Raw genomic sequence first — 57,671 nt, 5'->3', positions numbered from 1 at the left:
TTGCCTGACACCAAGAACACACTACTAAGACAAATCATACTAGCATGTAGTATGCACTACCACATTACTATCGCATTGTAATACCTAGTACACTAATGATGATAAATGAAACAATTATTTAGATAAGCATTTTTGAAGAAACTCATACGCTTGCTAAATGTATAAAAGATCAGCGCAGGGTATAACTGAACAGGTTTTATTTAGAAAATAATGTACAGTACTGTAAAAAAATATAGCTAACTAGCTAGTAATGCATGCTGAAGCTACACTCTTCAGGAATAATTTAAACAAGCTATCCATAATAGCTTGATCGAGATTAACGACGCATATTTCCATGCCGAATCTAGTAGTAAAACTAATTACTATAGCTATAAACAAACAAAATAATTATGATTAGTTTAAGATAGTGAATCGCTGCCTGAGTATAAAAAATCTTTTTAGAGCTCACCATAATACTATAGAAAGAAGCTAAATTTGAGACAATCAAAAACAGTAAAACGCTGTCATCGTGAATATAACAACCATATCACCAACACTTCAAACTTAGTCTGTGTCTAATGCCAATACTAAAACCGGTATTACGCATGACAATAAAACTTACCAGCTATATAAATTTACGCAAAATTATATTATTTTATTGGGCACAGAGAGTATAATAGTTTAGGTTAAATCAGGACTCGTCTTACTGCTATTAATGTGAATAGCAATTCTAACAGGAAATCAACCACGTATTCTACACCTCAATACAACTCGTATAAGTGTTCTGCCGACCTGAAGCCTATAACCTTCAGCAGAAGTAATGTCTTGCATGTGGCTCTAATACAGTGATACGCATACATGATACAATTTAAGTAGTTTAATAATAGCAGTAACTAGATTTAAAAAAAATCTATGCCAGAGTTAGCAACTTAACTTAAAAAATAAACCTGCACCCATGACCAGTAAGCGCGCTATATTTATCAAGTCGACTATATCATCAGTGCATGAATCATGGTTACCTAACTAGATAGTTATAATACCTTTATCGACACTACTGCAATTTAGTTTATTATCTATTTATATTTATCACAACAATAATTGTAGCTATACTAATGCATATAAATAGTGTACTACTGACTTGGGTTTTCTGCACAAAAAGCATATGCTTATGGTCATAAACAAGATTTCATGTTGCTATGTAAGACATGACCATATACTAATTTTCTGGAATATTTACTATGTTTGTCCCTAAAGACTTCCTTGATAATCTAAGCGTGCACGCCGCTCGACTATTCAATGGTGACACCCCATTGCTCCGTAATGAAATTGAAAGCCAGCTTAAGACGCTGCTGCAAAGTAGTTTCAACAAGCTTGACTTAGTAAGTAGGAAAGAGTTTGATAGTCAAATGATCGTGCTAACCCGCACATGTGAGCGACTAGAAAGTTTAGAGACTAAAGTGGCAGCACTAGAAACTAGATTGGCACCGCTGTGTGCCGACCACACACACTCAGAGTAAAAGTTTATGGCTCCACTGCTTAAGATACTTTCTATCAAGCCCTCTACGCTGCTTGTACCACCCTTCATATCTATTCTTAAATAGCAGCAAGAAGCGGCCTTCACCGATGAAGGAACGAGTACACCCATTGCAATTATAAACAGCTACACTAAAATTGGCATCAAACACCACCATCACCATTAAAGTGTATATAGCTAATATAGCTGCTATTTATGACGCTTGATAAGAACTTTCCAGAAGCCTCTGTCTAAGGATATATAAGTATACGTATGCATAAATATGATTTTTTAGTAGCGCACTAATATATCCTCTAGCTAGCTCAATAACCATAAACCATGCACAAGTAAACACACTACAGAATAGTTAACCGCTAATTATTTTTTTGATAGACGGTAACACAAATAAATAGGCAAAAGCTTTTTATGTGTTATAACAAGCTTAATGATTTGCTATACTTAAGTAAATTTTACTAGAACTAATATCAAATGTTAGCGCTGATCTGCAATCAAGCATACAATGCTGATTGTAGCAGCATTGTGCATACCTAACCGCTCAACTGAAGCTAACTCATACACCGTTAACATCTTACTCACCAACCACCCCAGTCTTCTGCCTATAGGTTTATAAAAAGTTTAGAAGTCACAGCAATTCAATCTGAATAAGGCTGACGCAGCTAAATCATATAACATATCTATTTACTCTGATCGCATTATTTAGCATAAAACTAATATTGGTAGCAAGAGAATTCACACTATAACTATAAGCAAAATAACCATAATGTTATTATTATGGCACCAAAAGTACTGCGCAAATCGCTAAAATTTAGATATATCATACTTTTATATAATCATAACTTAGTTAGTTTTACAGCGCTTTTTCATAATTGTTAACAATTATGAATTATTTTAATTCCCCCAGCTTTACAGCTATTTAGGCAAGCTTAATGGCTACTATAGTTACACGCTTAAGCGAATCTAGTATTTTGCAAAAAAATTTCTAAATCACTATTAGGCTTATACTAGTTAATACATCACAGTTACCAAAAAGCCACAATGCACAAATGGTCTATAAAACTAAAATAGTCAAATATATACTTAACTGGGCGACAGCTTTTCCCATAAAGTAATTATAGTTAGGATAATATAAGTTAGCTTCATTACATATAATGACTACTAGATTATGCTATGGATTAAGTTATCCAAGATAATGGAGAATTTTAGTAAACTAAAAAAATACTTATGGTGCAACTTTTTTGTGATTGATACGTCATGTTATGACGCTCGGGAAGCCCCACAAACGCATTATAATATTTATTATGGTGTTTGAGCAAGGACTGATTAGCAAATCTTAATTAACAGAGGTGCGCCTTATAAAAGATAGATAATTTTTTATTAAAAAATAAAATCGGTTATTTTATCTTACCTTCTTTGTAAATCACGTGCCTATGAACACGTGGGTCGAACATTTTTTTTTCGAGTTTATCGGGATTAGCACGCTTATTCTTGTCAGTAGTATAAAAATGACCAGTACCGGCACTAGAAATCATTCTAATCAATTCACGCATAATAGAGCTCCTTAAGTATTACCAACGGTGCGAATTGCAGCTAGTACGGCTTTAATACCAAGTTTGTCAATAATGCGAATAGCCTTGACAGATACACGCAGACGAACAAAACGTTTTTCTTCTTCAACCCAGAAACGATGACGTTGTAAATTCGGTAAGAAACGACGACGGGTTTTATTGTTTGCATGGGAAATATTATTTCCAGTCACTGGACTTTTGCCGGTAACTTGACAGACTCTCGACATGCTTATTTTCTCCAAAAATTACATACCTGACTAGATATTGGTTTTGCTACTGAATTTCTTAAGCATTATTATATAGCATGAAACATTAAGCTTACTTAGGGTATTGCTGTCTTATACCAGAAAACTCATATTACAACAACAGTTAGTGTGTTGTAACAGCGTAAATCTTAGCAATTCACACCAGAAACATTGAGAAAATAGTGGCTGTAACAAGTATATGTTATACTGCGCCGCAGTACTTACTAGTTAAACCCACACATAAACGTGCAAGACAAAATATACTTTAGATGGCATCAAAATAGTATTTTTTGTTTGCGCTAAAAGCACAAACAAAACTAGTTGATTAGTTATTAAAATAATGATTCATGGTATATTTTTCTATGACTGTACTTGCGAACATATCTTCTAAATCTACAAATAACTAATATACACCTAACTGCTCTACTAATTTTGTAGTTGCCAGCACCATCTATTTATAGCAGATGCTGGCAAAATAGCGCCTAACTTGGCTAGAACGCTACATGTTAAGTCACTGTATTTGCCAACACTGATTAAGAAGATCAATATCAGCATGACTACCTGCAAATAAGGTCTGCGTAAAATCTGCATAGTAAATTATACTAATAAGTATAACGCAGACTTATTAGTATAACTGGTGACCTCTATTGACACACCACTACGTTTAATCTAGCACCTAGCTAGTCTGGTATAAAAGAGCTATCCAGTCCACACATTTAAAATGTCGGTATTCTTTCAAATTTAACATCACATTTAAGCAATTAATATACCTACATATGGCGAGATTGCATTTACTCGTATCTTATCATAAATAACTGATTATGATCATCTATAATACTATAGTATCATAGTAGTCAATTCTTACATTTTAAAGCTGTTATAATATTTTGATTGATTTTTATTTAATAGAGCTTGGTTTAATGTTCTAACAATGATGATTGTAGCGCATAATTCGCAAATCTGCATTTCAAATAAAGGCACATTTGATTGCTTTGCTACTCCGCAGCGGTAAACTAGTTTTTAAGTACAGAATCATTATGCAAACGCTTAAACATATTAGCTACTAAGAGCATTTCTTCTAACACCGCTGATAAACTAATAAACTTCATTGACTAAAACCACAATATACAATATTAAACACCACTAACATAGTTAGTAGCTAACTTCCATAACAGTGGATACAAACAATTAAATGGTACTAACAGATGACGTAATAGTCTAACCGCACGCCCACTTAAAAACTATGGTAGACAGGAACATAGCTAACAATTTGGAATTAGAAATACTGAACGTTATATTCCAACACACTTCTCTCAGCCAACACTCCGCTATAGGCCAATTGCGAATACTCATCTTACTACTATATATATGTGCAACGTTATTAGGTTGGTGGCACTGTGTTATCTTATACCTTCTTTTTTTGTATGCGATTTCACCTATGGTGGGATATCGCAAGCGTAACTAAATCGTAAAGGCAGGCCAATGCAGCGTCTATATCGGAAACGTATCGTTTTAGGCGTCGGCGGCGGCATTGCCGCCTATAAAAGCGCAGAACTAGTTCGCAGACTCTTGGACCAAGGTGCTGAAGTACGCGTAGTTATGACTCGTAGCGGCAGTGAGTTTATAACCCCACTGACCATGCAAGCCTTGTCTGGCTACCCTGTTCATCTAGACCTACTAGATCCGGTGGCTGAAGCCGCCATGAGCCATATTGATCTTGCAAAATGGCCAGACCTAGTGCTGATTGCCCCGACCACTGCAGACCTACTTGCTCGCCTCGCACAAGGCATTGCTGATGACCTACTGACTACCTTGGTACTGGCTACGGATGCTATTGTTGCCATCGCCCCAGCCATGAACAAAACAATGTGGCATAACCCAGTTACCCAAGCTAATACTCAACTCCTACAAAGCCGTGGTTTCATAGTGTTGGGCCCTGCCTCCGGCAGCCAGGCCTGTGGTGATGTAGGCCTGGGTCGCATGCTTGAAGCAACCGACCTAGTGCTATGCGCTGCTGCATGTTTCAAACATGCAGCCCTAACCGGCAAAAATGTATTGATCACTGCTGGGCCGACCCAAGAAAATATCGATCCAGTGCGTTACATCACGAACCATAGCTCAGGAATCATGGGCTTTGCCTTAGCAGAAGCCGCGGTTGAAGCAGGCGCATGCGTCACCTTAGTAACCGGCCCAGTGCGTTTGCCAACCCCAGATAACGTCTATCGAATCAATGTAATTAGCGCTCAAGATATGTTGACAGCATGTATAGCAGCGATTCCCTGTGATCTATTTATCGCGTCAGCAGCAGTTGCGGACTACCGCCCAGAAATTATTGCTCCACAAAAACTCAAGAAAGATCCTGCAAGCGGAGATGGCTTGCTCCTAAAAATGGTCCGCACTACGGATATTTTAGCAACTATTGCTAAGCACGTAGACCGTCCATTCAGTGTAGGTTTTGCTGCTGAAACAGAACATCTACTAGACTATGCTATACGGAAATTGAAAGATAAAAACCTAGATCTAATCGTTGTTAACGATGTTAATAATCCGAATATTGGCTTCAACAGTGAAGAAAATGCTATTAGCGTAATTGATCGAGAATTACGCACTACCGTTTTCGCTCAGACCAACAAAAGTAAGCTTGCTCGTCAATTAATCTTATTGATTGCCCAACAGCTAAATCAGGTTTAATTTATATGTCTATTTGCAATACTAAAATTCTTAACCCATACAGTCACAATGAACTCCATCTGCTGACCTATGTCAGGCTGGGATCTGTTAGTTCAAACCTAAGTCATTATGTTTAAAGAAAATACTGTCCTGAAATCCAGTTAAACTATACTAATTTCTGCTGACCTATCGATCTATGTTAGCAGTCTGGATCTAACGACACATATATCCCGTAATCCTCAAGCACCTTGAACACAAGCAAAGCATCACTCTAAGAAAACCTATAAACCTAATCGATTCAGATTACTAAGGCTAACAGTTGCTAGGTTATAGCGCCATAACAACAACACGCTCAACATACTGCGAATAAATGCATTTGCTAGCTAGCATCGGTGTCAGTAGTAATAAAAGCGCATCTCAAACTAGCGTAGAAGTTTGGCAAGACTCAATGCAGTAAAGGTAGTTTTGGGTATGTTAGTAACCGCTACCTAACGCACTTAACTAGCCAAGCGTTACCGAATAGCTATTCATGATTAAAAAATACGAGGATATACTAATCAAAACTTACCTCACAGGATTTATACATTAAGCGATTACCTAAACAGAACCATAGCTCTAAAAACTTTTTATACCATGAAATCTCTGCTAAAAAATACCGTCATACCATTCAGCTTGAGCTTACCGATCAGCAACTTTAAGAAGGCAGGCCTTGCCCCCCTTTTTTTCAGATAGAGCAATTTATGCAATGAGTATCACAACCAGAATAGCCCCGACAACCTCCAACAGCATTTTTCGTGCATACGATATTCGTGGCGTTGTGCCAAAGACTCTCACAGCTGAAACCTCCTACTGGATCGGCCGTGCTATTGGCTCTGAGAGCATAGCCCAAGGCGAACCTAATATTTCTGTAGGTCGTGATGGCCGCTTGTCTGGTCCGGAGCTAGTTGCACAACTGATTCATGGCTTGACAGATAGTGGCTGTCATATAAGTGACATCGGCCTAGTGCCCACACCTGCGCTATACTATGCAGCGAACGTACTGGCCGGCAAATCTGGTGTAATGCTTACTGGCAGCCATAACCCATCAGACTATAACGGCTTTAAGATCGTTATAGCCGGTGACACTCTGGCTAACGAACAGATCCAAGCTCTACATGATCGCCTAAAAAATAACGATTTAACTAAAGGCAATGGTAGCGTCACTAAAGTCGATATTCTGCAATGTTACTCAGATCAGATCACAGGCGATATTAAGCTTGCCCGTCGTCTAAAGGTGGTAGTGGATTGCGGCAACGGCGTAGCTGGTGTAATTGCTCCGCAGTTACTCGAAGCTCTAAATTGCGAAGTAATTCCGTTATTCTGTGATGTCGACGGTAATTTTCCTAACCATCACCCAGATCCTGGTAAGCCTGAAAACCTAGTAGACTTAATCGCTAAAGTAAAAGAAACCAGCTCCGACATAGGCCTAGCCTTTGATGGCGATGGCGATCGCGTCGGTGTAGTGACTAACACCGGCGAAAATGTATTCGCTGACCGCTTGCTAATGCTGTTCGCCCGCGATGTTATGGCGCGCAATGCCAACACTGAAATAATTTTCGATGTCAAATGTACCAGGCGTCTTACACCGTTGATTAAAAAATATGGTGGGCGTCCACTAATGTGGAAAACAGGTCACTCATTAATCAAAAAAAAAATGAAAGAAACTGGTGCGTTGTTGGCCGGTGAAATGAGTGGTCACGTATTTTTCAAAGAGCGTTGGTTTGGTTTTGATGACGGCATTTATAGCGCCGCTCGTCTGCTAGAAATCCTCAGTAAGGAAAAATACACAGCACAAAAGCTGTTTCAAGCATTTCCAAATGATATTTCTACACCAGAAATTAATATTTCTGTAACCGAGGAAAGTAAATTCAGTATAATTAACGCATTGCATAATGCACAGTGGGGTGAAGGTGCTCACCTAACTAATATTGATGGAGTACGAATCGATTACGCTAAAGGCTGGGGCCTAATTCGTGCATCCAACACTACTCCAGTATTAGTCCTACGCTTCGAAGCAGATACTAAGGCTGAATTACAACGTATCAAAGACGTATTCTTTTCCCAATTAAGACGTGTTGCTCCTAATCTTCAATTACCATTCTAATTTTTATATGATCCACAAATGATTCTCAAATACAAAATTGCTATTAATAGCACTAAAGTTATGTTAAGAAACATTGCCTTGCATTGCCTTGCATTTAATAATGCAGCGGCAAGATGGTAACGGTTCAGTGTAGCAGCAAGAACATAAAAAACGACAAACTAAAATCAATTTTGCTAGTGAAATTGATTAATACAAAAAACTATAGCAGTCACCTATACATAGGTGGTCATATATAGACTCTAGTCTTCAAATCAACAACCTAGCTAGCGCCTGTAGATTGAGAGTAACTCCATCAATAGCATATGCGTAATTGACGCGCATTCTATTGATGGAGTGAGATAGTTTTCGTTAGCGAGTTAAACTGAACATGATTAATATCATAAACCAATCATATTACCATAAACCTGACAGGCTATGGCACAAAATTGATTCGCACGAAACGCTGACCGCTTCTCAGCACGACGCTAGAAGTTGCCTAGCCAAATAATTGATATTAATTAGGTCATCAAAGTGATTGATGTCAACACTGGCATGGCTTAGTGGTCAGTAAGTATAAGCATGCTGAGGCTTCAGTAAGCAATAGATAGCTAACTTAATTATATTAAACTTGATCTATTTTATTTATGCGTAATTTAAATATAAAAAACAGGCTGGCCCACAATACTGGCAGTGTAAATTAATAATTGTATAGCCCAATACAACACTATTGCAGCTAAGCCTGCCAACCTAGAGATATGCATATTAAACGCTGAATTGCTCGTGATAAGCACGCACTGCATGTAGATGCTGATTAAGCTGCGAGTCATCTTCCAAATACTGCAACACCTGGTTTAGCGATATGATGCTTATCACTGGAATATGAAAATCACGCTCAACTTCCTGAATTGCTGACAACTCACCATTACCACGCTCCTGGCGGTTCAGCGCAATTAACACACCAGCGACTTTTGCACCATCTTGAGAAGAGATAATCTGTATTGCTTCGCGGATTGCGGTACCAGCAGTAATCACGTCGTCAATAATCAATATATTGCCTTTAAGTGTAGCACCGACCAAGTTACCGCCTTCACCATGGACCTTAAACTCCTTACGATTGAAGCACAATGGTAAATCTAGAGCATAATGCTCAGCCAAGGACATAGCAGTAGCAGCCGCCAAAGGGATACCTTTGTAGGCTAGGCCAAACAAAACGTTGAAGGAAATACACTGATTAACGATTGCTGCTGCGTAGAAACTACCCAGCCTAGCTAAAACTAAACCGGAGTTAAACAAGCCTGTATTAAAAAAATAAGGACTAATGCGCCCTGATTTTAAAGTAAACTTACCAAAACGTAAAACGCCGCAACTAACAGCAAAACGAATAAAATGACGTTGATATACCTGCATAAAAGCCTCAGCTACTATAGTGTCAAGTTAATTGATCAGCTAATGTATACGCAGTTTTTTGACCATTTATGCTAATCATCAGTATAACCGTCAATAGTATTTTAGCCGCAGTCGATGTAATCTGTGTTATTAGCTACAAACGCAGCTTGTTTACATCATCTGTATGCAGTATACCAACATCTCTGCCTATAAACTGCATAGCTACCTTCCTCATACGCTGGTAATGCTAAAACTTTACCCAATTATCTTGTAACTCTGCAAATGCTGTGAGCAAAGTCACTGTCATTCTATGTATGAGACGCAATCTATACTAAAGTAGCAAAAAACTGCTGCGGCAGTTAATAATACCATAGATTTTTTGGCACTAAAACGCTCCCGAATAAACTAAATTATCGGCAACATAGACCATTGTGCTTAGCGCTAAGTCGTCAGTAACGATGATTAGTACAGCTTGTACGGCCTAACAAAAACATTTTGATATATCTAACCTGGACTGCAGTTTTAACTACCAAATGTCAACAATTTAGGTGCGCTGACTAATTCTTAGCGCATGCTAGTAACGTTAGCTACGCTTACTATCTGTGATACGCGCCATAAGTCTTAGACTACAAATCAAACGTAGTTCTCAAAATTTTATTTTGAGTATAAAAAATCATAGCTATCTTGATTCTTGCTAGCTGCTAGTTATCAATAGCCAAACAATATTGCCAACACAAAACACAAACCAAGAACACTACAACATGACACAATATTATGCTTTTACGCACGCTACAAAAAACGTAGACATTGAGATATATCATTATCATTTATAGTGCTTTTCTTTGAGCACTGATTCAGTTAGCTAGTATTGCGTTCTGTAGTTTAAAAATTTCGGTTATTCCTTTTTGGGCCAATGTCAGCATGGCATTCAGGTCAGCAAGCTGAAATGGTGTAATTTCAGCGGTACCTTGAATTTCAATGAAACTACCAGTGCTAGTCATCACCACGTTAAGATCAGTCTCAGCACTCGAGTCCTCTAGGTAGTCCAGATCTAGCATAGGCTCACCTTTGTACATACCTACTGACACAGAAGCGATCATATGCTTGAGTAAATCATTAGCTTTCAGGTCACCACACTTCTTCATCACTTTCAACGCATCTACCAGAGCTACCATAGCGCCAGTGATAGATGCAGTACGGGTGCCACCATCAGCCTGAATCACATCACAATCAACATACAGGGTCACGTCGTTAAGCTTAGACATGTCTAAAGCCGCACGCAGTGAGCGGCCGATTAAACGCTGTATTTCTAAGGTGCGGCCGCCTTGCTTACCACGGATGGCTTCACGCTGGTTACGCGTGCCAGTAGCACGTGGCAGCATGCCGTACTCGGCTGTTAACCAGCCCTGACCTTGACCTTTCAGGAAGCGTGGCACGCCATTTTCGACGCTGACAGTGCAAATTACTTTAGTATCACCAAACTCAATCAGTGCAGATCCCTCAGCATATTTAGTATAATTACGTGTAATGCGAATCGAACGAAGCTGATTAGCATGGCGACCATTTAAACGCTTCATAAGGAATACCTGTACGTAAAACAAAACAACTGCCGAAAATTATAAATTTCATAAACTATTTTATGTTAGTTCTCAAAAGTTAGTTATGCATGCTTAAGCTAGCTCCATATAAATACGTTTCGCTATACCTAGCTATTATTCTAAGTTTTTTTGCAGCCTGTTGACTTAAATTGATCCATCATGTCGTATTTTGTATGTCGTATTTTGCTAGACTGCATCATGAAGTACATCCATGATGCATTATAATGACTATATTCGCTATTTACTTGTGTTAAAACGCTAATGCTCAAGGTTAGCATGGAGCATTAGCTATATCCGATTAATAAAGTATACCTGAAGCTGCACTTACGCCTGCCGACGTCATTCAGCAATAACAAAGAAACCTTGCGTAACGTAATACGTCAAAGTATCTGACAATTAAACACACTAAATACCCATCCACATCTTACCGAGTAAACTACTAACAAATATCTGTAGCAGGTCAACTACAACCGAGCCGCACAACTGACTATTATTACTGATACTATCAGTGGTCTAATTAGATAATACGATGCATTGAACCAACTAGCAGTGGTCGAACTAACGCTATTCATCCAAATCTTAAAGAAGCTTAAAACAAACCGAGAGCGCAAAGGCGTTAAGTTAAGACTAACCAAGTGAACAAACGTTTCATATTAAGTTAGAGAAGATTTAGTTGCAACCTATGCGCACTAGCATCGCAGATGCTAAACCACCCAGCACTACAGGTTTTAGCTATTTTATCAACATAAAGACTAACCGCAATCACCTGTACTTGGAGAGAAAATGGTCCTGCTAGCACAAAAAATAACGTAACTAAAAACTCTATTGCATTAGTACTTATATATTTGAAACGTGCCACTTATTCACATCTACCGGTGACACTGGAGCAGTCTCCTAGACTTTTTTACAAAAAAACTTAATTGCTAAATTAATACAACGAGTTAGAAAACTTTAGATCCTCGCAGTACTGAAGGATTCGATCGACCACTGACAGCGTTAATCGAGCAGATGGATAAACAAATATAAAGAATATTGAGTAAAACAAATTGCTATGACTTACAGCACCGGTACCCTGTACATCATTTCAGCGCCTTCAGGCACAGGCAAGAGCAGTTTAATTAAAGCCTTAACGGACGCTGACGAACGGATCCGCATCTCGATTTCACACACTACTCGCACCATGCGCCCAGGTGAAATAAACGGTGTGCACTATTACTTTGTCGAGCACACTGAGTTTATCAAGATGATTAAATACGGTGACTTCCTAGAGTGCGCCGAAGTGTTCGGCAAACTATATGGAACTTCACAAAACCACTTACAGCAGACCCTTGATAAAGGCTACGACTTAATTCTAGAAATTGATTGGCAGGGCGCCAAGCAAGTGCGTCAACTTATACCTAAAACGCACTCGATATTTATCCTGCCACCATCGATTGATACCTTGTATCAACGTCTTACTAATCGTGGCGAAGATAGCGAGGAGAGCATCGCAGAACGTATGCGTGAAGCCGTACATAACATGAGCCATTACGTCGACTACGATTACTTAATCATCAATGATGATTTTACTCACGCAATAAATGATTTAAGGGCAATTGTTCGCACTAATCAGCTCCAAAAACAGCGCCAACAGCACTGTTTTAGTACCTTGCTAACCGAATTGTTAGGTTGATTAACTTTTCCTGAAAATACTGTAATAGCTTGATATTTATACTTATAGAGCGGTTTCCTGAAGACTATAAAAATCAGCGCTTTCATAAATGTCAATATTTTTATAAACTGCTTACTTGATCAGTGTAACAAAACAGCGCGCACTTTGCACTGACTTTGAGGAATACTTATGGCTCGTATAACTGTTGAAGACTGCTTAAAACACGTGGATAACCGCTTTGAGTTAGTTATGCTATCTGCTAAGCGTGCCCGCCAACTAGCCACTGGCAACAAAGAGCCCATGGTCCAACAAGAAAACGATAAGCCTACTGTTTTAGCCCTACGTGAAATTGCTAGAGGTCTAATGAACTACGAGTTAATTGCAAAGGCTGAAATAGTTGAAGATGAACCACTTTTTGTAGCATTCCAGGAAAAGTCTAACGAGGCTATCTAAGCCCATGCCTAGTCGACGTAGCGCGGCGCACAGTCATAGCCAGCAGCAGGATAAGATCCTATGCCGAGCATAGACGCCTTCACTGATCGCTTATCGACATACTTAGGTCAAGACCAAATCAACATGGTCCGCAAAGCGTATTTTTATGCTGCGCAAGCCCACGATGGCCAACGACGGCGCAGTGGTGAGGCATATGTTACACATCCTCTTGCGGTGGCAAATATTCTTGCAGACATGCATATGGACCATCAGAGCTTGATGGCAGCGATGCTGCATGACGTCATCGAAGATACCGGTATTGCTAAAGAAACGCTTAACGTACAATTCGGCGAAACTGTGGCTGAACTTGTCGACGGAGTTAGCAAACTGACTCAGATGCACTTCGAGACCAAGGCTGAAGCTCAGGCAGAAAACTTCCAAAAGATGGCTATGGCCATGGCTAGGGATATTCGGGTAATTCTGGTTAAGCTAGCTGACAGGCTGCACAATATGCGTACACTGGGAGTTTTGTCCAGTGAAAAACGTCGACGTATTGCTAAAGAAACTTTAGAAATCTATGCACCCATCGCCAATCGACTAGGCATGCATGCCATTCGTACCGAATTTGAAGATCTTGGCTTCAAAGCTATACATCCAATGCGTTCAGCATGCATCTACCAAGCGGTTAAACGCGCTAGAGGTAACCGCAATGAAATAGTTAACAAGATCGAGAAGTCCCTAAGTCATTGCCTAGAAATTGATGAAATAAAAGGTGAAATAAGCGGTCGACAGAAGCATATCTATAGTATTTATAAGAAAATGCGTGGTAAACGCTGGGGCTTTAACGAAATCATGGATGTATATGCATTTCGAATTATCGTCGATAAAGTTGACACATGCTACCGCGTGCTTGGTGCTGTACATAATTTATATAAACCACTGCCTGGTCGATTCAAGGATTACATAGCAATTCCTAAAGCTAATGGCTATCAATCGCTACATACTGCGCTGTTTGGTATACATGGGGTGCCAATCGAAATCCAGATCCGAACGCACGAAATGGAAGAAATGGCTAATAATGGCATCGCAGCGTACTGGCTATATAAAGCCAGTGGTGATAAACAGCCAAAGGGTACATATGCACGCGCTCACCAATGGGTTAAAAGCGTACTAGAAATGCAGCAACGTGCAGGCAACTCTTTAGAATTTATCGAAAGCGTAAAGATTGACCTATTTCCTGACGAAGTATACGTATTCACACCCAAAGGCCGGATCATGGAGTTACCCAAAGGCTCCACAGCAGTAGACTTTGCCTATGCGGTACATACTGACGTTGGAAATAGCTGTATTGCCTGTCGGATTAATCGGCGCCTTGCGCCGCTATCCGAACCACTACAAAGCGGCTATACGGTCGAGATTGTCAGCGCACCAGGTGCACGCCCGAATCCGGCCTGGCTGAACTTCTTGGTTACTGGTAAGGCACGCATGCATATTCGCCATGCGCTGAAGTTACGACGCCGCTCTGAATCCATCAGCCTTGGTGAGCGTCTACTAAGCAAGGCTTTAAACGGCTTTAACAGCGCTATAGACAGCATCCCTGCCGAACGAATACAAGCAATGCTTCATGAATACCAACAGGAAACAATTGAAGATCTTCTTGAAGATATTGGAATTGGCAACCGTATGGCTTATCTAGTTGCTAATCGCCTGCTCAGCGATGATGACCAACTACTACGCTCAGAAGACCCGCTAGCAATTTGTGGCACTGAAGGCTTGATATTAAACTATGCCAAGTGCTGCACGCCAATCCCTGGCGACCCGATTATTGGATACTTATCTGCAGGCAAAGGTATGGTAGTGCATTTAGACAATTGTCGCAATATCAGCGAAATCCGCCAAAATCAGGAACAATATATCCAACTTTCGTGGGATCAAGATGTTGTCGGTGAGTTTAACGTTGAGTTACGCGTAGAGATGGAACATCGGCGAGGCCTAATCACACTACTAGCAAGCAGTGTCAACACGGCCGATGGTAATATTGAGAAAATTAGCATGAACAAACTAGAGGGTCGCATAAGTATAATCCAAGTAGTAGTCAATGTACATGACCGTGTGCACTTAGCCCGCGTCATCAAAAAACTACGCGCTCTGACTGGGATTATGCGAATCACTCGCATGCGCGCATAATCCATCTCTTACAAGGAGAAACTCATGACTAAAACTGCTATTACTAGCGATAAAGCCCCAAACGCTATTGGTGCTTACTCCCAAGCTATCAGGTCAGGTAACACCGTCTATATGTCTAGCCAAATCCCATTATCTCCAAAGTCAATAAAGCTGGCTGAAGGTTTTGAAGCGCAAGCCGTACAAATCTTTGAAAACTTAAAGTCTGTGGCTGAAGCTGCCAGCAGTTCGTTAAAAGATATCGTTAAGTTGAATATCTTCCTCACCGATCTAAACAACTTAACTAAACTGAATGAAATTATGGGTAGATACTTTAAACAACCATACCCAGCCCGCACAACTATTAGCGTCAATTCTCTACAAGAAAACGCACAAGTTGTAGTAGACGCGATTTTAACTATTGAGTAATACACCAAGGGCAATTCACTTATAAAAGCTATACCCTACTACGCTTTAGAGCGATTTCATAATACGTACAGCGCTTGTAGCCTCCTTCACCGCTCGCTATATTGCTTAGCGAGCTTATACCACAACCAAGTTAATCTGAACATTATCAGCACAACATCCAAGAGCAGCTATTTACATGAATCTTTAGCAAGAGAGCGAACCTCATATGGAAAAATAAATATCAAAGCTTTGCTAGAATGCTACTATGATAGCTTTAAATTTGTTTAGGCAAAATTACTAGCAAGAGCAGCTGTTCGCCTACTCTAAAGAACAAACCTCACATGAAACACCTATACTCTGAGCGTTAATGACAAGCTAAAGCTACTACCTATATTAGAAACAACCCGTGCAACATCTAACTACAATAGACAGCAAGTAGTACAACGTAAGTCAGTAGTGAAAAAACTTTTGCACGCATAAGCAAATATCTATACATCTTCCAAATTATTAACACTGCTAGGATTTATCAAGCTCTACAATTTATACTTAACAAACATTAATTGCTGATTAAAAAAATAATAGGCACAATGTAAACCTAAATATAAGAACCTGGTTACTTTTTTATAAATTACACTGCGTTAAACAGTGTGTAAGTATTTCAATATCGCAGTATGTTATTCGCTATAGCTAAGTTAGGTAGGCATCTAACCTAGCGTTACAGCACGGATATTATTTGCTGCCCGCAAAGTAAATACTGACATCATCAGCACATTCAGTTATATTAAGAAAATTACGTAACCAATCAACTACACCCACCAATAGCAATAGCATATCGTCGATATTTACAAAAACTTTATTTAAATTAAGTAGCTCAGTTTTACTTACAGCTATACAAAAGCCAGCAAGCCAACCACATCATCAGCATGAATCAAATTGCTATACACAAAATAGCTTAACCGCTAAACGGTATCACTAGTGTGCCTCAATCAATAGCCATTGATAACTAAAAATATAGACTCCAGTTAACCATACTATGTTTGCTACAAATATCATCGCTAAGGGTTCATGAACCAGCCTAGAATATTATTCTACCGAAATGATTGTTGTCTGGATCTCGAAGGTTTGATCGACCAACTAACTATTCTGTTAACTATACACACTACTACTAGATACAAATAGTAAACGCTTAATGGCTGAGCCGTAATTACTTAGCCATCCAAACACATACTATAACCCAATGCACATAAACTATATGATCACTTATCTTATTATGGCTACTACTTTAACTACGTAATACACAAAATAATCTATTTAACCAGTTAATCAGATATCTGGGTAGTGATTTTAGCGCAATACAGCACATAAGCTAATTAAAGCCTTTAGCAATTTACCTCATGGCTCAATACCTATTGCTAACTTGTCGTCTTACGTAGAAGAAACCATATGATACGGCTGGGTTTTATGGTAGCCTAATACGTGGCAAGCTAAGTGCTGAAATTTAGATCTTTTGTGTTGGATATTCTGCTAATACTAAGCCCGCGTAACATATCTTTAAGCTTATTTTAAAACTTGACACAGTCAAAGAATGAATGCTTTAAACAAAAGATCTAACAAATACGTTAATAATTTGTCAGCAATATATTATAGACTATTAGCTTATAATTTGACCGCTTTTATTTTTTAATAAAAGTAGCCACTAGTTTGTAAGTTATTATTATGTATATACTGATCTGTATAAAATGACGCAGGCTTGATCTGCGTTAAATTAAAATAAAAACATGCCCTTGCACTCCATTCTAGTCTCACTGGTGGAGTTTATAAAAAGAAGATGCTTCTTCTGACAAAGTCACTAGTATTAATGCTAGAACCGGCATAAATTTTTTATTTATGGTAAGTTTTCTATAACTATGGAGCTGATAAATACGTATAATACTAAGCATATGATCACTAGTATTATATAGCATAAAGTCTTAAGTTAGTACATCAACATTTGACACTCCATATAACCAATAGCACCTTATTGCACTAGTAATATCACCAGTGACAAATTAAAGTTTTTTTACGGTTAGGTTATATGATCGTTTAGCTAATGAATATAATAATACTGAGCGCAACTAGCTTGGTATTGGCACATGCTTCTCAGCAGTGTTACATCTAGAGCAGATTAAAGTCATCGACTTTAGTATAGCAGCCGAAACTTTATAGAATAACGGTTACGGTAGAGTGCCGTCTCCTTGCTTATCCATTCGCACCTATAGTTATCAGTTGATGCCACTGATACAGCAAATACATGTATTTTTGTTTAATACTTTTCCAAAAAAACTCACATTAGTCAATTGTAATAGATTTAAAATCTATTTTTCTATGCTACGATTGAAATATAACTAACCTTCAGGACGTTGTTTTAGCTGAAACTAGGCTGTATTCCATCCAATCAAACATCTTTTCTCTCAGATCAAAACAAAAACCATACAACACCAATTCGTCATTACTTACTTTATCAAGATCGCAATATTTTAGTTGATAACCAATAAATAAAATAAATAAAAGTTACATGGAGTCAGGAGTATTTTAAATTAATCTAAGCTAACAGATACAGACGCGATCAACGCATACAACTAGCTCAGCATATTAAGAAAACAAAGATATGGTACATTGATAATCTAAGTTACTACTAATATTAATTCATAATTGTCTATACTAAATAGCTATTGCCAATATTTGATAAAGATATAAAAACCTTCTTAACTTTTTTCCTTATGCAGTTAACAGCAATTTACAGTTAGAAAAAGGCTTGCTGATACGCAAGCTCACGTGGCTCTCTAACACTTTATTCAGCATGATGCTGATGTTTGAAAGCTGATAGTCGCTACGCCGTATTAATATGCAGCGCTGAACTAGTGCCAAAAACTATTGACTCGACATGCGATATGTATTTGTATATGTATAATAGCTAATCGTAGGTGTTTATCGCTAACACGGCAGTACGCAATACTGGAGCTCATAATAGTTAGCACATAAATAAGTTAAGCAGCCGTTTACTAAGTTAATTGTTGTTTGCCATTACGTTTTTACTAAGCCCAGCAAGAAAAGTATATCACTCAAAAAACCAGTAATCTGTGGAAAACGCAAATTACGTTTTTGATCGAGAGCACGCTAAGTGTGCTAGTTACAGAAATTATAATATTACGCTTCTGGCGTTAACTTTATGATCATCTGGAGACTTACTGATGTATCAACGCCTATTTAAATCCTTAAACTGCCCAAATCTCAGGGTCTGGAATTTTATTCAGTTAGCACGCATGGATAAACCTATTGGCATGTATTTACTGCTATGGCCGACGCTATGGGCACTATGGATCGCAAGCAATGGCTCACCTTCTTTACGCAATATTGTAATATTTGTACTAGGCGTAGCGCTGACTCGCGCTGGTGGCTGTGTGATTAATGACTGGGCAGATTGTAAAATTGATGGCCACGTACAACGCACCAAGCAGCGCCCGTTGGTAAACAGCAAGATCAGCACTAAAGAAGCGCTAGTATTTTTTACGGTACTAATGAGTATAAGCTTCCTATTGGTGCTAATGACTAACACCGCAACTATTTTATTATCCATTGGCGGCTTAGCGCTAGCAGCAAGCTACCCATTCATGAAGCGATACACTTATTACCCACAAGTGGTGCTTGGCGCTGCCTTTTCCTGGGGTATACCAATGGCATTCACTGCCGAAACCAGCTACCTACCAGCCATAGCATGGCTGTTATACCTTGCTAATTTGCTTTGGACAGTAAGCTACGACACATATTATGCAATGGTTGATCATGATGATGATTTAAAGGTCGGCATAAAATCTACAGCGATTTTGTTCGGCGATGCTGCCCGCATAATTATTCTTACCATGCAGGGTTTATCGCTAGCATGTTTATTACTAGCCGGCATACTGTTTGAGTTAGGTGGTTGGTTCTATCTTGGATTAATAGTAGCTGCAAGCTATTTTAGCTGTGAATTTTGGTATACCCGCGATAAAAATCGAACGAAATACTTCAAAGCTTTTTTGCATAATCACTGGGTCGGGTTAGCAATTTTTGTCGGAATTGTGGCAGACTACTGGTTTCGATAACAATCAAGCTTTCTCATCAATAATAAATTGATCTATAAATACCTACCTGCAAGACACGTTAATTATCGCACAGCCAATCACATAGCTAGACTCTTATTCATGGATGATGATATAAACCATGCGATGTTATTTAATCTATTAATATATTTCTTATATTTCCTGAATTATAATTGACGCTGCAGCCTTGTTAGTTGTGGCAGTATTTATTCTGTAACAACTAACAAGGCTGTCTCGATCAATATGACTTGAGTCATTGGCGCATCTCACTTACGGCTGTCAGGATTGTGATCCTGAAGATAGTGTAAAACACCGAAGATTGATTTAGTGGCTATATCATAGCCACATCACTATAATAATTACATTATATAATGCAGCGTTAGATAGTTAAATGATAAAAATTTATACATGATATTAATAAAGAGAATTTTAATCATTCACAGCAAAAAACTCATGCGTGACATTATAGACCTTATACTGAAATTGAATGACTAGAACTGTTTGAAGGCTAAACAATTTCTAGTAAAAACGATAATTTTATCTTTAACCATAAAAGCAAGAACTGGTCCCTATTAAATTAGATGCCACCCAAGTAACTATAGATATCAAACTAGTTGACTGACCAAAGCATTGGATGATACCTATAATGCCAATAAAGGCTGAGCTGATCATTTCTTTCTTGAATAGCTGACACAGGATGCATGTTTAAATAAACAATAACCACCATAGCAACCTGATCCATCACATACCATGATGGATCATTTAATTATTTTACGGCACAGGCATTGCGATCATTAAACATGCATGATTAAGCTATTACGCTTAGCTAGAGATAAGCAATAGATTCAGGGCATAGCAAGTATCTTCAATGCGCCACTAAACTATTATTCCTGACTCCACTAAGCAACTAGAACTGGGCAGATGCCTAGTAAGCCGCTACATTTTGCTTAGCCTGCCAGGCAGATGCCTACTTTAATCTCTTATTGAATACATGGAACCTGTAACCTAACCCTCATGGACCCTTCTAACAATATTACCTTCGCTACACTATTTACTAACTTCGGTATGATTCAGTTTACACTGATCCTAGTATTGCTCAATGGTTTCTTCGTTGCAGCGGAATTTGCCATAGTTAAATTACGCGCTACCCAGGTAGAGGCAATTGCCCATAAAAACGGCTGGCGCGGGCAGATTCTACGCACTGTACATAATGAGCTAGACGCGTACTTATCAGCTTGCCAGTTGGGTATTACCCTCGCCTCGTTAGGCTTAGGATGGATTGGTGAGCCAGTTTTTGCGCATATTCTTGAATCATTGCTAGACACTTTGGGAGCACAATCACCTAAAGTAATCAAAGGCATCTCGTTCTTTGCTGCCTTCTTTATAATTTCATATTTACATATCGTGGTCGGTGAGTTAGCTCCTAAATCCTGGGCAATTCGTAAACCAGAACTACTATCGTTATGGACGGCGGTGCCGTTATATCTGTTCTACTGGGCTATGTATCCGGCGATCTACCTACTTAATGCTAGCGCTAACACAATTTTACGTATCGCTGGCCAAGGCGAGCCTAGGCCTCACTACGAACACCATTATAGCCGTGAAGAGCTTAAGCTTATTCTACATTCTAGCCGTGGCCAGGATCCTAGCGATCAAGGAATGCGTGTACTAGCCTCTGCAGTGGAAATGGGCGAGCTAGAAGTTGTAGACTGGGCTAACTCACGCGTAGACCTAATCACTTTAGACTTCAACGCCCCACTTAAGGAAACCCTAGCACTGTTCCGCCGTCATAAATTTAGCCGCTACCCGCTATATGATACAGATCGTAACGAGTTTGTAGGCCTGCTACACATTAAAGATCTGCTACTAGAATTAGCAGCTCTAGACCACATCCCCGAGTCGTTTAACCTTGCAGAACTGACACGCCCACTAGAGCGTGTATCACGGCATATGCTATTATCAAAATTATTAGAACAATTTCAAAAAGGAGGTTCTCACTTCGCCCTAGTAGAGGAAGCTGATGGTAAAGTTATCGGCTATCTCACCATGGAAGACGTGTTAGAAGTACTGGTTGGCGATATTCAGGACGAACACCGTAAGGCCGAACGTGGTATTCTGGCCTACCAACCTGGAAAGCTACTTGTGCGCGGCGACACGCCGCTATTCAAGTTAGAGCGTTTGCTTGGTATAAACCTAGACCACATCGAAGCTGAAACACTAGCAGGTTTAATCTATGACACCATGAAACGGGTACCAGAAGAAGAAGAGGTGCTGGAAATTGAAAGCTTACGGATCATTATCAAGAAGATGAAGGGACCAAAGATCATATTAGCTAAGGTCCTCCTATTTAATTAAATAGGTATGCAGCTAGCAGAAACAAATATTAACACCACATTAATGTATACAACAGACAAATTGATCAATGCTCACAATAAAAACTTATTAGTTTTGCCATTTATGAAATCACTAAGCTAGTTACTTGGCTATTGCTTAACAGCTTTTAGCTGTGTAATGTTTACATTACACCTTATCCTATAGTATGTTCTAATGGACTGCAAGGTATGAGGTTACCTTACATAACAAAGATTATAGCTTATAAATAGATTTCAAGCAGTTAATGCATGGCATTATACAAAAACTCCTATAACTATATACTATAAAGTTAATGCTTAGGATCATATCCTATGGCAGAATACACAGTAACTTACTAGTTACTTTAATATCTATTTAACTTAATATTAACATATACTCACTGTACAAGCAATCTGTTAGCGCATACATACAGCTATTAAGTTACAGCTCAGGTTGTATTAAAATTAATATGTATTAATTAGGTAAACATTGTCATAGTGGTAGTAGCAGAGAGATTGTAAGCAGCTGAATGGATACCATAGCCATTGCTTACATAGTATTTCTAGTACTGTTAGCGGTAGACGCACAATTTTCTTTCTAAACTTAAACCAAAAACATCATCTGCATCTAAATGCAGATGATGTTTACAATTGTCTAGCAAATATTAGAAAGTAACTACATCAGTGTTTATATTTAATATCATTAATAGCATATTGCTATAACTATATGCGTCCGATACCATAGCATGCGCGTTACATATTACTTAGTCTTGATGATTGGCTACTTAATTACATGCCATCAGTCAAAATATTAAAATTGACAAGATAGACTACTGGTGCATTTTCACCTAGGTTTCCGCTAATAGCTTTCTAAGCTAAATTTAAATCAATCTAAAACTGTAACCCACTACTGAATGAGAATGCACATATTCTCCTGGCTATCCATAAACGTATTAACTAAATACCTAAACATAACTGAGCATTGCTACTAATAATTGGCAGCGCCATATTTAGTGGATTAGTTAAGACTCAACATTGATAATAATTTCTAGTTATTCTACCTACAATACTAAGGTATTCGATGAAATAATTGATGACAGATAGTGCGATATCATTATGTATTAAGATGGTGAATATACTGAATTATGTAGTAAGTTAGCACTAAGCATAAGCATTAATACCACATAAAGCGCATCTATTGCATAGTCCAAGCATGATTGGCATCATTTACTTTTAACGTACCAGTAACTTATAGATACTTGTCACTATTATTTAGCGTCAAATATTATTTGAGATAACGCATTAATATTAATTAATTAGGCAGCGCGGATGTAAGCATTAGATACAACACTAGGCAAAACAGCATACTACGACCTTTAGCCTCCGTCTCTACAAATATTTAGTGCAATACAATGCAGATAAGTCGTACCGTTCAATGGTAGATGTCAAATCTTAGTTGACTACAATACCGTCCAATAAAGCCATTGATTTGCTTAGTGCTCAGTTTATCAGCAGAAAGCTTCTAGTGATACTAGGAAATATATGATTGATCTCAGGCATGTCATTAAACTCTTTCTAGTAAGTAAGCAGCACTAGATCAAGTCGATTAGTTTCTAGCAATGCCTAAGTGTAAGATAAATGGCTAGCGCAAAAATATGCATAGCATGATAAGCTTAGCAAATACATATAGTCTATATTTTTTATACTATATGCATATACACTTATACAGCAAAATTTATTGCTTAAAGTATTTCTTATTTTCAGTAAAAAGTGGATTACTAGCAACACGATAACGCCAAGATTAGCATATTGATAAAATTTACGTTTTGACTAATTTAGTAAAAGATGCTAAAAATCGAACCATCATAATATGAACCACTATGAAAACCTATAATATTTAGCAGATTATTCATATATAGCCAATACTGTCCTCATTCGACTTAAGGACCCGAAGCTTCTAGCCTCCATTAGTAATTCTAATGAAAACATGAATACCTGGTCCTTTTGTGCTAGATCATAAAACCTTACCATAGCTATATGATGCAATAATGAAGCCCACCACACTCATAGCATTATCACTGATAAGTTGGTTATAGGGTCTAACAGGAAACCTGGCCATTCATGGGTGGGCCAATTAAACTGAATTCACTTGATGTATTCGGTAACCTAGCGCTAGGAGTTCTACAAAGCGCATTCTAGTTTTATTGGTTTCCAATAACTTTAGCACTATTGCACAGACGCAGTTCATTTTATACGAGTGTGGTAGGGCTTTGCTAAAAGCTAATACTGGTTATAATTACTAACCTCTGCCATGGATATATTAAAAATATCACTGCCTTGAAGTGTTTTGCTGACTACGAATAAAATTCAGTTTTGTCATAATATGTAAGCTTGGTGGTGTGCAAGATCTTAGCGCTGCTGTTACAGCCAGCAATAGACGCAGCGTTAATATGCTGCTGTCAATGACTGCTCAGGTCTTCCAGTCATTGACTATCGACGTTTATGTTACTGGTCAGTTTTTAACAAAATTTGATCTAAAAAGCATAAAAATTTTACGCAACTAGTATTCACAGTATTTCAACTAAACTATATATCCATAGCGAAATTATTGCTATCATAAAATAGCTACATAATTACGTACAAAAACAATCTACTTTAAACGTTAACAAATATTTACTAGAATATAATTACAGCATTTAACCATTGCAAGCGATAGAAAATTTCTATATTTTTAGTGTGCTAACTTAGCATTAGTAAAAATCAGTAATTAGCATAGCAACGGCCTCGGCAAGCAACTAATACTTTTAACAAAGATCTGCATGAACTTACCGAGCTAAGCGCACTATAATTAGTGCTTGCTTATACTCATCTGATCTGCGACTATCGCTATGAAGAATGTACAGAAAACTTAATTTAAGTCACTGCAAACATCTCAACTAAGATAAACGCCAATTAAGCTCTTGCCAAGTTTACGCTATAAACGCATAGGCAATTATAAGCGCAAAGACCACAGTACACCTTGTATACGAACAAGGTCGTCAGTTTAACCTTACGATACATTTTAGTATACCGCAGTATAACTATAAACGCAATACTTCGGCATAACATCGTAGGCATTACTACTAGCTAAATACGCTGCTAAAGGCCGATAAAATATTCTATACGTCTAGTTAATGCACTAAGTTCATAAATTAGCTATAAAAACGCTACTCATATTAAACGTGTCACTATCTAGGCTAACGAAGCGCTATACTTGACTGGTATCCTGTACACTAAAACTGTGATCACCACTGAAGTTTAAATGTTTTTTACATAACCGATGCAATTAATTTACTAGACACTTTACACTATGTATACCACCTAAAGTTTATTGTTGGTTTGTTTTGCCTCAAGCTCGTAAAATGACACTAATAGAAATTAAATATCTATCCTACACAGCATTCGTAATAGATTTGACTAGAATTTTTAATCGCCATATGCAGACAGATCTTAATCGCCTAAATATACAACCTACTTCCGTAGGTAGCTACTCACAACGCGAAAACGCATAAATAACGATGCATCCAAAAAAAGATTTAGGGGTAGTGGTTGAGCATCGTATAGCATTTAATTTTATATGATGCCTGAGACTGCCTTGCATTTATTTTTAGAAAAAATCAGCGAGGAATATTCCATGCTCGAAGTCATTAATAATTTCCTCTCAGGTAAAGTACTGATCGTGCTTATTATTGGGCTCGGTAGCTATTTCACAATATGTTCACGTTTCGTTCAATTACGTCACTTTTTTCACATGTTTTCAGTCTTTCGTAGGAGCCTTAAGAGCAGCGCCGGCCAAATTACTTCTTTCCAAGCGCTCATGCTTAGTCTAGCTGGCCGCGTCGGTGCTGGTAATATCTCTGGTGTTGGCATTGCCGTGACACTGGGTGGTCCAGGTGCTGTGTTTTGGATGTGGGTTACCGCATTAATTGGCATGTCTTCAAGTTTTATCGAGTGTTCCCTCGGCCAGCTATACAAACGTACCGATGCTAAAGGTGCTTACCATGGTGGCCCGGCTTACTATATCCAGCACGGCCTGCAGAAACGCTGGCTAGGTATGGTTATGGCATTTCTGTTACTGGTAACTTTTGGTTTTGCCTTTAACGGCCTACAAGCCCATGCCGTGACTCACTCACTAAACAATGCTTTTAGCCTCGACACTACCTACACTGGTTTTACGCTAGCTGTATTGTTGGGTTTAGTATTCATCGGTGGACTTAAGCGTATTGCATGGATCGCTGATCTACTGGTACCACTCAAGACTGTAGCTTACATTTCCGTAACCATATACGTAATCGTTCTACAATTCGATCACGTGCCGACTATGATGGCGACTATAGTCAAAAGTGCTTTTGGCCTTGACCAAGCTTTCAGTGGCTTGGTTGGCAGTACGATAATCATAGGTGTGAAACGCGGTGTATTCGCTAATGAGGCAGGTTTAGGTAGTGTACCTAACGTAGCAGCAGTGGCCTCGGTGCAGCACCCAATCAACCAAGGTTTAATCCAAGCGTTCAGTGTATTTCTTGACACTTTTGTAATATGCACCTGTACTGCATTACTAATCCTGCTATCCGGTTTCTACACCCCAGGATTTGAAGGAGACGGCATTGCGCTGACCCAAAACTCTCTGGCAGCAGTAGTCGGTGAGTGGGGGCGCATGTTTGTCTCGGTAGCCCTAGCGTTGTTTGTGTTCACCTCAATCATATACAATTACTATCTAGGCGAAAGCAATCTATGCTTCCTAGTAGGAAATAACCATAAAATACTGATAAGCTACCGAGGAATAGTGCTGGCATTAATTTTCTGGGGCTCAATCGAGAATTTAAGCACTGTGTTCGCTTTCGCTGACATCACCATGACTATAGTAGCATTCGTTAACCTATTTGCATTAGCGTTCTTATTCAAGATAGCTGTACGTATCCTAAATGACTACGATAACCAGCGTGCTGCTGGTATCAAAACTCCAATGTTTGATTCAAGCCAGTTTCCAGATCTAGATCTTGATCGCAATGCCTGGCCAGCTTACACTGTAAAACCAGACGTTACCGCCTCATTACAATTACATGCTCAAACTTAACGCTAAGCGTAATCAACCTAAATCGATGGTACTCTCTCTGGACTTAAGTATGCTCTCAATGCAGTAGTATTTTTTCTGGATATTGTGTGTAATAAGCTAACACAGTCATTGTGTTTTTTTACCAGCGGCATATTCGACATAAAAGACAACACCCATAATATGATGCTTGAGTGAAGCTATGAAGAACGCGTGCATAACTAACCTACTTCAGTACAAACGCCCACGTAAAACTTCTGGGAAATATCGCTACTAACTGACAATATCAATATAATATATTGACTTGACTATTTCACAGTTCAGTCAAACAATTCAATGCGCCAGCTAAAACAACTCTCAGCCATTAGCGCTAAAAGTGCTTTAGCAGCGGCATTAAACTGATTGCGCATTTTGATTAAACCACGTCCACCGAATTAGATATAAAATAGCACTAATCACTCGGATAGCTAACCACTCATGCAGTAAAACTGCAGTATGAGCGAATGTGTTACATTAATCACTATAAAAATTAATACCATAATCTAAATATTAGTCATAATATTATTATGATTGACATCATTATTCTGAGAACCAGTTAACGGATATATGATCGCCACAAAATTTATTCTCAACCACTCAAGTAAAATCTTGACTAAGTAAGCGGTATTAGCAGTACCAATACAGTGATTTGAGGGCGAACCATTTCGTACTTCATAGCTGGCCCTACCGAGCCAATATTGCATACTTACCAGTATGTATACGGACATTAATAAAACTATATTAACAATAAATAAGATCTCATTAATATGAAATATTTCATATTAATTGTGATATACATAAAAATGTGTGGAATACTGATCACTACAAGCGCACACGATTACACTATAGAATGTATGTTATTTGATGGCTACTATTATAGACTCCATGCAGATCAAAAAAACAGTATACCTAATACGCAATTAGTCCTGATCCGATTAATAATAAAAAATATTTTTTATTTAGCAAAAAAACTATGTAGGCAAAATAGCAATCGCAGTGCTGATGGGTAAAGATAAAGAGGAGTCAGTCATCTTTACTAACTAACTATTCAGCATGTATAAAAACATAACTCTATACTGCTAAAAAATAATTACCAAAGTATAACACTAGATAATATAGAATACATCTATTATCTTGAAAATATTTGAGATAACGACCTTTGGTCTGGTATAGGCTTACATTACCAATGCTTATTGGCAACAAATTTGTGCAACTGGATAATAGTTTAATTTTACTCGTAAAGTTATAATACTTACTAACACACTAATCCAAGCAGCATAAATATTACTAACGTTGCAATAAACACAATTGGTTATAAAGCCACAATTAACGAGCAGCAACTACCGCTAAAGCCGCAACTATCGTGTCAACTAAACACACTAATTACTCAGCAGACAAGCAAGTTATCTTAATTAAATATATAGCACTTGTAACTCAATGTCTATACAGATCACACTTGCCCAATAAGATCGCCGGTATATGTAAAAAACTTTGAATAGTTAGCCGCTAATCCATGTCTGCTGTATTGATTTGCAATAAACTTACCTTGACACAATATTAATCTTTAGGTAATCTATTTGAGTACCATCGCACAATCTATAAATCTTCATATTTATTACTGACATAACCATGGAATACGATGCAAGGTAAACACAAGAGAAATATATAGTTTACATATTTAATTAAACCAGACTTACTGTAAGTCAATAAAAAACCAAATAACTATAAATAAACAAATATTTAATGATACTTATATTGATAGATCAAGCAAAACCGCTAACCATTTATTAGTATTTAACACTAAAAGCTACTGGATAACGCTTAAGTATATTAGCCAAATGCTGTTTAACATTGCATTGCTTTTATAGTCTTACATTACAAACACAGCAGTTTGGATCTAATATGTGTTTGATCAAGTGCACGCCCTTACCAAGGGCTACTTAGATTAATATAAGTAGCCGAACGTAATAGTTCGGATTAGCTGATATTATTGCTACAATACAAGCCTCTTAATCACTCTGCACGTCACAAGTTTCAGTCATTGTGATGACCGCATCACGTACTAAAGATAATACCATGCCGCAAGAAAAAAATAGCTAACGATAAAAATGTCATCGTTAAAGATAATATTAATTGTTCTTCACAATAACTAACACTAAAACACTGAATATTTTTACACATAAATAGCGCATTTAATCGCAAACCGAGTGAACTAATTGTTCCTGTAGACGGCTTTTAAAATCGCAAATCTTAAAGAGCTGCAAACCATAAACGCATATTGACCAGGCGCATAATTAGATTGTGTACCTCAATAAAATTACAATACACAACATTATTGTGTTTTAAATATAGAACAACTGTAAAGCGCTAAATTGTAACAAGTTAATTTATCTATGTTGGATATGTAACACTAGGTAAATCATTAGAATCAAACAGCTTACTGCTAACCTGAAAACGCTAAATGAAACTAGCGCATAGATTACAACTCAGTTATATGAATTTTGAAGGCTTTCCAGTCTTTTAACTAAAATCGTTTATCTATTAACAGTGCATATTTAGCAACATCAAGGCACGCAGCATATTTAAATGTGTAAATTTCAGTCATACTTAATCAAATAAAAATTAGGCTAAACACTTTAGATGCACAAAACTAGGAACACGTAAACAGATTATTGATGTAAATCTAAATATAATTTAGTATCTATAATACGTGTAATATGAATTATGTTATTATAAATATAATACCTGGTAAACGCAGAACAAATCCGCAACAGCAAGAGCGTAGGCAAACAAACAGCATCGCTTACCGTAAATCTTATATCTAGTTACCGCAGTTTATAGCTTGTAATAGACTGTTAACAACGTTAACGGCATTAGTAAAATATAACACTGAATTGCAAATACTAGATTAGTATCTAGACTTTCAGTGGCAAGGTTTAATGCTAATCAAACAAGCTTAATCTGTAAGCAGCAAAAACATCGCGTTTCTATACATAAGATCTAATAGCTAGCTTTACTGTTACAGTCGACAGGCATGCTAAACCAAAAAATGATGTGTTTTACGTTTATACTTATCTTTATACTCGGCATCAAGCAAAAAATTAATAACCTACTTTACTGACCAGTTACGCATCATTGATGCCAAACAGACTATAAACTCATTTAACTAAATGATCAACAACCTGAAAACTTTAATCACATAATAAATATATACTAACTTCCGTTTTTATTAGCTGCAAACACAATACGTTTGCTATACGTAGCATTTTCTGCATGATAAATAAATACTTTATCCAGCAAAATTTAAATAACAGCATTGAATGCTTAGTTTCCTTCGATCTCAATTAGAATTTCATCAGGCTTTACCCGGTCTCCCTTGACTACATGAACAGCGGTAACTTTACCGGCAATCAATGCATGCACTTCAGATTCCATCTTCATAGCTTCGGTAATCAATACTGTCTGGCCAGCTTTAACTACATCGCTTTGCTTGACTAGCACATCAACGATGTTACCAGGCATTGCCGTGCTCACATGGCCAGGCTCAGTAGCATGCTTACGCTTACTGCTGACGCTGCTAATAAACTCATTAAGCGGCTCAAACACCACTTCTTCCGGCATACCGTCTATAGATAAATAAAAGTGACGCTTGCCTTCGGCTTTTAGACCTACACCGGTAATATCTACACGGTAACTTGCACCATGTACATTGACGATAAACTCGGTCTGGAATCCTTCGCGATTATCACGTAATATACCACCAACTTGAGAGATAGGTAACAACACTTCAGGTTTTAAGGTACCGGCGTTACGTTCTGCAAGAAACGTGCGACCAATGTCTGAAAACATAGCGTATGTCAATACATCTTCTTCAGATTTAGCTAATGCACCGATTTCATCGCGTAACCTTGTCATTTCTAGCTTTAGCAGGTCAGCCTGGTGATATTTACTCACCTCTTCATTGCCAATAGCCTGTTGACGCAGTTTTTTATTTACAGCACCAGGCGATTTGCCATAGCTACCTTGTAGATATAGTTTTACTTCATTGGTAATGGTTTTATAGCGCTCGCCAGCTAGCACGTTAAAGAACGCCTGGGCACCAATGATCTGCGAGGTCGGCGTCACTAACGGAGGAAAACCAAGATCTTCACGGACACGCGGAATTTCAGCCAACACTTCGCTCATGCAATTGATGGCGCCCTGCTCTTTTAACTGGTTAGCCAGGTTAGAAACCATTCCACCAGGTACCTGATTAACCTGAACACGAGTATCTACAGCGGTAAATTCACTTTCGAACTGGTGGTATTTTTTGCGTATAGCATAAAAATATAGGCCGATTTCTTGAAGAAGTTTTAGGTCGAGGCCAGTATCAAATTCGGTGCCTTTAAGGGCGGCAACCATGGATTCTGTGCCTGGGTGGCTGGCGCCCCAAGCAAAGCTAGAAATAGCAGTATCAATGTGATCAACACCATTTTCAATAGCCTTAAGCTGACACATCGCTGCTAAGCCAGCAGTGTCATGCGAATGAATAAAGATTGGCAGGCTTTGCTTGGTTTTTAATGCTTTAACCAGTTTACCGGTAATGTACGGCGTAAGCAAACCGGCCATATCTTTGATCACGACTGAATCACAACCAATTGCTTCCATTTGCTTCGCCTGAGCCACAAATACATCAATGGTATGCACGGGACTAGTAGTATAAGCAATAGTGCCTTGAGCATGCTTACCGGCAGCCTTGACTGCTTCAACGGCTACCTGCAGATTACGCACATCATTCATAGCATCGAAAATACGAAACAAGTCGATACCATTCACAGCAGCCTTAGCGACGAAGGCTCTGACCACATCGTCGCTGTAGTGACGGTAACCAAGTAAGTTCTGGCCACGTAGCAGCATTTGAAGACGAGTGTTAGGTAAAGCAGCGCGTAGTTTACGTAGACGCTCCCACGGGTCTTCTTTCAAAAAACGTATACAAGCGTCAAAGGTTGCACCACCCCAGACTTCTAAGGACCAGTAGCCGACTTGATCGAGCTTACTGCAGATTGGCAGCATGTCATCAGTACGCATACGGGTTGCCAGCAGTGACTGATGAGCATCGCGCAAGACTGTGTCGGTAACGAAGATTCTCTTACTCATTCTTATATTCCTCACAAGCCTGCGTGAGCCGCAATGGCAGTAGCAATTACCAGGGCCAGCTCTTCTGGTTTGCGCTTAATCGAGTAGTTCATTAGCTCAGGGTAATCTTCTACAAAGCTAGTATTGAACTGGCCACTACGGAACTCCGGATTACGTAAGATTTCTTGGTAGTAGGCAGCAGTGGTCTTGACGCCTTGCAGGCGCATGTCATCCAGAGCACGCAAGCCACGGTTCATAGCCTCCTCCCAAGTTAAAGCCCATACTACTAGCTTTAAACATATGGAATCATAAAATGGTGGTATGGTGTAACCAGTGTAGATCGCTGTATCAATGCGAACACCTGGGCCACCTGGTGCATAGTAACGAGTAATCTTGCCAAAACTTGGCAAAAAATTGTTTGTCGGGTCTTCAGCGTTGATGCGAAACTGCAACGCAAAACCACGGTGCTGTATATCTTCCTGTATTACAGATAGCGGCAACCCTGAAGCGATGCGAATCTGTTCGCGAACAATATCGATCCCAGTGATTTCTTCGGTAATGGTGTGCTCTACCTGCACCCGAGTATTCATCTCCATAAAATACACCTCGCCATCAGCAAGCAGAAATTCCACTGTCCCGGCATTTTTATAGCTTACGGCTTTGGCTGCGCGTACAGAAAGGTCGCCAATATATGCACGCTGTTCAGGCGTAAGCTGAGGGCTTGGGGCGATTTCAATGAGCTTCTGGTGACGGCGTTGGATAGAGCAATCGCGCTCGAATAAGTGCACTACATTACCGAAACTATCACCGAGAATTTGCGCTTCGATATGCTTAGGATTGACAATACATTTTTCTAAGAATACCTGTGCTGAGCCAAACGCTTTAGTAGCTTCCGAAATAACACGAGGAAAGGCTTGTTTAAGTTCTTCATAGCTGTTGCAGCGACGGATACCGCGGCCGCCACCACCAGAGGTGGCCTTTAACATTACAGGATAACCAATACGATCGCTCTCAGTAAGAGCGTCGTCAATATCTGCAACGTTACCTTCAGTACCTGGTATAACTGGTATACCGTTCTTCATCATGCTACGGCGTGCTTCGGTTTTATCCCCCATGCGACGAATTACTTCTGCTGACGGTCCGATAAATTTTACACCTCGTTTAACACAAGCATCAGCTAATTCAGCATTTTCTGATAGGAAGCCATAGCCTGGATGTAACGCATCACAACCAGTTTCCACAGCTATATTAACCAGCTTGCGTGGATTTAGGTAACCAGCCAAAGGCTCGATACCGACGTTATGAGATTCGTCGGCACGTTTGACATGCAACGCATGGCGGTCGGCATCAGAATAGACCGCTACCGAACGGACACCCATCTCAGCACAAGCACGTATAATTCGTACAGCAATTTCACCACGGTTAGCGATCAGGATCTTTTTTATCACTTGGAAATTCCCTTGTGCCGATTGATGCGTCTTTATGGATCCTGGTCGGCGCGTTCCTTAGCTTTATCCGCAGCGAACGTGTACAAATTGCTACATTAGCTAAACGCTTCACTGGGCAGCCACAGGCACTAACACCTATAAAGAAACTTGATAGTTACTGATGCCTCAGAACAAAACAAAGAGAGCGCTTCTTGTAATGATCTGAGATTATGTAGCTGAACGCTATGCGGTACTCCTGTTTTTTTATGTTGTCTGACTGTCAAGTATCCAAATGCAAATACTAAAAGATTTAGGATAAACATAGGAGGCTAAGATTTAGCGTAACATGAATTAAAAAAATAAATAATTGTCTGGCATACATTCAATCGAAATGCTGAAATCGGCTTACTCGCAAAATATAGCTCGTCAGTCAATATTGATAATAACTGACCATTTTGCGTTCAATAGTAAACCCACTGCCACGTTGCCCCCCATATCACATTATATAGACCACTCATCGTCTTTAGGTATTTGATTGGGCTTAGTTACACAAATTGCAGGCGCATTAATCATTGTCAAATTTAACAATGCGTAAAATTTAAGTAGTGTAAATCTCGATATCTTCATGAGGAACTAGATTAACCGTGGACTACTAAGCTAACTGCATTTAGTACAGATTGATCAGTATCTACTCCGTATAAAATTATAATATTTCGCTAACAGCCTAAAATTAGGATACTATCCAGGCCAGGAAATGAATGTAGCGACTAATATTGAGCGTCCGTATAGTGCATTCACTAGGGCATGCGCTCTACAGCGTTGTTGTAGATCCTGGATCTACAACAAATTGGTTTTCTTGCCACGAAAAAGCACTTTTTAATTTTATTAAACACTCTACTGCCAGCGACTAAGCTTTTAACCCTATTACAATAACATATATAAAACTATATAGCTTACATAGCTGCGCTAGCAGGCATAATAGAATGTTAGTAAAAATTAAACCTAACAAGCAAAACCACTTATTGCATAAAAATAATCACTAAACCGAGTATAACATACGATACCAGATCAATTAAGCCTAGCGGCTAGGCATCGCCAAATCAAGCGCTACTAACTGGGTAATATTCAAACCAATCAAGGTGAATACCCAAACCAGCCAAGAGTTATCTAATAGATATTATGCGAAACTCTACAAACAGTTAGGCGTAGACCAACCCCTTACCAAATGCAAATAACGTTAGAAATAACTAAGCATTTATGTAAACTAGGCGAGCAATTAATGTGGTCGCTATCTTAACCGAGCAACATTAACGGATGACTTACTTGAGCAACTACTGAAATATAAATAAATCAATAACTCAGTTTGCCTGAAGTGTTATCAAGCAGCTTTATATATTAATGATGAGCCATGAAATGTAAATATAGCCACATATAAACAAGTTATCGTGCTAAACGGCTTCAGCTAAATAACACTCTGTTTTTAGAGTATCATCAATTATTTAGCACACAAAAATATTTACTCTGGCAGAATTGTATAGAGACGTTTTATATCGAATACTAGATATGCCGAATTTGCTAGATCTACCTTCTATACCTTAGAATGCGCCAATGCGCAATAATCTCTCTTTTTTACTAAACTCCTTAAATGATGCTCAACGTCAGGCCGTATCGCCTTCCGTGAACCGTCAATTAATCCTGGCCGGTGCTGGATCAGGTAAAACTCGAGTATTAGTGCACCGTATTGCCTGGTTAATCCAAGCCCAAAATGCAAATCCGTACTCCATCTTGTCAGTAACCTTTACCAATAAAGCCGCTGCTGAGATGCGCTACCGTATTGAGAAATTGATGGACATTAGCCTGACCGGTATGTGGGTAGGTTCTTTCCACAGTCTAGCACACCGCCTGTTGCGGGTGCATTGGCAGGAGGCCGGTCTAAGCCAAACATTCCAAATCCTCGACAACGACGACCAGCAGCATATGATTAAGCGAATGATCCACGATCTTGGCTTGAACGAACAACGTTGGCCAGTACGTCAGGCGCAGTGGTTTATTAACAGTAAAAAAGACGAAGGGCTACGCCCGCAGCATATTCAAACTAACAACGACTTATTTCTAGTTACTATGCGTAGTATTTATAAGGCCTACGAAGCTGCCTGCGTGCGTGCTAATGTGATTGATTTCTCCGAACTGCTGCTGCGTGCTCTTGATTTATGGCGCAATAACCACAGTATACTAGCCAACTACCAAAAACGCTTCCGCCACATTCTAGTAGATGAATTTCAAGATACTAACGCCGTACAGTATGCCTGGTTGCGACTACTGACAAAAGGTGGCGATAGCTTAATGGTAGTTGGCGACGACGACCAGTCGATCTATGGCTGGCGTGGCGCAAAAATTGAGAATATCTACCAGTACTTAAAGGATTTCCCAGATGCGGTTACTATCCGCCTTGAGCAAAATTATCGCTCTACAGCGAGCATCCTTAAGGCCGCCAATACCTTGATAGCCAACAATACCGGGCGCCATGGCAAAGAGCTGTGGACGGACGGAAGCGAAGGAGAAGCGATAAATCTATATGCTGCATTCAACGAGCACGATGAAGCGTACTATGTAGTTAAGACTATCAAGAATGCTCTAGAAACAGGCTTTGCGCATAAAGATATCGCGATCCTTTACCGCTCCAATGCTCAATCTAGAGTTTTAGAAGAAGCTTTGCTGCGCGAGCATATCCCATACCGCATTTATGGCGGACAGCGTTTCTTCGAAAGATCCGAAATTAAGAATTCTATGGCTTACCTGCAGTTGCTCGAAGGCCGTAACAATGATGCAGCGCTAGAGCGGGTAATTAATATACCGACACGTGGTATTGGTGAAAAGACTATTGAGGAGATTCGCAACTATGCACGACATGCTGATATATCGATGTGGCAAGCTATACGCTTACTGATCGCTAATAAAGTCTTGACAGGACGTGCATCTGGTGCTTTAGGCATATTTGTCACTCTAATCGAGAACCTAGCTACCAAATGTGCGCAAATGCCATTGCACCTAATAGCCCAGACTGTTATTGAGCAGTCTGGGCTTATCGCCTACCACGAAACAAAACAAGGTGAAAAAAATCTAGCCAGAGTAGAAAATCTTAAAGAACTAGTTAACGCCGCTCGTGCATTCACAAAAACCGAAGAAGATGAAGAGCTGACGCCGCTCGCTGCCTTCTTAGGGCATGCATCACTCGAAGCTGGTTATACTCAGGCCGATGAGCATGAAGACAGCATTCAGCTGATGACTTTGCATAGCGCCAAAGGTTTAGAATTCCCGTATGTATTTCTAGTTGGAATGGAAGAAGGCCTGTTTCCGCACAAAATAAGCCTAGAAGAACCTGGTCGCCTTGAAGAAGAACGCCGCCTGGCCTACGTTGGCATCACTAGAGCAATGCACAACCTAGTGCTGACCTACGCAAAGACTAGACGCTTATACGGTAAAGAAACTGCCAATAAGATATCACGATTCATAAATGAAGTACCGAAGAGTTTGATCCATGAAGTGCACGCGCTTAATAGAATTAAACGCCAGTTATGCTGCGTTCAGCAGCATAACTCCAGAATCATGTTTGCCGGTTCCAAGATCCCAGAAACTCCTTTTAGCCTTGGCCAACAGATCAGGCATAAAATTTTCGGTAATGGCGTAATACTTAACTTTGAAGGCGCTGGCGCGCAAGCAAGAGTACAAGTGAATTTTGCCGAAGGCAGCAAGTGGCTAATAATAGGTTACGCGAAGCTCGAAACAATATGATACAATTTTTTATACATTAAGATTAATGAATCTGCTGTTGTTTTTAACAAACATAGAGTAATATTGCAACATACTCCTCACAGAGTATTTAATTAGCTTTATGTATTCTATATACAAGTCCGAAATATTATACCGATAGACACTATCTATACAATTTGTGTAGCAGTACAGATAACTTGTTATAAAAATATATACAAATGAGAATTCTCTTGATGAAACGTTTTTTTGTTATAACAATGGCATTGTGTCTCAGTATGATGGCAAGCCTTGACGTAAATGCCAAGCGTTTCGGTGGAGGTAAAAACATAGGCTCAACACCAACCCACCAGACTAGCCAAACAACCACAGCCGCCAGCAATACTAGCGCTACAAGCGCAACTACAGGCACAACAAGTGCTTCACGCTGGCTAGGGCCACTAGCTGGTATCGCAGCTGGTGGATTGCTTGCCTCAATGCTTATGGGGGGCGGCTTCCATGGCATGCAAATCTTAGATATTCTAATCATAATGATCGTAGCCTTTGTGATCGTCCGATTGATCGCTAGCAGGCGACGTAAACAGCTGGAATATATAGCTCCAGCAGGCGCACCAAGACAGCATGAAGTATCACAACCATCGTTAGCTATGAACTCTGTTCTTGGAGATTCAGCTACATATACCACATCGGCCACTAGCCGCGCAGGTGCTTATGCACCACTCTGGTTCAACGAAAAACGCTTCCTTGAAGAAGCCTATAGCCACTTCCAGTCTCTACAACAGCACTGGGATGCCAATGAAATAGAGAAAATAGCGGAGTTTGTGACTCCACAGTTACTCGAACTTCTTAAAAGTGAACGCACTGAGATCGGCAATACCTTTCAATCTACTTATATTGAGAATCTGCATGTACAGTTAGACGGAATAGATGATCGCGCAGATAAAACTGTAGCTACTCTGACCTTTAGCGGTACCTCGAAGAACTCGCGTTTTGATCAAGGTGAAGCTTTCAGCGAAAGCTGGAATATAGAACGCATACAAGGCGACAACCAGGTCTGGCTAGTTGCCGGTATACGCCAGAATAACTTATAATGGTACAAACTCAGCAGATCACAATTAATCATTGAAGCTATCAATGATGTATCTAGCCAAATGTACGCTACTACATAGAGCTAGTAAGCAGAATAATATAGCATTAATATAAATATGCTAGACAAGCACTAATCTACCAATATAATATTGGGCTAACCTAGCCTTTAACTTTAATCAAAGATCTTACCTGCTGCAATTTATTAGCCGAAGCTATATCTGTAGCTTCGGCTAATAAATTGCAGCAATAAAATATGCAACTTATATCGTTTTAAATTTAAAGCGAAACACCAAATTTAATTCTTAATAGTTAATTAACCTATATATTATAGTAAACTAAATTTATAATTTTTTTAATATAACAGTTGATTTACAAGAACTACCAGCAGCTGATATCAGCTGCTGGTAAATAATTACAGCGGTAACCAATTCCTTCATTCATAGTCAAGAAGTTTTATGGCCATGAGTAAAATCAAAGTTATCAAAAACTGCACTACTCAATGACCACCACACTATATTCATGACTATCAATGGTTGAAGACACTTTTTATCACTGATTACTTACTCAGTGATCACATTGCAGTTATTAAACGTACTGAATATGTGCTCAGCAAACAAAAGATCACACTAAAAACATCTTCAAATTACATCTACATAAATATAACTATATTGCTAATAATAAGATTATGATCAGTATCTACAAATTTTGTACTAGCACGCTCTAGATGCATATCTGATCTATTTCTAATAACTTTAAAAAAGTTTATCTGCATTACAACAGCTAACACCTGCACTAGTTAACTATTAACACCTTAGTAAATTTTAGTAAACGATATCCAAAATATACCTGTAAGTACTACAAAAAATACTTCAAAGTTACATGGAAAATCAATTTTGATAGGCCTGTTACCTATCAGGTATAAGCTGCTATAGCAGAATTTTCAAGCGAATACAATATTTCGCAAGATCACATTGCGCTGATGAATAGACAGTGTTATATATTATATATAACACTGTCTATTCATCACTACTCGCTAATCAACTATTCAAGTTGTTAAAATAGTTCTGATGGCAACTACTCAATAAGATTAACAAGCGTATTCGCAAGCAACATTGCCATTCGCATCAGCTTTTATGTTACTGGTACCTCTTAGATTACTAAGGATTACGCATCTAAAGCTATACATGATTAGGTAATTCGCAATAGCAAGTTGCGATAGATAGACTATACCTGTGCATATTAATATGTACAGGTATATCCATATTACTCCAACAATGCACCATATATATAACTATTAGGCAAATATCTTTGCATAAGATTTATGCTAGATCGGCATCATGATTACAATCATTCTTAGTAGGCATTATCAAGTATATAACTAGATAAACTATGCAGACATTATTATTATACCTACCATATTAGCTCTCTACTACAATGGAAGAAAACCATTAATAACACACTATAAAGATATCAGAACTAGCGTAAGCTTCTACATTTTTAATCTGCACTCAACTAATTGGTTCAGTAAAACAATTACAGACTGTCTATCGTGCTTATAAGCATCACAGATTAACTTCTTATGCAAAGTTTTTTGTCGGTCGTGAGTTCTCTAGTATAGAAAACTCACGACCGAGCTTATATTGTTCTAGTGAACTACTTCCATATAGTCTAATACCTAAAACTTTAGGTAGTTTGCCACTCATAATTAACACATACTATTCCACTGTTACAGACTTCGCCAAGTTGCGTGGCTGATCAACATCGGTACCTTTGAGTACGGCAACATAGTATGATAGTAGCTGCAGTGGAATGATATATAAGATTGGCGAAAGAGTGTTATGGATATACGGCATATGAATCACGTGAGCGTCTTTGCTATTAATTAGGCCAGATTTCTCATCAGCAAATACTATTAGTTGGCCACCACGTGCGCGCACTTCCTGCAGATTAGACTTTAGCTTTTCTAGTAATTCATTATTTGGTGCAACAGTAACTACTGGCATATCTTCATCAACTAACGCTAATGGACCATGTTTTAGTTCACCAGCTGGATAGGCTGTGGCGTAGATATACGAGATTTCCTTAAGTTTTAGTGATCCCTCCATAGCTACTGGATATTGTGCACCGCGGCCTAAGAACATAGTGTGGTTTTTATCAGCAAACAGCTCAGCAACTTTTTCGATCATACTATCCATGGCTAATACTTCACTGAGGCGAGTCGGCAAACTACGCAATTCTTCTACCAAGGTAGCCTCAACACCTTCGGCTAGGGTGTCGTGCACTTGACCTAAAGATAGTGCCAGCAACAATAGACCAACAAGTTGGGTGGTAAACGCTTTGGTAGAGGCTACGCCAATTTCTCGACCAGCCCGAGTAAGCAGGGTTAAGTCAGACTCACGCACCAGTGAACTAATGCTCACATTACAAATGGCTAGACTCCCAAGGAAACCTAGATCTTTTGAGTTACGCAATGCAGCAAGTGTGTCAGCAGTTTCACCAGATTGTGAAATGGTTACAAATAGAGTGTTAGGCTGCACTACTACTTTACGATAGCGGAATTCGCTAGCAACCTCAACTTGGCATTGAATACCAGCTAGCTCTTCAAACCAGTAACGCGCAACCATACCAGCGTGATAGCTAGTGCCACAGGCAACAATCTGTATATTACGAACCTTAGCAAATAACTTGTCCGCTTGTGGTCCAAAGGCATTCACTAATACTTGATACTTGCTTAAGCGGTTGTCTAGAGTACGCTGTACTACTAATGGCTGCTCATGAATTTCTTTGAGCATAAAATAGCGAAATGCGCCTTTATTAGCAGCTTCAGCACCATTACGGTATTGCACGGCTTTACGCTCAATAGGTAGACCATGAATATTCAAAATTTGAACACTTTCACAACGAATATCAGCAATATCGCCTTCTTCTAAATATATAAAACGATTAGTGACCTGGCGCAGCGCGAGTTGATCCGAAGCAAGGAAGTTTTCTCCTAGGCCCAAGCCAATTACCAACTGACTTCCACTGCGGGCAGCAACTATGCGGTCTGACTGACTCGCACAGACTACAGCTAGCCCATAAGCACCATGCAGTTCCTTAACCGTGCTTTGAAGTGCCATAGTGAGGTCGCTAAACTCTTTAAGTTTGTAGTGTAGCAAGTGCACGATAACTTCAGTATCGGTGTCCGAAGCAAACACGTAACCGAATCCCTTAAGTTGTGTACGCAACACTTCGTGGTTTTCGATGATGCCGTTATGCACTACAGCTAAATTACTAGAGAAATGTGGATGGGCGTTACGTTTGCAAGGTGCACCATGAGTAGCCCAGCGAGTATGAGCAATACCTAGACAACCAACTAAAGGCTTAGCCAAGAGAGCCTGCTCTAGCTCGTTAACTTTGCCTGGACAGCGTACGCAATTAAGTTTACCTGAGTTAGTTAAAATTGCTACACCAGCACTATCGTAGCCACGATATGCTAAACACTTTAGACCTTCAAGTAAAATAGCAGTTACATTGCGTTTAGCGACTGCACCTATAATTCCACACATAATGTTCTCCTATGGTGATGACTGCGCATATCAGCGTAATGCCACTGGCATGGATATAGTCTCAGGCTTCAAACGATAAACAATCATCAGTAACATACAAAGTATGGAAGATATTTTATGACGATTTTAAATTTAAAACTTTAAAGACTGTTTAATATAATTTAATTATTACAATCAATTGACTAATAATAATCAAGCATCACTAAATGCAGACAAAGCAGTTCATTCATGTCAGCCGCTAAACCCACAGATGCTACCTGTTATCAACAGTAACAGCTTACGCTGTAACTGAATCAAGGCATGAACAGCATTCAGAAAAGATCAAGTTTAGTGCGAAAAATTTTTAGTAGTGCAGCAGCCATGGATTTATAATATACTTGATGTAAAAAGCATCACAATATACCAGAATAACAGCTCTGATAACGCTGAGATAGGCCAAGCAATAAAATATTGACTAACCCCTTAGGACATCATGATCGCACTATTATAGCTCTACAACGGAATGATAGATTTTACTTTTTAAGATAACTAGAATATTACCAGTATGGTAACTATTGGAGTTTTAAGCTGTTTAACTAATTTATCTACACCAACTTCTTTTATATATTGAATATTATATCCAAGATGTTAAAACGTCCTTTGACGTATATTTAAAACACTCTCATTATAAATGAGAAATCATCTCATCTTATTGGCAAAAGATCATAAAGTTGTGAATTATATCTTTTATGCACAGATTTAAAAAATTACTAAATAAATATGTAAACGAGCAATAACTAATATAAGTATTGATACTTTAAGTCTTTTTAGTCTTCACTGGGCGCTTCCAGCCGTTAATGTTGCGCTGACTAGCGCGAGCAACACCTAACTGAAAGTTATCTACATCTTGATTGATAGTAGAACCTGCAGCTGTAGTAGCACCATCACCCACTCTCAATGGAGCAACCAATGAATTATTAGCGCCTATAAATACGTCTTCGCCCAATACAGTCTGGTGCTTCTTAGCACCATCAAAATTACAGGTAATAGTACCTGCGCCAATGTTAGTGCGCGCACCAATAAAAGCATCACCAAGATAAGTTAGATGATTAACCTTAGTGCCCTCACCCAAGTAGGTATTTTTTAATTCAACAAAGTTACCTACTTGAGCGCGAGCACCGAGAACACTACCGAAACGTAACCTCATAAAAGGTCCGGCCTCGCTATCCTCACCCATTACCGCACCTTCAAGATAACTGTTAGCTTTAACCACTACTCCTTTACGTAAAGTGCTATCTTTAATAATACAGTTAGGACCAATAACTACGTTGTCTTCAATGATTACACGACCTTCAAGGATTACGTTAATATCAATTAATACATCGCGGCCTACAGTAACCTCACCACGTACATCAAAACGTGCCGGATCAAGCAATGTTACACCTTGAGCCATAAGGTGCTGACCTGCACGTAGTTGATAATGACGCTCTAGCCTTGCTAACTGTTTTCGATCGTTAACCCCATATACTTCCATTGAGTTATAAGGCTGTTCAGTGGCAACCAGCCAACCATCACTCACTGCCATTTTTATTACATCAGTAACATAATACTCACCCTGAACGTTATTGTTAGATAAGCGACTTATCCAGTTAGCTAACTTATTAGCTGGAACAGCGAAAATACCAGTATTGATTTCATTAATCATACGTTGCGATTCACAGGTATCCTTTTGCTCGACGATAGCTACGACCTTACCATCGATATCACGTATAATACGACCATAACCAGTAGGATCATCTAATACAACAGTAAGCAGGCCAATTTGGCCAAACACTAGATGCTTGAGTAGGCGTCGTAAAGTTCTGACTTCGATAAGTGGTACATCACCGTAGAGAATTAATACGTTATCTGCGCTTATAAATGGTGTAGCTTGCGCAGTGGCATGGCCAGTACCAAGTTGCTGCTCCTGCAATACAAAATTCAAATCATCTGCCGCTAAGAGTTTATGCACTACATCAGCTCCGTAGCCAATCACTATATGAATCCGCGATGGCTTTAATTGTCTAGCGCTGCGGATAACATGACTCAACATAGAGTGACCAGCAACCTGATGTAATACTTTTGGCAGGGTCGAACACATGCGGGTACCCTGGCCTGCAGCGAGAATAATAATTTCAAGAGACATTAATCACTACCAATCCTGAGCTAGTCAGCTTTAATGCTAAAAGAGGTATTTTAATAAAAAAGAAAAATGGTAGCTTTGCTACCATTTTAAATCAATTATGCTGGAAGTATAACGGATATGGCACTTACTTTTGACGAATCTGCTGGAGCGTATGCAACTGAGCTGCAGCTTCAGTTAAACGTAAAGCAGCACTATAATCGAAATCTGAACTATTTTTATTTAGTGCCTTCTTAGCAGCCTTGATTGCTTCCTTGGCGAATACTTCATCAATATCACCAGCACGTTGAGCTGTGTCAGCAAGCACCTTAACCATGTGTGGTTGAACCTCAAGAAAACCACCAGAAACATAAAAGACTTCCTTTTCCCCTCCTTTTTTAGTTAAAGTAATCGAACCTGGCTTTAAACTAGTGATTAGCGGTGTATGGCCGTGTGTAATACCAAGAGCACCAAGTTTACCACGTGCAATCACCATTTCTACAAAACCAGAAAAAATTTCTGCTTCCGCACTGACGATATCACAGTGGATTCTCATCACTATCTGATTGCCTCAACCTGATTAGTTCCATTGTTTAAACGCTTAAATTAGAGTTTCTTGAATTTTTCAATTACTTCTTCAATGCCGCCGACCATATAAAATACTTGTTCTGGCATATAGTCATAGTCACCGTTAAGGATGCCTTGAAAGCCGGCAATGGTATCTTTTAAGAAAACATACTTACCAGAAGCACCTGTAAAAACTTCTGCCGCGAAGAATGGCTGCGATAAAAAGCGCTGAATTTTACGGGCACGGCTTACTAATTGCTTATCGGCTTCTGACAACTCATCCATACCTAAAATTGCAATGATGTCTTTCAGTTCTTTGTAACGCTGTAATACATACTGGATGCCACGAGCAGTGTCGTAGTGCTCCTGACCAATTATGTTAGGATCTAACTGACGTGAAGTTGAGTCGAGCGGATCTACTGCAGGATAAATACCAAGAGAAGCAATGTCACGAGATAGCACAACAGTAACATCTAAATGGGCAAAAGTAGTCGCAGGAGACGGGTCTGTTAAGTCATCAGCAGGTACATATACCGCTTGAATCGAGGTAATAGAACCTGCTTTAGTTGAAGTTATACGTTCCTGCAAAATGCCCATCTCTTCAGCTAAAGTAGGCTGGTATCCTACTGCTGACGGCATACGGCCAAGCAGTGCCGATACTTCAGTGCCAGCCAGAGTATAACGATAAATATTGTCAATAAACAGCAGAACGTCGTTACCTTCGTCGCGGAACTTCTCAGCCATAGTCAGACCAGTAAGTGCAACGCGTAAACGATTTCCTGGCGGCTCATTCATCTGACCATAAACGAGCGCAACCTTATCCAGGACATGGGAATCTTTCATCTCATGGTAGAAGTCATTACCTTCACGAGTACGCTCACCAACACCTGCAAATACAGAATAACCACTGTGCTCAATAGCAATGTTACGAATGAGCTCCATCATATTGACGGTTTTACCTACACCAGCACCACCAAACAAACCGACTTTACCACCTTTAACAAAAGGACAAACTAAATCAATAACTTTAATACCGGTTTCTAGTAAATCATTACCGCCTGCTTGTTCTGCAAACGATGGTGCTAAACGGTGGATACCCCAGCGTTCTTTGGTATCTATAGGGCCAGATTCATCAATCGGATTACCTAATACATCCATTATTCTACCCAAAGTCGCTTTACCGACTGGTATAGAAATAACTGCGCCAGTGTCAACAACATGTAGCCCACGCTTTAAACCTTCGGTTGAACCCATTGCAATGGTACGAACTACGCCATCACCAATCTGCTGCTGAACTTCCAGAGTGATTTCAGCGTCTTGTACTTTCAGTGCATTGTAGATGCTCGGTACGCTGTCGCGTGGAAATTCCACATCGATAACGGCGCCGATGATTTGAACGATATGTCCACTACTCATAGCTGGATCCTCTGAATATTTGAACCGTTAAACCGCAGCAGCGCCACCGATGATTTCCGAGATCTCTTGGGTGATCGCACCCTGACGCGCCTTATTATAGATTAACTGCAAATCACTTATTAAATCAGTAGCGTTATCAGTAGCGTTTTTCATCGCTATCATACGCGCTGCTTGTTCAGCTGCGTGATTTTCAACTACCGCCTGGTAAATTTGTGATTCTATATAGCGCATTATCAAGCCATCAAGCAATTCTTTGGCATCTGGTTCGTATAAATAGTCCCAGTAGTGTTTTAGTTTTTGATCTGGAGTCGCTAATAGTGGAATTAATTGTTCTATAGCTGGTTGCTGGATCATCCTGTTGATAAATTTGTTGGATGCAATAGACAAGCGACTAATACGACCATCTAGGTATGAATCCAGCATGACCTTTACACTGCCAATCAAAGCATGAATTGACGGCTCTTCACCTAGGTGGTTAATAGCCGCAACAACATTACCGCCGAAGTTACGGAAAAAAGCTGCACCCTTACTACCAATAACACATAGATCGATCTTGATACCTTTTTTATAGTGTACCTCCATGTCCTTAACTAAAACCTTAAAAAGGTTAATATTTAGACTACCGCATAAACCACGGTCACTACTAACTACTACATAACCTATACGGTCAACTTCACAGTTAATCATGAACTGGTGACGGTATTCTGGATTAGCGTTGGCTAAATGTCCAATTATCTGACAAATACGCTCAGCATAAGGACGGCTAGCAACCATACGTATTTGTGCTTTACGCATTTTACTGACTGCTACTTTTTCCATGGCGTCAGTAATTTTTTGCGTACTTTTAATGCTAGCAATCTTACTTTGAATCTCTTTTGCACCTGTCATGTCAAACCTATCAGGTTAGTAAGCTTGAGAACTTTTTACAGCCCACAAATGCGACTTACCAAGTTTGGGTGGCCTTAAATTTCTCGATACCAGATTTTATACCAGCATCTATTTCGGCATCAAATTCACCGTTCACGTTAATCTTAGCCAATAATTTTGTATGATCACGTTTAAAGTAAGCAATTAGCGCTTGCTCAAAACTACTAACCTTAGTAATTTCTACGTTAGTCAAAAACCCGCGCTCAGTGGCATATAGTGATATAGCTATATCAGCAATTGACATTGGGGCATACTGCTTTTGCTTCATTAGCTCAGTAACAAGCTGACCATGTTCAAGTTGCTTCCTGGTTATTTCATCTAAGTCAGAAGCAAACTGGGAGAATGCTGCCAGTTCACGGTACTGAGCTAAAACAATTCGAATACTGCTAGAGAGTTTTTTTATAATTTTAGTCTGAGCAGCACCACCAACACGGGATACGGAAATACCGGCATTTACTGCAGGACGGATACCAGAGTTGAACATAGAGGATTCCAAGAATATTTGACCATCAGTGATAGAAATCACATTAGTCGGAACAAACGCAGAAACGTCTCCAGCCTGAGTTTCGATTATCGGTAACGCAGTTAAAGAACCTGTTTTGCCTATTACTGCGCTGTTGGTAAACTTTTCTACATATTTTTCAGAAACACGAGATGCACGCTCTAGCAGACGAGAATGAAGATAAAATACGTCACCAGGATAAGCTTCACGACCTGGCGGACGGCGCAGTAGCAGGGAAATCTGACGATAAGCCATTGCCTGTTTAGATAAATCATCATAAACAATGAGCGCGTCTTCACCGCGGTCGCGGAAGAATTCACCCATGGTACAACCGGAGTAAGGTGCTATAAATTGCAACGCAGGAGATTCTGAAGCACTCGCAACAACAATAATTGTATTGGTTAAAGCGCCATTTTTTTCTAGAGTGCTCACTACATTAGCAACAGTGGATTGCTTTTGACCAATGGACACGTAGACGCAAAAAATACCACTATCTTTTTGGTTGATAATTGCGTCGACCGCCAGAGCGGTTTTACCTATCTGGCGGTCGCCAATAATTAACTCACGCTGGCCACGACCTATAGGAATCATAGCATCAATAGCTTTGTAGCCAGTTTGTATAGACTGTTCTACTGATTTACGCCAGATCACACCCGGCGCAACCTTCTCAACTGCATCGGTCTTAGTATTACCCAATGGGCCTTTACCATCAATAGGGTTACCTAGCGCGCCAACTACGCGACCGAGTAGTTCTTTGCCAACTGGAACTTCCAAGATACGACCGGTACACCTGGCGCTCATACCTTCAGCTAAACCGGTATAAGTACCTAATACAACAGCACCCACAGAGTATTGCTCAAGGTTGAGGGCCATACCATAAAGACCGCCTGGAAATTCGATCATCTCTCCGTACATTACGTCGGCTAGACCATAAATCCGTACTATACCGTCAGATACACTAACGATAGTACCTTCGTTACGGGCTTGAGAAATAACATCGAGTTTATCTATACGACCTTTGATGATTTCACTTATTTCAGAAGGATTAATTTGCTGCATTGCTCTATTGCCCCTTGAAACTCAAGATTTCAATGCTTCGGCAAGTTTCGAAATTTTTCCACGAATCGAGCCATCGATAACCACGTCGCCAGCACGGATAATAAGACCACCAATCAAAGATGCATCCTCAGATAATTGTAGGTGTACTTCCCGATTAAGTCTTGTAGTGAGAGCCTTAGCGAGTTTGCCTTGCTGGTCTTGATTTAATGCAAAAACACTAGTCACTGCAACGTTTACGGATTTTTCTTCTTCGGCTTTGTATTGATCGAACAGAATAGAAATTTCTGACAAAATTTGAAGACGATTATTTTCGGCAACGATATAAATGAAGTTCTGTGCCTTTAGATTCAACTTATCACCACACACTTCAATACAAGCAGCAGCTTTGTCTGCACTCGTCAAGCTTGCATCATGAAACAAACACTGCATAGTATTGTCTTGAGCTACTGCTGCAGCCAGACTGAGCATAGTAGACCAAGAGGTCAGCTGCTGATGGGCATAGGCGTATTCAAAGGCTGCTTTTGAATACGGTCTAGCCAATGTTTTTAATTCTACCATAATCACCTTCGCTTAAATTTCATCAGCCAGCTGGTTTACTAGTTCTGCATGTACATTTCGATCTATTGTAGCACGAAGGATCTTTTCAGCACCTCTGACTACTAAAGCACCTAATTGAGTACGTAAAACATCTTTAACGCTATTCAGTTCATGTTCAATTTCAGCATTAGCTGCAGCCTTTAAAAGGTCAGCTTCGGCACGCGCTTGATCTATAGCCTCTTTGACGATTTGGTTGCCGCGTTTCTTCGCTTGCTCAATGATTTCAGCCGCCTGCTCCTTAGCTTCGCGCAGTTGATAACTAGCTTTCTCTTGTGCTAACCCTAGATCATGAATTGCACGAGCAGTCGCATCTAAACCATCTGCGATTTTTTTCTGGCGTTCACGCAGTGCTGCGGTAGCCGGAGGCCATATAAACTTCATACAAAATACTACAAAAATAAAAAACGCGACAGATTGACCTATTAAAGTTGCATTAATGTTCACCTCAATACCTCGCTTATTCGTTACTTATTACCTTTAATCAACTAAAAAAATCAAGTTATTGACTAGCAATTTGAGCAACGAAAGGGTTTGCGAAAGTAAAGAACAAAGCTATACCAACGCCAATCATGGTTACAGCATCGAGCAGACCAGCGACAATAAACATTTTAACTTGCAGCATTGGAACCATTTCTGGTTGACGAGCTGCGCCTTCCAGAAACTTGCCGCCTAATAGACCAAAACCAATGGCAGTACCCAAAGCGCCAAGGCCAATCAGCAATGCAACAGCTATAGCAGTTAGCCCAACTACAGTTTCCATTTTTCCTCCAGACTTGTATGTCGTAATATTTAAATTATATAGCAGTAAAACACATTATTTCATAGCTAGATATGACCTCATATTTATTTCATGTATTAACGTACATGACATTAAATAAGTTACAATATTGGTCTTAGTGATTATCTTCATGCGCCATCGATAAGTAAACTATAGTTAACATCATAAATATAAAGGACTGCAAAACTATAATTAAGATGTGAAACACGGCCCATAACAATTGTAAAATAATGCCAAGGCCACCAAGCCAGAGCAGATCACTATTAAACATCACAGCGATCAGAATAAATATTAATTCACCGGCATACATATTACCGAACAGTCGCAGAGCCAATGAAATTGGCTTGGCGATTAAGGTTACAAATTCTAACAAAAAGTTAGCTGGAATTAGCATGGTTTGAACAAAGATATTCTTACTTCCAAATGGATGTAGTGTTAGCTCACCTACAAAGTTACTAATGCCTTTGATTTTAATGCTATAGAAAATAATCAACACAAACACTGACATGGCCATTCCCATGGTAGTGTTAGGGTCAGCAGTAGAAACTGCACGAAATGGAATGTGGTGATCACCAGTAATCCACATTGCTAGCTGAGGGATCCAATCAACCGGGATCAAGTCGACAGCATTCATCAGGAACACCCAGACGAAGATGGTGAGCGCTAGCGGTGCAATAACTGAACTACGGCCATGGAAACTATCTTTCACACTGTTATCTACGAATTCAATTAATATCTCAATGAAATTCTGTAGGGTACCTGGCTGATCAGAAGTTGCTTTCTTTGCTACCATGCGAAAAATCATGATAAAAACTAGACCAAGCGTGACTGAGAGACCTAGAGTATCTAGATGAAACGCCCAGAAGCCCATTTCTTTAGCTTCTGCTATAGTATGGGCAAAACCCCAACTACCGTTAGGAGCTTGGCCAAAAGTTAGATTCTGCAAATGGTGTTGTATATAGCCGGAAGCGTTTACTTTTGTCATGGTTGCCTCAAACACTATAAGTTTTTTGCAAGATTTACTTTCATTAGCAATGGCGCAAACCAAATGACCATTTGAGTCAACACAAAGACTCCAAATAGAGCTAACGGCGTCAATGGCTGAAAACCTACAAAGATCAGCGTAAACAAGAATGCTGTTAAAATTAGTTTCTTGATCTCACTAGTATAAAATAACCGAACGATAGACTGAGCTGCTATGGCGCCAGAAAATCGAAAGACCCTATGAGTAAAATATATATTAGGCAGAAAACTCATTAAACCTCCGTAGAGACCTGAATATCCAGCTATGACACCATACCAATACCAAATCGCCAATGCGGCGATTAGCAAAACAACAAGCTGAGCTAATAAAATCGGAAAAACAGCTAAGCGGTGAAATGGCAACGTGTTTAGCGTGCGAATTTCCATCACTTTACTCCTGGATAGTCAGCTACTAAAAATCACTCTAGCATATTTTGTTTGAATACAATATGTACAAGAGAATGATAACGATTTAACTAATATGCAAGCTTAATATAGTAATTTGCTATCGTATGCTACATAATTAAATGTTTAATCTCCTATCAAACAGAAAATTTTAAAGCTTATCAGTTATATCTAATAAAGAATTATTATTTAATTTTTTACCGTTAAGAATTTGCATTACAAGCGTTCATGATGACCAGTAAAGCATTGCTTAAAGTAGGCGATATCCGAATTAGGATAATTTATTTTAACTATTATAGGTTATAAACCTATCGCTGAGCTACTGAGCGAATTCAAGATTTAATCTTGAATAACAATTAATTCTCGTGCGAAACAGTATATATATACTATCCACTTATTTATTTTTCTACATACCATATAACATTGCTAAGATATTTTTGCTAGCTAGCAGGTGCGCACCAGCATCGTTAACTGCTTATATTTCAACATTACCGTACAAATTATAGTAATGCTAGATTAGCAACATCACAGTCTGTGCCTGAATAAAGTTAGCTAAACTTTCTAGCACATTATAAATACATATTCACGGATAGCTAAATATTAGCTGTTCTAAGTCAGATTAATCAATAAGCAATTATACTTTGCATGCATCAATGTATACTGCTTTTTAAAATTCTTTAATCATAGCGATAGCCGTAAAACTCAGCAGCGCATACAGAGTCTATGTCATAAACTTAATTTCTTGATAGTCACGCTGATTCTCTAAATTAAATAGGCAGTAGTGGTGCATAAATTTATGCTGTATATAAAGCTAGTTATATTGACTAGCTAGTACCAGGTAAGCCATGACTAACAAAGATAGTTATTGCTTACCTGGTACTGGAACAGTATAAGCTTTGCACATTTTTATTAGACTAATACTAAATAAGATTATGGTTTGATACAGTTGATAGCTAAATGTTCCTTAAACTGCACTAATATAGCGCTTATCTAAAGCATGTAAGGGTTCGACATAATATACGCAGTTAGTTTTAAACCTGCAGGTACAGATTTTATATTTTTTTAGCGAGACGCTTTATTTGATCCACAAGATCACACAACTTATGTATTTAATTGTGCTAAACGCTATATGCAGCTAAGTACCATGACATTAGATGTCAATAAGTTCAACATCAGAATCGTTAAATATAGTCACTATTCGATTAATAATATAATCTGTATTTACATAATACTACTTAAACTGTGATCTCATTATATGTAGCTGACAAAAGTTGATAACCATTAGCCTCCAATAGAGCACGCTCTCAACTAAGCTGCACTCGCTAGTCAACAAATTATAAATCATGTCTATGAAGTAATTTATAAGCAATGTTGCTTATTAGCAACCAAGAATGCTGCAAGGTTGATGGTAAGTGGTAATTTTCTAAATGCTATTTTTTAATTAGTTATTATTAACTATAGTACATATCTTGGCTGTTCTTGATGGCGCCCATCGAATCATGCCGTACGGCGCAGCACTAATAAATGGCGTTGACCTAGGAAACCTGGTACAGCTAACACGTATTTACTATGGAGATAAAAGTCTGATGGTAATGCTAATAGCTCATCGTTTGGATAGACTCCTTTCATTGCAAGCCAATGAGTATCAAGGTCGCCTAAGTAGCGTGTCCAGTTAATAAAATTAACGAGACTGCTAAATGCACGAGCAATAATTCCATTAAATGACAGTTCAGGTGTGATTTTTTTAACCTGATTATGGAGGACTTGAAGGTTCTCCAATTTAAGCTGGAGTTTTACCTGGGTCATAAAGCGAGCTTTCTTGCCGTTACTGTCAAGGCACGTCACCTGTAAACATGGGCACAGGATAGCTAATGGGATACCTGGTATTCCAGCGCCACTGCCAACATCAAGCCAATGGCCATTTTTTATAAATGGCATCACACTTAAACTATCGAGCAAGTGACGTGAAACCATTTGTTCAGGATTACGTACTGCAGTTAGGTTATAAACCTTGTTCCATTTTATCAAAATGGCTAAGTAACCTAACAGCAACTTATGCTGATTTACAGTCAGGTTGACGCCTAGCTGACGCGCACCTATTAGTAACTCGTCCGCTTGTTGATAAGCAAGCAGAACACTCAAGAGTGTTTCTCTAAATTACAAATTTTATTATGTTTTTTCAAAAAAATCATTAATAGTGAAATCGCTACCGAGGTGATACCAGGAATACGTGAAGCTTGACCCAAAGTTTCTGGGCGATTTATTCTTAATTTACTTTGAATTTCTTTCGATAACCCAGAGATATTAGTATAATCTATATTTATGGGTAACTTCGTATTTTCACTGGCAAGCAAGCGCAAGATTTCGACTTGTTGCCGATTAATATAGCCGGCATATTTAGTTTTGATTTCAACCTGCCGGGCAACTTGTGGATCTTCCGTACCATGACCTATCACCTCAACCAGACCAGCATAGTTTATTTCTGGACGGGACAGCAGGTTGAACAAGTTATATTCATGAGTTAGCGGTGTACCGAATTTTTTGGTAATCGCATCGCCATGTTTAGTACCAGGGCAAACCCAAATACTTTTTAAGCGTTGCTCTTCTAATGTGATGCTTTCGCGCTTTTTGCAAAAAGCTTCCCAGCGTGCATCATTGATTAAACCTAACTCTCGACCTTTTTCAGTCAGGCGCAAGTCGGCATTATCTTCACGCAGCATCAAACGATATTCTGCTCTGGAAGTAAACATCCGATATGGTTCTTTCGTACCACGGGTAATGAGGTCGTCAACTAAAACGCCAATATACGCCTCATCACGACGTGGGCACCAGCTGTCTCTGCCTTGTGCATGCAGTGCTGCGTTAACCCCAGCCAGTAAACCCTGGGCGCCAGCTTCTTCATAACCAGTGGTACCGTTAATTTGACCAGCAAAAAATAAACCGCTAACTACTTTAGTTTCTAAACTATACCTTAAGTCACGCGGGTCAAAATAATCGTACTCGATAGCGTAGCCTGGACGTACTATATGCGCATTTTCCATGCCGCAAATCGACTGTATAACCTGAATTTGCACGTCAAAAGGCAAAGAAGTGGAAAGTCCATTAGGATATAGTTCATGAGTAGTCAAACCTTCAGGTTCGATGAAGACCTGGTGGCTTTCTTTGTCGGCAAAGCGGTGGATTTTATCTTCGATAGAAGGACAATAACGCGGGCCAATACCCTCAATTGCCCCAGAATATATTGGTGAATGATCTAGGTTAGCAGCAATAATATTATGGGTACTTGCGTTAGTATGAGTAATCCAGCAACTAACTTGTCTTGGATGCTGTTCTTCGGAACCTATAAATGACATCACTGGAACAGGTATATCACCAGCTTGTTCGGTCATTACTGAAAAATCCACAGAGCGCCCATCGATACGTGGTGGGGTGCCGGTTTTTAATCGGCCAACACGCAGTTGTAATTCACGGAGCTGTTTTGCCAGAGTAATAGACGACGGATCACTATTACGGCCACCAGAATATTTCTGCATACCAATGTGTATCAGTCCACCAAGAAATGTACCGGTAGTCAAAACTACAGATTCTGCAAAGAAACGCAAACCTATCTGAGTAACAACACCGCATACTTGGTTTTGTTTGATGATTAGGTCATCGATAACTTGTTGAAATATCCATAGGTTAGGCTGGTTTTCTAGAGCTTTGCGTACTGTCGCTGTGTACAAAATACGATCAACTTGTGCTCTGCTTGCGCGAACAGCTGGGCCCTTACGTCTATTAAGTATGCGAAATTGAATACCACTCTTGTCAGCAGCTATCGCCATCACACCCCCAAGGGCATCGATTTCTTTGACCAGATGACTTTTGCCAATTCCACCAATTGCTGGGTTACAACTCATAGCACCAATGGTCTCTATGTTACATGTCATCAGCAGAGTTTTGACGCCTATACGTGCTGACGCTAGTGCTGCTTCAGTACCGGCATGACCGCCTCCGATAATAATCACCTCAAAACGAGAAGGAAAATCCACTATACACCTCGTGTTTGCTTATTTTAATCAAAAAAAGAGTTGTTTATCGAATCAATTTTCGAAGCTTTTGTGACAACAAGTATATAGATTGGATAATTCTTCAATTATACTTTGAATAAAATTCAACTATTTATAAATATTATAAAAGATATTATTCTAATAAATAAATAATTCTTATCTAATTATATCTATAATTAGTAAGCTTGCTTTCTGTGGATAAGCTTATTTGACCCTTTTCTTATGCTGCGTACAGCATTTGAAAAACCTGTGGTTATATACTCATAAGACCTTTGGATAAGTGCTTTAATCCTGTTTATTAAACAGTGCGTTCTTAACATAGAAAGTTTCTACGTACAGTTTGAATCATGTTATCAACTGAGTACATGAGCTGTTATTCACAGGATTTTATCAATATAAAATTATATACATAACTACATTAAGCATATGTCAAGGCTGCCACTCTCTGAGTGGCAGCATATCATAAAAGCAGGCATGACATTTCTTTAGGATAGTAACATAGACAAATCCAAAAAAATTTTGGATGTAAACAATAGTTAGTTATTTTCCGACACAGAAATTTGAAAAGATTTTTCCTAGCAAATCATCTGAACTGAATACGCCAGTAATTTCACTTAGTATTTGTTGTGCCTGACGAAGATCTTCAGCCAACAACTCTCCTGCCCCTGTTAAGTTCAGTTGAACGCTAGCATGTTCTAATTTTATACTAGCGTCATGCAGTGCCTTAAGGTGCCTTTGGCGTGCACTAAAGCTATTTTCTGGCGTTTGTGTATAGCCAACACAGGCCTTAAGATGATTGCGAAGCAATTCTAGCCCGTCGTTAGTTGATTTTATACTGAGGCTGATAGTGACATGACCATCTTTGCTGGTTTTAATGGCAATAGATTCATTGGTTAGGTCTGTTTTGTTGCGGATCACGGTTACCTTGTGTAAATCTGGTTGCTGTTTAAAAAACTCCGGCCACAAGTTAAAAGGGTTCACAGCTTCTGGTGTAGTAGCATCTACTACTAGTAGAACATGATCAGCCTCATCTATCGCCTGTAGAGCGCGATCTACACCAATCTTTTCTACTTGGTTTGCGGTATCATGTAGACCAGCCGTATCAACCACGCGTATAGGCATGCCATCGATATGTATATGTTCTTGGATGATATCCCGAGTAGTACCGGCAATCTCAGTGACGATGGCGGCTTCACGACCTGTGAGGGCATTAAACAGGCTGGACTTGCCGGCATTTGGCCGGCCGGCAATGACGACCGTCATGCCATCACGCATTAAAGCGCCTTGGCCAGCCTCGTGCTGCACTGTAGATAATTCATCGCGAACTTTATTCAAACATGCTAAAACGTGGTCATCGGCGAGAAAGTCAATTTCCTCTTCAGGAAAATCAATTGCAGCCTCAACGTAGAGGCGCAAGTTGATCAGCTGTTCAATTAAGTTATGTATACGTATAGAAAACAATCCCTGTAATGAGCGCAATGCATTACGCGCTGCCTGTTCAGAACTAGATTCGATCAAATCGGCAATGGCCTCGGCCTGAGCTAGGTCTAGTTTATCATTAAGGAATGCACGCTCGCTAAATTCGCCTGGGCGAGCTAGACGGCAACCAAGCTGCAGACAACGTTGCAAAATCATATTTAATACAACTGGGCTGCCATGGCCATGCAGTTCCAGGACGTCTTCCCCGGTAAAGGAGTTTGGTCTCGGGAAATAAATGGCAAGACCCTCATCTAATACGCATTTACTGGCATCAAGGAAAGGACCGTAATGCGCAAAACGCGGTTTTAACTTGCGTCCTGTAATGGCTTGAGATACAGAACCTGCAAGTGACCCAGAAATTCGAACAATACCGATACCTCCACGACCTTGATTGGTAGCTACGGCAGCAATGGTTTCACTAAGAGCCATCAT

Annotated in this window: 32 protein-coding genes and 1 pseudogene; 13 read left to right on the top strand and 20 right to left on the bottom strand. The window is 39.3% G+C overall.

What is annotated here, in order from left to right:
- The first annotated feature begins 1,217 nt into the window (after positions 1–1,217).
- Entirely contained in the window at positions 1,218–1,496 is a 279-nt protein-coding gene (locus tag C3B55_RS00160) for an accessory factor UbiK family protein (RefSeq protein WP_129210385.1), read from the top strand.
- A gap of 1,408 nt (positions 1,497–2,904) precedes the next feature.
- Here the strand turns inward: C3B55_RS00160 and rpmG are convergent.
- Both rpmG and rpmB read right to left on the bottom strand, forming a co-directional pair.
- Positions 2,905–3,060, bottom strand: a complete 156-nt coding sequence (rpmG, locus tag C3B55_RS00155; RefSeq protein WP_129210384.1) for a 50S ribosomal protein L33 — start codon at positions 3,058–3,060, stop codon at positions 2,905–2,907.
- An 11-nt stretch (positions 3,061–3,071) separates the two neighbouring features.
- A complete protein-coding gene (rpmB, locus tag C3B55_RS00150) occupies positions 3,072–3,305 on the bottom strand; it encodes a 50S ribosomal protein L28 (protein WP_129210382.1) in 234 nt (77 codons plus the stop codon).
- 1,500 nt (positions 3,306–4,805) lie between these two features.
- On the opposite strand from rpmB, the gene coaBC reads away from it, so the two are divergent.
- Together coaBC and C3B55_RS00140 are read left to right on the top strand one after the other, a co-directional pair.
- Positions 4,806–6,014 (top strand): bifunctional phosphopantothenoylcysteine decarboxylase/phosphopantothenate--cysteine ligase CoaBC, encoded by a 1,209-nt coding sequence (gene coaBC / locus C3B55_RS00145; RefSeq protein ID WP_129210380.1) that lies wholly within the window; start codon positions 4,806–4,808, stop codon positions 6,012–6,014.
- A gap of 730 nt (positions 6,015–6,744) precedes the next feature.
- Positions 6,745–8,136: pseudogene (locus C3B55_RS00140) on the top strand (phosphomannomutase/phosphoglucomutase); the annotation flags it as partial.
- A 741-nt stretch (positions 8,137–8,877) separates the two neighbouring features.
- Here C3B55_RS00140 and pyrE read toward each other — a convergent pair.
- Positions 8,878–9,522 (bottom strand): orotate phosphoribosyltransferase, encoded by a 645-nt coding sequence (gene pyrE, locus C3B55_RS00135; RefSeq protein WP_129210376.1) that lies wholly within the window; start codon positions 9,520–9,522, stop codon positions 8,878–8,880.
- 833 nt (positions 9,523–10,355) lie between these two features.
- Positions 10,356–11,078, bottom strand: a complete 723-nt coding sequence (gene rph, locus C3B55_RS00130; protein ID WP_129210374.1) for a ribonuclease PH — start codon at positions 11,076–11,078, stop codon at positions 10,356–10,358.
- Between the two features lie 1,072 nt (positions 11,079–12,150).
- On the opposite strand from rph, the gene gmk reads away from it, so the two are divergent.
- The 7 genes from gmk to C3B55_RS00095 all read left to right on the top strand — a co-directional run bounded on the left by gmk (position 12,151) and on the right by C3B55_RS00095 (position 27,335).
- Positions 12,151–12,771: a guanylate kinase gene (gene gmk / locus C3B55_RS00125; RefSeq protein WP_129210372.1), complete on the top strand. Its 621-nt coding sequence runs from the start codon at positions 12,151–12,153 to the stop codon at positions 12,769–12,771.
- 168 nt (positions 12,772–12,939) lie between these two features.
- Entirely contained in the window at positions 12,940–13,203 is a 264-nt protein-coding gene (gene rpoZ / locus C3B55_RS00120) for a DNA-directed RNA polymerase subunit omega (protein ID WP_129210370.1), read from the top strand.
- 60 nt (positions 13,204–13,263) lie between these two features.
- Positions 13,264–15,369, top strand: coding sequence for a bifunctional GTP diphosphokinase/guanosine-3',5'-bis pyrophosphate 3'-pyrophosphohydrolase (spoT, locus tag C3B55_RS00115; RefSeq protein ID WP_129210368.1), 2,106 nt, complete (start codon positions 13,264–13,266; stop codon positions 15,367–15,369).
- A 24-nt stretch (positions 15,370–15,393) separates the two neighbouring features.
- Positions 15,394–15,774, top strand: coding sequence for a Rid family detoxifying hydrolase (locus tag C3B55_RS00110; RefSeq protein WP_129210366.1), 381 nt, complete (start codon positions 15,394–15,396; stop codon positions 15,772–15,774).
- A gap of 3,209 nt (positions 15,775–18,983) precedes the next feature.
- Entirely contained in the window at positions 18,984–19,874 is an 891-nt protein-coding gene (gene ubiA, locus C3B55_RS00105; protein WP_129210364.1) for a 4-hydroxybenzoate octaprenyltransferase, read from the top strand.
- Between the two features lie 1,011 nt (positions 19,875–20,885).
- Positions 20,886–22,226, top strand: coding sequence for a hemolysin family protein (locus C3B55_RS00100; protein ID WP_129210362.1), 1,341 nt, complete (start codon positions 20,886–20,888; stop codon positions 22,224–22,226).
- A gap of 3,669 nt (positions 22,227–25,895) precedes the next feature.
- A complete protein-coding gene (locus C3B55_RS00095) occupies positions 25,896–27,335 on the top strand; it encodes an alanine/glycine:cation symporter family protein (RefSeq protein WP_129210360.1) in 1,440 nt (479 codons plus the stop codon).
- A 3,339-nt stretch (positions 27,336–30,674) separates the two neighbouring features.
- Here the strand turns inward: C3B55_RS00095 and oadA are convergent.
- The gene (gene oadA, locus C3B55_RS00090; protein WP_129210358.1) at positions 30,675–32,486 is read right to left on the bottom strand and encodes a sodium-extruding oxaloacetate decarboxylase subunit alpha; all 1,812 of its coding nucleotides are present in this window, start codon (positions 32,484–32,486) and stop codon (positions 30,675–30,677) included.
- Positions 32,487–32,497: 11 nt separating this feature from the next.
- Positions 32,498–33,913, bottom strand: a complete 1,416-nt coding sequence (locus C3B55_RS00085; RefSeq protein WP_129210356.1) for an acetyl-CoA carboxylase biotin carboxylase subunit — start codon at positions 33,911–33,913, stop codon at positions 32,498–32,500.
- Positions 33,914–33,927: 14 nt separating this feature from the next.
- Between C3B55_RS00085 and C3B55_RS04530 the strand changes: the two genes are divergently transcribed.
- The 3 genes from C3B55_RS04530 to C3B55_RS00075 all read left to right on the top strand — a co-directional run bounded on the left by C3B55_RS04530 (position 33,928) and on the right by C3B55_RS00075 (position 38,751).
- Complete coding sequence (locus tag C3B55_RS04530) at positions 33,928–34,074, top strand: hypothetical protein (protein ID WP_157978038.1); 147 nt, start codon at positions 33,928–33,930, stop codon at positions 34,072–34,074.
- Positions 34,075–35,500: 1,426 nt separating this feature from the next.
- The gene (gene uvrD / locus C3B55_RS00080; RefSeq protein WP_129210354.1) at positions 35,501–37,684 is read left to right on the top strand and encodes a DNA helicase II; all 2,184 of its coding nucleotides are present in this window, start codon (positions 35,501–35,503) and stop codon (positions 37,682–37,684) included.
- 212 nt (positions 37,685–37,896) lie between these two features.
- Positions 37,897–38,751, top strand: a complete 855-nt coding sequence (locus tag C3B55_RS00075; protein WP_129210353.1) for a Tim44 domain-containing protein — start codon at positions 37,897–37,899, stop codon at positions 38,749–38,751.
- Positions 38,752–40,464: 1,713 nt separating this feature from the next.
- On the opposite strand, the gene glmS is transcribed toward C3B55_RS00075, so the two are convergent.
- The 14 genes from glmS to mnmE form a co-directional block, all read right to left on the bottom strand.
- Entirely contained in the window at positions 40,465–42,297 is a 1,833-nt protein-coding gene (gene glmS, locus C3B55_RS00070) for a glutamine--fructose-6-phosphate transaminase (isomerizing) (RefSeq protein ID WP_129210352.1), read from the bottom strand.
- A 796-nt stretch (positions 42,298–43,093) separates the two neighbouring features.
- The gene (gene glmU / locus C3B55_RS00065) at positions 43,094–44,461 is read right to left on the bottom strand and encodes a bifunctional UDP-N-acetylglucosamine diphosphorylase/glucosamine-1-phosphate N-acetyltransferase GlmU (RefSeq protein ID WP_129210351.1); all 1,368 of its coding nucleotides are present in this window, start codon (positions 44,459–44,461) and stop codon (positions 43,094–43,096) included.
- 124 nt (positions 44,462–44,585) lie between these two features.
- Positions 44,586–44,999: a F0F1 ATP synthase subunit epsilon gene (locus tag C3B55_RS00060; RefSeq protein ID WP_129210350.1), complete on the bottom strand. Its 414-nt coding sequence runs from the start codon at positions 44,997–44,999 to the stop codon at positions 44,586–44,588.
- Between the two features lie 44 nt (positions 45,000–45,043).
- Positions 45,044–46,420 (bottom strand): F0F1 ATP synthase subunit beta, encoded by a 1,377-nt coding sequence (gene atpD / locus C3B55_RS00055; protein ID WP_129210349.1) that lies wholly within the window; start codon positions 46,418–46,420, stop codon positions 45,044–45,046.
- Between the two features lie 27 nt (positions 46,421–46,447).
- Complete coding sequence (gene atpG, locus C3B55_RS00050) at positions 46,448–47,308, bottom strand: F0F1 ATP synthase subunit gamma (RefSeq protein WP_129210348.1); 861 nt, start codon at positions 47,306–47,308, stop codon at positions 46,448–46,450.
- 55 nt (positions 47,309–47,363) lie between these two features.
- A complete protein-coding gene (gene atpA, locus C3B55_RS00045) occupies positions 47,364–48,908 on the bottom strand; it encodes a F0F1 ATP synthase subunit alpha (RefSeq protein ID WP_129210347.1) in 1,545 nt (514 codons plus the stop codon).
- Positions 48,909–48,929: 21 nt separating this feature from the next.
- Positions 48,930–49,466 (bottom strand): F0F1 ATP synthase subunit delta, encoded by a 537-nt coding sequence (locus C3B55_RS00040; protein ID WP_129210346.1) that lies wholly within the window; start codon positions 49,464–49,466, stop codon positions 48,930–48,932.
- A gap of 12 nt (positions 49,467–49,478) precedes the next feature.
- Positions 49,479–49,949, bottom strand: a complete 471-nt coding sequence (locus tag C3B55_RS00035) for a F0F1 ATP synthase subunit B (protein ID WP_129210345.1) — start codon at positions 49,947–49,949, stop codon at positions 49,479–49,481.
- A gap of 55 nt (positions 49,950–50,004) precedes the next feature.
- Complete coding sequence (gene atpE / locus C3B55_RS00030) at positions 50,005–50,265, bottom strand: F0F1 ATP synthase subunit C (RefSeq protein WP_129210344.1); 261 nt, start codon at positions 50,263–50,265, stop codon at positions 50,005–50,007.
- 133 nt (positions 50,266–50,398) lie between these two features.
- A complete protein-coding gene (gene atpB, locus C3B55_RS00025; RefSeq protein WP_129210343.1) occupies positions 50,399–51,268 on the bottom strand; it encodes a F0F1 ATP synthase subunit A in 870 nt (289 codons plus the stop codon).
- Between the two features lie 14 nt (positions 51,269–51,282).
- A complete protein-coding gene (locus C3B55_RS00020) occupies positions 51,283–51,693 on the bottom strand; it encodes a F0F1 ATP synthase subunit I (protein WP_129210342.1) in 411 nt (136 codons plus the stop codon).
- Between the two features lie 1,515 nt (positions 51,694–53,208).
- The gene (gene rsmG / locus C3B55_RS00015) at positions 53,209–53,844 is read right to left on the bottom strand and encodes a 16S rRNA (guanine(527)-N(7))-methyltransferase RsmG (protein WP_457912703.1); all 636 of its coding nucleotides are present in this window, start codon (positions 53,842–53,844) and stop codon (positions 53,209–53,211) included.
- 5 nt (positions 53,845–53,849) lie between these two features.
- The gene (gene mnmG / locus C3B55_RS00010) at positions 53,850–55,742 is read right to left on the bottom strand and encodes a tRNA uridine-5-carboxymethylaminomethyl(34) synthesis enzyme MnmG (RefSeq protein WP_129210340.1); all 1,893 of its coding nucleotides are present in this window, start codon (positions 55,740–55,742) and stop codon (positions 53,850–53,852) included.
- Between the two features lie 558 nt (positions 55,743–56,300).
- Positions 56,301–57,671, bottom strand: coding sequence for a tRNA uridine-5-carboxymethylaminomethyl(34) synthesis GTPase MnmE (mnmE, locus tag C3B55_RS00005; RefSeq protein WP_129210339.1), 1,371 nt, complete (start codon positions 57,669–57,671; stop codon positions 56,301–56,303).

The organism is Candidatus Pseudomonas adelgestsugas (genome assembly GCF_004124255.1).
In the GTDB taxonomy this organism is placed as follows: domain Bacteria; phylum Pseudomonadota; class Gammaproteobacteria; order Pseudomonadales; family Pseudomonadaceae; genus Aquipseudomonas; species Aquipseudomonas adelgestsugas.
The sequence above is the reverse complement of the archived record's forward strand: the minus strand, read 5'-3'. Positions and strand labels throughout refer to the sequence as shown.

What these genes read in the sequence shown, in the direction of transcription:
- C3B55_RS00160 (WP_129210385.1), top strand. Translation starts at nt 1,218, where the DNA reads ATGTTTGTCCCTAAAGACTTCCTTGATAATCTAAGCGTGCACGCCGCT.
- rpmG (WP_129210384.1), bottom strand. Translation starts at nt 3,060, where the DNA reads ATGCGTGAATTGATTAGAATGATTTCTAGTGCCGGTACTGGTCATTTT.
- rpmB (WP_129210382.1), bottom strand. Translation starts at nt 3,305, where the DNA reads ATGTCGAGAGTCTGTCAAGTTACCGGCAAAAGTCCAGTGACTGGAAAT.
- coaBC (WP_129210380.1), top strand. Translation starts at nt 4,806, where the DNA reads ATGCAGCGTCTATATCGGAAACGTATCGTTTTAGGCGTCGGCGGCGGC.
- pyrE (WP_129210376.1), bottom strand. Translation starts at nt 9,522, where the DNA reads ATGCAGGTATATCAACGTCATTTTATTCGTTTTGCTGTTAGTTGCGGC.
- rph (WP_129210374.1), bottom strand. Translation starts at nt 11,078, where the DNA reads ATGAAGCGTTTAAATGGTCGCCATGCTAATCAGCTTCGTTCGATTCGC.
- gmk (WP_129210372.1), top strand. Translation starts at nt 12,151, where the DNA reads ATGACTTACAGCACCGGTACCCTGTACATCATTTCAGCGCCTTCAGGC.
- rpoZ (WP_129210370.1), top strand. Translation starts at nt 12,940, where the DNA reads ATGGCTCGTATAACTGTTGAAGACTGCTTAAAACACGTGGATAACCGC.
- spoT (WP_129210368.1), top strand. Translation starts at nt 13,264, where the DNA reads ATGCCGAGCATAGACGCCTTCACTGATCGCTTATCGACATACTTAGGT.
- C3B55_RS00110 (WP_129210366.1), top strand. Translation starts at nt 15,394, where the DNA reads ATGACTAAAACTGCTATTACTAGCGATAAAGCCCCAAACGCTATTGGT.
- ubiA (WP_129210364.1), top strand. Translation starts at nt 18,984, where the DNA reads ATGTATCAACGCCTATTTAAATCCTTAAACTGCCCAAATCTCAGGGTC.
- C3B55_RS00100 (WP_129210362.1), top strand. Translation starts at nt 20,886, where the DNA reads ATGGACCCTTCTAACAATATTACCTTCGCTACACTATTTACTAACTTC.
- C3B55_RS00095 (WP_129210360.1), top strand. Translation starts at nt 25,896, where the DNA reads ATGCTCGAAGTCATTAATAATTTCCTCTCAGGTAAAGTACTGATCGTG.
- oadA (WP_129210358.1), bottom strand. Translation starts at nt 32,486, where the DNA reads ATGAGTAAGAGAATCTTCGTTACCGACACAGTCTTGCGCGATGCTCAT.
- uvrD (WP_129210354.1), top strand. Translation starts at nt 35,501, where the DNA reads ATGCGCAATAATCTCTCTTTTTTACTAAACTCCTTAAATGATGCTCAA.
- C3B55_RS00075 (WP_129210353.1), top strand. Translation starts at nt 37,897, where the DNA reads ATGAAACGTTTTTTTGTTATAACAATGGCATTGTGTCTCAGTATGATG.
- glmS (WP_129210352.1), bottom strand. Translation starts at nt 42,297, where the DNA reads ATGTGTGGAATTATAGGTGCAGTCGCTAAACGCAATGTAACTGCTATT.
- glmU (WP_129210351.1), bottom strand. Translation starts at nt 44,461, where the DNA reads ATGTCTCTTGAAATTATTATTCTCGCTGCAGGCCAGGGTACCCGCATG.
- atpD (WP_129210349.1), bottom strand. Translation starts at nt 46,420, where the DNA reads ATGAGTAGTGGACATATCGTTCAAATCATCGGCGCCGTTATCGATGTG.
- atpG (WP_129210348.1), bottom strand. Translation starts at nt 47,308, where the DNA reads ATGACAGGTGCAAAAGAGATTCAAAGTAAGATTGCTAGCATTAAAAGT.
- atpA (WP_129210347.1), bottom strand. Translation starts at nt 48,908, where the DNA reads ATGCAGCAAATTAATCCTTCTGAAATAAGTGAAATCATCAAAGGTCGT.
- C3B55_RS00040 (WP_129210346.1), bottom strand. Translation starts at nt 49,466, where the DNA reads ATGGTAGAATTAAAAACATTGGCTAGACCGTATTCAAAAGCAGCCTTT.
- atpE (WP_129210344.1), bottom strand. Translation starts at nt 50,265, where the DNA reads ATGGAAACTGTAGTTGGGCTAACTGCTATAGCTGTTGCATTGCTGATT.
- atpB (WP_129210343.1), bottom strand. Translation starts at nt 51,268, where the DNA reads ATGACAAAAGTAAACGCTTCCGGCTATATACAACACCATTTGCAGAAT.
- C3B55_RS00020 (WP_129210342.1), bottom strand. Translation starts at nt 51,693, where the DNA reads ATGGAAATTCGCACGCTAAACACGTTGCCATTTCACCGCTTAGCTGTT.
- mnmE (WP_129210339.1), bottom strand. Translation starts at nt 57,671, where the DNA reads ATGATGGCTCTTAGTGAAACCATTGCTGCCGTAGCTACCAATCAAGGT.